General features: G+C 65.0%; 42 protein-coding genes (2 of these 42 running past the window's edge). 27 read left to right on the top strand and 15 right to left on the bottom strand.

All coding sequences use genetic code 11. The annotated features are described in order from the left end of the window. The 4 genes from EAG14_RS16970 to EAG14_RS16955 all read right to left on the bottom strand — a co-directional run. A protein-coding gene (locus tag EAG14_RS16970; RefSeq protein ID WP_240457071.1) for a TonB-dependent siderophore receptor crosses the window boundary here: on the bottom strand, positions 1-1,161 show its 5' portion. It extends 897 nt beyond the left edge of the window; 1,161 of the gene's 2,058 nt are visible here — the first part of the coding sequence; its start codon is at positions 1,159-1,161; the stop codon falls past the left edge of the window. A 402-nt stretch (positions 1,162-1,563) separates the two neighbouring features. Next, the gene (locus EAG14_RS16965; protein ID WP_121729584.1) at positions 1,564-1,932 is read right to left on the bottom strand and encodes a DUF2946 family protein; all 369 of its coding nucleotides are present in this window, start codon (positions 1,930-1,932) and stop codon (positions 1,564-1,566) included. A 70-nt stretch (positions 1,933-2,002) separates the two neighbouring features. Then, a complete protein-coding gene (locus EAG14_RS16960; RefSeq protein ID WP_099740174.1) occupies positions 2,003-2,752 on the bottom strand; it encodes a LytTR family DNA-binding domain-containing protein in 750 nt (249 codons plus the stop codon). Further along, complete coding sequence (locus tag EAG14_RS16955; RefSeq protein WP_121729583.1) at positions 2,749-3,951, bottom strand: sensor histidine kinase; 1,203 nt, start codon at positions 3,949-3,951, stop codon at positions 2,749-2,751. The genes EAG14_RS16960 and EAG14_RS16955 overlap by 4 nt, the downstream gene beginning before the upstream one ends. Positions 3,952-4,002: 51 nt before the next feature. On the opposite strand from EAG14_RS16955, the gene argH reads away from it, so the two are divergent. The 3 genes from argH to EAG14_RS16940 all read left to right on the top strand — a co-directional run bounded on the left by argH (position 4,003) and on the right by EAG14_RS16940 (position 8,195). Continuing rightward, a complete protein-coding gene (gene argH, locus EAG14_RS16950; RefSeq protein ID WP_121729582.1) occupies positions 4,003-5,490 on the top strand; it encodes an argininosuccinate lyase in 1,488 nt (495 codons plus the stop codon). A 38-nt stretch (positions 5,491-5,528) separates the two neighbouring features. Further along, positions 5,529-6,533 carry a Bug family tripartite tricarboxylate transporter substrate binding protein gene (locus EAG14_RS16945; RefSeq protein ID WP_121729581.1) on the top strand — a complete coding sequence of 335 codons (1,005 nt, stop codon included), beginning with the start codon at positions 5,529-5,531 and terminating at the stop codon, positions 6,531-6,533. Positions 6,534-6,713: 180 nt separating this feature from the next. Then, positions 6,714-8,195 (top strand): rhomboid family intramembrane serine protease, encoded by a 1,482-nt coding sequence (locus tag EAG14_RS16940; RefSeq protein ID WP_099658107.1) that lies wholly within the window; start codon positions 6,714-6,716, stop codon positions 8,193-8,195. A gap of 935 nt (positions 8,196-9,130) precedes the next feature. Here EAG14_RS16940 and EAG14_RS16935 read toward each other — a convergent pair. Beyond that, positions 9,131-10,477: a tol-pal system YbgF family protein gene (locus EAG14_RS16935; protein WP_121730531.1), complete on the bottom strand. Its 1,347-nt coding sequence runs from the start codon at positions 10,475-10,477 to the stop codon at positions 9,131-9,133. Between the two features lie 222 nt (positions 10,478-10,699). Between EAG14_RS16935 and EAG14_RS16930 the strand changes: the two genes are divergently transcribed. From EAG14_RS16930 to EAG14_RS16910, 5 genes are all read left to right on the top strand, one after another. After that, positions 10,700-16,705 (top strand): alpha-2-macroglobulin, encoded by a 6,006-nt coding sequence (locus EAG14_RS16930; RefSeq protein WP_121729580.1) that lies wholly within the window; start codon positions 10,700-10,702, stop codon positions 16,703-16,705. Positions 16,706-16,772: 67 nt separating this feature from the next. Then, on the top strand, positions 16,773-17,159 hold the full coding sequence (locus EAG14_RS16925; RefSeq protein WP_099740181.1) for a VOC family protein: 387 nt from the start codon (positions 16,773-16,775) through the stop codon (positions 17,157-17,159). Between the two features lie 95 nt (positions 17,160-17,254). Continuing rightward, positions 17,255-19,582, top strand: coding sequence for a penicillin-binding protein 1C (pbpC, locus tag EAG14_RS16920; RefSeq protein ID WP_121730530.1), 2,328 nt, complete (start codon positions 17,255-17,257; stop codon positions 19,580-19,582). A gap of 451 nt (positions 19,583-20,033) precedes the next feature. Further along, on the top strand, positions 20,034-22,307 hold the full coding sequence (locus EAG14_RS16915) for a diguanylate cyclase domain-containing protein (protein WP_121729579.1): 2,274 nt from the start codon (positions 20,034-20,036) through the stop codon (positions 22,305-22,307). A 154-nt stretch (positions 22,308-22,461) separates the two neighbouring features. After that, positions 22,462-23,628, top strand: coding sequence for an alpha-hydroxy acid oxidase (locus EAG14_RS16910; protein WP_121729578.1), 1,167 nt, complete (start codon positions 22,462-22,464; stop codon positions 23,626-23,628). 111 nt (positions 23,629-23,739) lie between these two features. Here EAG14_RS16910 and EAG14_RS16905 read toward each other — a convergent pair whose 3' ends face one another. Further along, complete coding sequence (locus EAG14_RS16905; protein WP_121729577.1) at positions 23,740-24,303, bottom strand: DUF3455 domain-containing protein; 564 nt, start codon at positions 24,301-24,303, stop codon at positions 23,740-23,742. A gap of 56 nt (positions 24,304-24,359) precedes the next feature. Between EAG14_RS16905 and EAG14_RS22905 the strand changes: the two genes are divergently transcribed. The 3 genes from EAG14_RS22905 to EAG14_RS16895 all read left to right on the top strand — a co-directional run bounded on the left by EAG14_RS22905 (position 24,360) and on the right by EAG14_RS16895 (position 26,017). Then, the gene (locus EAG14_RS22905) at positions 24,360-24,557 is read left to right on the top strand and encodes a hypothetical protein (protein WP_162996023.1); all 198 of its coding nucleotides are present in this window, start codon (positions 24,360-24,362) and stop codon (positions 24,555-24,557) included. Between the two features lie 76 nt (positions 24,558-24,633). Continuing rightward, complete coding sequence (locus EAG14_RS16900) at positions 24,634-25,209, top strand: sigma-70 family RNA polymerase sigma factor (RefSeq protein ID WP_121730529.1); 576 nt, start codon at positions 24,634-24,636, stop codon at positions 25,207-25,209. Positions 25,210-25,222: 13 nt separating this feature from the next. Continuing rightward, positions 25,223-26,017, top strand: coding sequence for an anti-sigma factor domain-containing protein (locus EAG14_RS16895; RefSeq protein WP_121729576.1), 795 nt, complete (start codon positions 25,223-25,225; stop codon positions 26,015-26,017). A 169-nt stretch (positions 26,018-26,186) separates the two neighbouring features. Here the strand turns inward: EAG14_RS16895 and EAG14_RS16890 are convergent, their stop codons facing one another. Beyond that, entirely contained in the window at positions 26,187-27,746 is a 1,560-nt protein-coding gene (locus EAG14_RS16890) for a methyl-accepting chemotaxis protein (RefSeq protein ID WP_121729575.1), read from the bottom strand. Positions 27,747-28,257: 511 nt separating this feature from the next. Between EAG14_RS16890 and EAG14_RS16885 the strand changes: the two genes are divergently transcribed. The 5 genes from EAG14_RS16885 (at position 28,258) to EAG14_RS16865 (ending at position 36,039) form a co-directional block, all read left to right on the top strand. Continuing rightward, entirely contained in the window at positions 28,258-29,046 is a 789-nt protein-coding gene (locus EAG14_RS16885) for a diguanylate cyclase domain-containing protein (protein WP_240456815.1), read from the top strand. 3 nt (positions 29,047-29,049) lie between these two features. Continuing rightward, on the top strand, positions 29,050-33,549 hold the full coding sequence (locus EAG14_RS16880) for a PAS domain S-box protein (RefSeq protein WP_121729574.1): 4,500 nt from the start codon (positions 29,050-29,052) through the stop codon (positions 33,547-33,549). A 296-nt stretch (positions 33,550-33,845) separates the two neighbouring features. Beyond that, positions 33,846-34,778, top strand: coding sequence for a DUF3034 family protein (locus EAG14_RS16875; protein WP_121729573.1), 933 nt, complete (start codon positions 33,846-33,848; stop codon positions 34,776-34,778). A 63-nt stretch (positions 34,779-34,841) separates the two neighbouring features. Further along, positions 34,842-35,315: a group 1 truncated hemoglobin gene (locus tag EAG14_RS16870; RefSeq protein WP_121729572.1), complete on the top strand. Its 474-nt coding sequence runs from the start codon at positions 34,842-34,844 to the stop codon at positions 35,313-35,315. A gap of 88 nt (positions 35,316-35,403) precedes the next feature. After that, positions 35,404-36,039, top strand: coding sequence for a plastocyanin (locus EAG14_RS16865; protein WP_121729571.1), 636 nt, complete (start codon positions 35,404-35,406; stop codon positions 36,037-36,039). An 88-nt stretch (positions 36,040-36,127) separates the two neighbouring features. On the opposite strand, the gene EAG14_RS16860 is transcribed toward EAG14_RS16865, so the two are convergent. The 7 genes from EAG14_RS16860 to EAG14_RS16830 are packed head-to-tail and all read right to left on the bottom strand — an operon-like array spanning position 36,128 to position 42,892. Then, on the bottom strand, positions 36,128-37,198 hold the full coding sequence (locus EAG14_RS16860) for an ABC transporter substrate-binding protein (protein WP_121729570.1): 1,071 nt from the start codon (positions 37,196-37,198) through the stop codon (positions 36,128-36,130). Between the two features lie 50 nt (positions 37,199-37,248). Next, on the bottom strand, positions 37,249-38,409 hold the full coding sequence (locus tag EAG14_RS16855) for an FAD-binding oxidoreductase (protein WP_121729569.1): 1,161 nt from the start codon (positions 38,407-38,409) through the stop codon (positions 37,249-37,251). Then, positions 38,406-39,806 carry an NAD(P)/FAD-dependent oxidoreductase gene (locus tag EAG14_RS16850; RefSeq protein WP_121729568.1) on the bottom strand — a complete coding sequence of 467 codons (1,401 nt, stop codon included), beginning with the start codon at positions 39,804-39,806 and terminating at the stop codon, positions 38,406-38,408. Before EAG14_RS16850 ends, EAG14_RS16855 begins: the two co-directional genes overlap by 4 nt. Continuing rightward, a complete protein-coding gene (locus EAG14_RS16845) occupies positions 39,803-40,093 on the bottom strand; it encodes a (2Fe-2S)-binding protein (protein WP_371414371.1) in 291 nt (96 codons plus the stop codon). The genes EAG14_RS16850 and EAG14_RS16845 overlap by 4 nt, the downstream gene beginning before the upstream one ends. Positions 40,094-40,114: 21 nt before the next feature. Continuing rightward, positions 40,115-40,909 carry an ABC transporter permease gene (locus EAG14_RS16840; RefSeq protein WP_056061258.1) on the bottom strand — a complete coding sequence of 265 codons (795 nt, stop codon included), beginning with the start codon at positions 40,907-40,909 and terminating at the stop codon, positions 40,115-40,117. Positions 40,910-40,913: 4 nt separating this feature from the next. Then, positions 40,914-41,786 carry an ABC transporter permease gene (locus EAG14_RS16835; RefSeq protein WP_121729566.1) on the bottom strand — a complete coding sequence of 291 codons (873 nt, stop codon included), beginning with the start codon at positions 41,784-41,786 and terminating at the stop codon, positions 40,914-40,916. Next, positions 41,783-42,892, bottom strand: a complete 1,110-nt coding sequence (locus EAG14_RS16830; protein WP_121729565.1) for an ABC transporter ATP-binding protein — start codon at positions 42,890-42,892, stop codon at positions 41,783-41,785. The genes EAG14_RS16835 and EAG14_RS16830 overlap by 4 nt, the downstream gene beginning before the upstream one ends. A 285-nt stretch (positions 42,893-43,177) precedes the next feature. Here EAG14_RS16830 and EAG14_RS16825 point away from each other — a divergent pair, with 285 nt between their 5' ends. The 4 genes from EAG14_RS16825 to EAG14_RS16805 all read left to right on the top strand — a co-directional run bounded on the left by EAG14_RS16825 (position 43,178) and on the right by EAG14_RS16805 (position 47,968). After that, a complete protein-coding gene (locus tag EAG14_RS16825) occupies positions 43,178-44,032 on the top strand; it encodes an IclR family transcriptional regulator (RefSeq protein WP_121729564.1) in 855 nt (284 codons plus the stop codon). Between the two features lie 885 nt (positions 44,033-44,917). Continuing rightward, on the top strand, positions 44,918-45,271 hold the full coding sequence (locus tag EAG14_RS16815) for a hypothetical protein (protein WP_162996022.1): 354 nt from the start codon (positions 44,918-44,920) through the stop codon (positions 45,269-45,271). Positions 45,272-45,676: 405 nt separating this feature from the next. Continuing rightward, positions 45,677-45,892: a TipAS antibiotic-recognition domain-containing protein gene (locus EAG14_RS16810; RefSeq protein WP_371414370.1), complete on the top strand. Its 216-nt coding sequence runs from the start codon at positions 45,677-45,679 to the stop codon at positions 45,890-45,892. Between the two features lie 576 nt (positions 45,893-46,468). Continuing rightward, on the top strand, positions 46,469-47,968 hold the full coding sequence (locus EAG14_RS16805) for a sensor domain-containing diguanylate cyclase (protein WP_121729561.1): 1,500 nt from the start codon (positions 46,469-46,471) through the stop codon (positions 47,966-47,968). A 143-nt stretch (positions 47,969-48,111) separates the two neighbouring features. On the opposite strand, the gene EAG14_RS16800 is transcribed toward EAG14_RS16805, so the two are convergent. Then, positions 48,112-49,029, bottom strand: coding sequence for a LysR family transcriptional regulator (locus EAG14_RS16800; protein ID WP_121729560.1), 918 nt, complete (start codon positions 49,027-49,029; stop codon positions 48,112-48,114). A gap of 256 nt (positions 49,030-49,285) precedes the next feature. Between EAG14_RS16800 and EAG14_RS16795 the strand changes: the two genes are divergently transcribed. The 7 genes from EAG14_RS16795 to EAG14_RS16765 all read left to right on the top strand — a co-directional run. After that, positions 49,286-50,821 (top strand): aldehyde dehydrogenase family protein, encoded by a 1,536-nt coding sequence (locus EAG14_RS16795; RefSeq protein WP_121729559.1) that lies wholly within the window; start codon positions 49,286-49,288, stop codon positions 50,819-50,821. Positions 50,822-50,844: 23 nt separating this feature from the next. After that, positions 50,845-52,041, top strand: a complete 1,197-nt coding sequence (locus EAG14_RS16790) for an FAD-binding oxidoreductase (RefSeq protein ID WP_121729558.1) — start codon at positions 50,845-50,847, stop codon at positions 52,039-52,041. A gap of 74 nt (positions 52,042-52,115) precedes the next feature. Continuing rightward, on the top strand, positions 52,116-53,033 hold the full coding sequence (locus EAG14_RS16785; RefSeq protein WP_121729557.1) for an amino acid ABC transporter substrate-binding protein: 918 nt from the start codon (positions 52,116-52,118) through the stop codon (positions 53,031-53,033). Continuing rightward, positions 53,030-54,256, top strand: coding sequence for a pyridoxal phosphate-dependent aminotransferase (locus tag EAG14_RS16780; protein WP_121729556.1), 1,227 nt, complete (start codon positions 53,030-53,032; stop codon positions 54,254-54,256). Before EAG14_RS16785 ends, EAG14_RS16780 begins: the two co-directional genes overlap by 4 nt. Before the next feature lie 29 nt (positions 54,257-54,285). Next, positions 54,286-55,971: a thiamine pyrophosphate-binding protein gene (locus EAG14_RS16775; RefSeq protein ID WP_121729555.1), complete on the top strand. Its 1,686-nt coding sequence runs from the start codon at positions 54,286-54,288 to the stop codon at positions 55,969-55,971. A gap of 142 nt (positions 55,972-56,113) precedes the next feature. Then, positions 56,114-56,554: a helix-turn-helix transcriptional regulator gene (locus tag EAG14_RS16770; protein ID WP_121729554.1), complete on the top strand. Its 441-nt coding sequence runs from the start codon at positions 56,114-56,116 to the stop codon at positions 56,552-56,554. Then, a protein-coding gene (locus EAG14_RS16765; protein WP_121729553.1) for a type II toxin-antitoxin system HipA family toxin crosses the window boundary here: on the top strand, positions 56,551-57,671 show its 5' portion. Its footprint extends 142 nt past the window's final position; only the first 1,121 of its 1,263 coding nucleotides appear in the window; it begins with the start codon at positions 56,551-56,553; the stop codon falls past the right edge of the window. The genes EAG14_RS16770 and EAG14_RS16765 overlap by 4 nt, the downstream gene beginning before the upstream one ends.

The raw sequence follows: 57,671 nt of genomic DNA, 5'->3' as shown, positions 1-57,671 counted from the left end.
GCTCCACAAGGGCGACATGCCCGGGATGTCGAAGAAGTTCTCGGTGGAGAAGTGGTAGGGGTTGACCGTTCCTACCGTGACCGAGGGGCCGAGCGGGAAGCGCGTCTGTTTGTTCACGCTCACGTCCAGGCCAAAGGCCCAGTCGCTTTTGTGGCCCGCCAGCTGGCCTTGGTAGTTGCCTTCCAGGCGGTTGCCCACCAGCTGCTGGTCGTGGCGCTGCAGATAGGGCGATGTGCGGGTGACGGCTGTGTTGGTGGCGTTGAAGGTGTAGATCTCCACGTTGCGGTAGTCGCGCAGCGCGTCGTAGGCATACAGCGTGTTCTTGAGCTGCAGCGCGTCGGACACGCGCCATTGCGCTACCGAGCGCAGCCACTGCACGCGGTGCTCGTACATGCCGTCGGCGCTGTTGTAGTTCTGAAAGCGCGTGGCCGGGTCAATGGCCAGCGCGCCCACGGCGGGGTTCAGCACTGGCGTGCCCCAGTAGGGGCGGTCCACATGGTCCTTCTGGTACTCGTAGGCCAGGGTGTGGGTGAGGCCGCCGCCCAGGTCCGACAGCAGCGAGGTTGCCAGCTGCGTGGCCTGGGTTTGGGTGCCGTGGGTCCAGCTGCCTGCGTCGCGGTGGTTGATGTCGATGCGTGCATAGTGCGCTGGGCTCGCGCTTTGTTCGCCGCCTGCGATTCGGCGGTTCAGCCCCACGGACACCTCTTTCAGGCCGTACGAGCCCAGGCGCACCTGCCCTTCGGCAAAGTCGCTGCGCTCGGCCGTCTTGGTGATGTAGTTGATGGAGCCGCCTACGCCGCCCGAGCCGTACAGGAAGCTGGACGCGCCGCCGATGGCTTCGACGCGGTCATAGATCCAGCTGTCGACCGCGCGCGTGGCGCTGCCGTACTGCGGGTTGATGCCGTTGTAGAGCTGCGCCACCGAGTTGGCGGTAAACCCCCGGTAGTGCGCGGCCATGGAGCCCGGGGCGTTGTGCGCCACCACGCCAGGGATGGCCCGCAGGATCTCTTGCGTGTTCTGCGCGCCGCGTGCATCGATGGTGGATCGGTCCACCACGGTGACGGAGGCCGGGTTTTCTCGCGCTGTCAGGCCCAAGCGGCTGCCGGTGTCCACGGGGGTGTCCAGATGGAGCTTGCCGTTGGCCGTGGCGCCGCTGCCCATCACCTCCACCACAGGCAGGGCGGGGGTTGTTTCTGCCGCTGTCGCGTTTTGGGCCTGGGCGGTGGGGGCGACCAGTATTGGCAACAGGGCCAGTGCCACCGAAAGGCTGGCACTGAGGGGGCTCAATGGGCCCGGGGGCCTCAGAGGGCTCCGTGGGTTGGGCGGCTCCTTGCGGGTGCAAAGAGGGGCATTCAAAAGGGGCAGGCGCGCAGCGGCACCCATAGCCGCAGCGCGGCGCGAAGCAATGGACGACATGAAAAAAGCACTCTGAAAACGGCAGTGCCGCCAACCGCGGCGCCCAGGATGGCTACTGGGGCTGCCGTGGGGGCCTGCCGTGCAAACGAACGAAGGCCTGCTGGCCCCGACGGCAGGGCCGTCAGGTGCGCGCAGAAAGCGAACGGATCAGAGGAAGGAAGGCGGGCCGCGCGCTGGCAGCGGCGCCGCAGTGGCTGCGGCGATGCGCGCTGCAGGCACCGGTTGCACTGCGTGGGCCAGCGGGCTGGTGGGCAATGGGGGCAGGCCAGGGGCCGGGGGCGGTGCCCCGTTGGCCTGCACGCACAAAGGGCAGTCCATGCCCGTGGCGCCCATCTCTACGGCACCGTCGTCGGTTTGCACCAGCCATTTGATGGCGCCCGAGCCCGAACAAATGACCTCGAGCGACTGCGGATGCACCAGCGGCGATGCCACCGCCACGCCGATGGAGGCAACGAACCACGCCAGCACCCACAGGCGCACAAGGCGCAAGAGGAAGAAGGTGCGTGGCAGTGGCATGGCGGGCGATTATGCCGGGCGCTTGGCACGCTGCTTTGCGCTGGCGCAGGGGCTCCGTGCTTCAAAGCGCTTATCGCGCGAGCTCCTCACGCACCGCCGCCACTTGCCGGCGCGATACCGAAAGCACCTCTGTGGAGCCTTGCAGGCGCACGGCCCAGCCTTCGCCTTCTTCGGGGTCGTAGTGCTTCTCCAGCGCGCGCAGTGCGCGGCGGGCCACCAGCGCGTTGCGGTGGATGCGCATGAAGCGTGTGCCGTAGCGTGTCTCCAGCTCGCTCAGCGAGCCATCCATGATGAAGCTGCGGGTGGCCGTGCGCACGGTGACGTACTTTTGTTCGGCCTTGAAGTACAGCACTTCGGCCAGCGCCAGGCGCTCGGTACGGCCCCGGTCCTGGATGACCAGGGTCTCGCCCTCGGGCACGGTGGAGATGGCGGCCGGGGTGGCAGGCCGCTGCAGGCGCTGTACCTTGGCCAGTGCTTGCTGCAGGCGTTCGCGGCGCACGGGCTTGGTGAGGTAGTCCACTGCGTCCAGCTCAAAGGCGCTCACGGCATGGTCGGCGTGGGCGGTGACGAACACCACGGCAGGCGGCTGCGGCAGGGCCTGTATGGCGTGGGCCAGGCAAAGGCCGTCTTGCCCCGGCATGTGGATGTCCAGCAGCACCACGTCAAACCCGCGCCCCCCTGTCGGGCTGAGCAGGCCCAGGGCTTCGCCTGTGTTGCTGGCCTCGGCCACGGTGGTGCGCAGGGTGTCGGCGCAGTCGCTCAGCAGCGTGCGCAAGCGGCTTCGGGCCAGGGCTTCGTCGTCAACGATCAGTATGTTCATGGCGCAGGGCTTTTGGAGGTGGGCCTGGGGGCGGGGCGGCGCGGTTTGCGCTGCGCCTTGCGTTCGGCCAGGGCTTGCTCGGCTTTCAGGGCGCGGCGCATGGTGCCTTCTACGGGCAGAGTGATGCGCACTTGGTAGAGGCCATCCTGCACCCCGGCGGTGAATTCGCCCTGCACATCGTGCAGCAGCGCCAGGCGGGCGCGCACATTGGCCAGCGCAATGCCGTGGCCGCGCGACATTCCTTCTGTCTTGATGTGCGACGGCGGCAAAGTGTTGGTGATGCGCACCACCACGCGGCTGCCGCGCAGTTCGGTCAGCACCCGCAGCTTGCCGCCGCGCGGGCTCAGCTCGACCCCGTGCTTGACCGCGTTTTCCACCAGCGGCTGCAGCAGCAGTGGTGGCAGTCGAGCGGCATCAGTGCGTGGGTCCAGGTTCCATTGCACTTGCAGTCGGTGGCCAAAGCGCACTTCTTCAATGGCCAGGTAGCGCTTGGCCAGGGTGATTTCTTCGGCCAGCGTGACCGATTCGCCCTGTTCGACAAGGGCGTGCCGGAACAGGTCGCTCAGGTCCTCCAGCAGCGACTCGGCCTTGGCGGGCTCTTCGCGTACCAGGGCAATGGCGCTGTTGAGGGTGTTGAACAAAAAATGCGGGCGAATGCGCGACTGCAGCTCCGTGAGGCGCGCTGTGGTGGCTGCGGGTGTGCGGCCCCGTGCGCGCAGCACCAGCGCTGCCACCAGCATGGCCGCCAGCAGTGCCCCAGAGGCCGCGCTCGCTAGCCAGGGCGAGGTGCCTGGGGCCACCCCAGCCAGCTTGAGCATGGCGCAGGCATAGGCCCCTGCCAGCGCCCCCAGCAACACCCCCGCGGTGTACTGGTGGGCGGTGCCCAGGCGCTGCAGCATCGTTTTCATGCTGCAGGCCGTGCCCAGCCAGGCCAGCGTGGCGGGCAGGGCACCTCCAGTGATCAGGGCCACATTGGCCAGCCACTGGTAAAAGGTCTCGGCCCCGAACATGGTGCCCACACCCACTACGGCTTCCACAAACAGCACGGCGCGCAGCACCACGCCCAGCTGGCAGGCGTCAAACACCAAAGCCCGTCCCGCAGGTGCTTTGCCCCCTTGCGCAGACGGCTGCGCAGGCCCAAAAGAGGGCGCTTGTGCCGGAGCGGGGGGCGGGGTCGATAAAATTTGGGTGTTTTGCATTGCGGCATCCGGGCAGTCCGGGTGTCTGAACCATCCAATTATTGCCCTCCCATGTCCTCCAGCCAAGCCAACAACGCCGCGTCTGCGCCATCCCACAACCAGCTTGACACCAAGGCCCAGGCCTGGTCTGCGTTGTTTTCCGAGCCCATGAGCGACCTGGTCAAGCGCTATACCTCCAGCGTTTTCTTTGACAAGCGCCTGTGGCAGGCCGACATTGCAGGCAGCCTGGCGCATGCCGAAATGCTGGCGGCGCAGGGCATCATCGGTGCCGAAGACTACGCCTCCATCCAGCGCGGCATGGCCCAGATCACGTCGGAAATCGAGTCCGGCGCCTTCGAGTGGAAGCTGGACCTGGAAGACGTGCACCTGAACATTGAAGCCCGCCTGACCCAGCTGGTGGGCGACGCAGGCAAGCGCCTGCACACCGGCCGCAGCCGCAACGACCAGGTGGCCACGGACGTGCGCCTGTGGCTGCGCGGCGAGATTGATTTGATTGGCGACCTGCTCAAAGAGCTGCAGGTGTCGCTGGTCGATGTGGCCGAACAAAACGTGGAGGTGATCCTGCCCGGCTTCACCCACCTGCAGGTGGCCCAGCCCGTGAGCTTTGGCCACCACATGCTCGCCTATGTGGAAATGTTCAAGCGCGACGCCGAGCGCATGGCCGACGTGCGCCGCCGCACCAACGTGCTGCCGCTGGGCAGCGCAGCGCTGGCCGGCACCACCTACCCGCTGGACCGCGAGCGCGTGGCCAAGACGCTGGGCATGGTGGATGCGAACGGGTCTCCCATGGTGTGTCAGAACAGCCTGGACGCCGTGAGCGACCGCGACTTCGCCATCGAATTCACCGCCGCCGCCAGCCTGTGCATGGTGCACGTGAGCCGCCTGTCGGAAGAACTCATCATCTGGATGAGCCAGAACTTCGGCTTCATCAAGATCGCCGACCGCTTCACCACCGGCTCGTCGATCATGCCCCAGAAGAAGAACCCCGACGTGCCCGAACTCGCACGCGGCAAGACCGGCCGCGTGGTCGGTCACCTGATGGGCCTGATCACGCTGATGAAGGGCCAGCCCCTGGCCTACAACAAGGACAACCAGGAAGACAAAGAGCCGCTGTTCGACACCGTGGACACGCTCAAGGACACGCTGCGCATCTTTGCCGAAATGGTGGGCGGCCAGCTGAACCCTGCCACCGGCAAGAAGGAAGGCGGCATCACCGTGAATGCGCCCGCGATGGAGCAGGCCGCGCTCAAGGGCTACGCCACGGCGACCGACCTGGCCGACTACCTGGTGAAGAAGGGCCTGCCCTTCCGCGACGCGCACGAAACCGTGGCCCATGCCGTGAAGGCCGCCACCTCGCACAACTGCGATTTGTCCGAGCTGCCCCTGAACGTGCTGCAGGGCTTTCACCCGCAGATCGAAAAGGACGTGTATGAGTGCCTGAGCCTGCGCGGCTCGCTCAACGCCCGCAACACGCTGGGTGGTACGGCCCCGGCCCAGGTGCGTGCCCAACTGGCCCGCCACCGCGCACGTTTGGCTTGATTTTTGCAAAGCAACACCACCACTTCGGGAGCCTTTGCATGACATCCTTCCTCTCGCGCCGCAGCGGTTTGCTGCGTGCTGCCCGCGCCACTCTGGTGCTGGGTGCCGCCCTCTCGATGGGGCTTGCGATGGCCCAATCTGCCCAGTCGGCCAAGCCGGTGCGCATTCTGGTGGGTTTTCCGCCCGGCGGCGGTACCGACGCCATCGCCCGCCTGCTGGCTGAAAAGCTCAAGGACGAGCTGGGCATGCCCGTGGTGGTGGACAACCGCCCCGGCGCGGGCGGCCAGATTGCGGCCCAGGCGCTCAAGGCATCGCCCGCCGACGGCCACACGCTGTTTCTGTCGCACGACCACACCATCTCCATCCTCCCCCAGGTCATCAAAAACCCCGGCTACGACCCGGTGCATGACTTTGTCTCAGTGGGCGGCTTTGCCACGTTTGTGAACGCGTTCGCCGTCTCGGGTGGCACCCCGGCCAAGTCGTTCAACGACTATGTGGCCTGGGTCAAGGCGCAGGGCAAGGGCAAAGGCGCGGTGGGCATCCCGGCCCCGGCCTCCACGCCCGAGTTCCTGGTCAAGCTGGTGGGCGAGAAGTACCAGATCGACCTGGTCTCTGCCCCCTACCGGGGCAGCGCCCCCATGATGGCTGACATGTTGGGCAACCAGATCAGCGCGGGTGTGGCCTCGGTGCAGGACTTCATCGAGAACCACAAGGCGGGCAAGGTGCATGTGGTGGCCGTGCTGGGCACCAAGCGCCAGGCCGCCATGCCCGATGTGCCTACGTTTGACGAGCTGGGCCTCAAAGGCTTTGAAGACCTGCCGTACTACGGCATTTACGCCCCCGCAGGCACGCCGCAGAAGTTTGTGGTCGATTTCTCTAACGCGCTGGCCAAGGTGGTGGCCATGCCCGAGGTGCACAGCCAGCTCACCACCATGGGCCTTACGGTGGGGTACATGACGCCCCAGCAGCTGACCACGCGCCAGAACGCCTACACCCAGGTCTGGTCGCGCATCATCAAGAGCAGCGGGTTTGTAGCGCAATAACCACCTTTGCATCACTGCTGCTTAGCTCACCGCCATCTCACCGCCACCGCGCTGACCGCGCGGACTTGGCCCAAAAGCCCACCGGGATCCTGGTCCCTGTGGGCTTTTTTGCAACCCACCAAGGGCCTCTGGCGGTAGCCTTGCGGGCGCACATCGCCAAAATGCCCGCAAAATCGCCCGATGTTTTACGCCATACCCCTGGAACACCGCCCCACTTGGCGCAACCCGCCGTGGATGACCGTGCTGCTGATCTTGGTCAACATGATCGTGTTCTGGGGCCCCCAGCGCAGCGAAGAAAATGCCCGCGACCGCGCTGCCACCTACTACGTGTCCAGCCCCTTGCCCGCCATTGAGGTGCCCCGCTTTGTGGCCTGGCTGGAGGAAACCCGCGACAAGCACCTCAAGGAGGCCCGTGCGCTGCAAAAGGCGGGCAACTACCGCATGCTGTTGCGCTGGATGGAGCAGGAAGACGGCTTTCAGCAGCGCCTGAAAAGCCCAGGCTTTGTGCCCTTGCAGGACGCGCACTACATGGACTGGAAGTCCGCCCGCACGCAGTACGAAGGCCGACTGCCCGCTCCCTTCACCCGCAAGTGGGCGCAAAGCTATGCCAAAGATGCTGAGCTGCGCCCGGTCACCTGGCTCACGGCCACGTTCTTGCACGGCAGCAACGGGCACCTCATCGGCAACATGGTGTTTTTGTTTCTGTTTGGCTTCTCCGTCGAGCTGGCGTTGGGGCGCGGCCTGTACCTGGCGTTCTATCTGCTGGGCGGCCTGGGGGGCTCGCTGCTGGCGGGCTGGGCCTATGCGGGCATGGGCAGTTATGGCTTGGGCGCCTCGGGGGCGGTGTCGGCCCTGATGGGCATGTATGCCGTGCTGTACCGCTTGCGTCGGGTGCGGTTTTTCTACCAGCTGTTTTTCTACTTCAACTACGTCACGGCCCCTGCGTTGTTGCTGCTGCCCGCGTGGATTGCGAACGAGTTGCTGCAGCACTGGCTCAGCGGCAAGGGTGTGGCCTATATGGCCCACTTGGGCGGCCTGCTGGCGGGTGCTTCGCTCATGGCGCTGGTCATGCTGGTGCGCCGCAAGCCGCTGGAGGTGCCGGTGACGCAGGAGGAGGCCGATGCCGCAGCCGACGATGGCTTTGACGCCCACGTAGCCAGCGCCCAGCGCCTGGCCCAGGGCATGAAGTTTGAGCAGGCCTTGGGCCAGTGGCGCGCAGCGGCCAAGCTGCGCCCGCAAGACCAGAAGGTGCTGAGCGCGTGGTTCAAGACGGCGTCGCTGTGGCCCGACAGCGAGGACTTTCACCGCGCTGCGCGGCGCATCTTCCGCCTGCAGGCGCATGACGAGCAGACGCTGCAGTTTCAGCACGCAAGCTATCGCACCTATTTTGAGAAAGCCAAGCCCGGTGCCCGTTTGCAACCGGAAGACATGGCCCGCTTGTCCCGCCGCTTTGCCCGTGCGCACCAGTGGGGCGATGCGGAAAAGCTGTTCAACGCTTTGCACAAGACGGCGCCTACGCATCCGGAGTTGGGCGAGACGCTGGGCATGTTGGTGTCTGCCCTGTGCCATGCGGGGCGGCGGGAGCAGGCGGCTTTGTTAGGGCCGCAGTTGCAGCAGCTGGCACCTGGGAGTCCGGCGCTGCAGGTGTTGGGTGGGGTGTAGGGGTGGTTTGGGATTGAATTTGGCTCTAGCGCTTGTGGAATAAGCGCTGGCAGCGATTGAATTGATAGTGACTGCGTGCGGCATCTTTCACCCGTTCGGGCTGGGCTTGCTCGCTGATCTGGTGGCTTGCTTGTGCCAAGGGCGGGTGCCGGGATGTGCGCCCGGCGGCGCACCTTCTTTTCTTGCGTCGCCAAGAAAAGAAGGCAAAAGAAGGCGACCCCACTGTCTGCGTCCCTGCGCTGCGCTTCGGGCAACCTGCGGTGCTCGCGTCCAGCGGGGTCTCGCTCAAACTCGCTTCGTTTCACTGCGCTCAAACAGTCGCGAGCCCTGATCCGCTGGCCGCTGTGCTCCTCGGCGCATACAGAGGGGCTGGGGAGCAGAACAACCAACATCCCCTCGGGCCATCGCTGCGCTCGGCACCATCTCGCGGGCGCATGCGCCTCGCGCTGTGCAGACCGGGTCGAGCGCAGCGACGACCCGTGTGGCTGTTGGGATGTTCGGCTGTTTGGCTATCCACCCCCTGTGGCTGCGCCTGCGGCGGGGCGGTTGCGGGGTGGCACGCGCGTCGCAGCGCGCGTGCTTCGTAAACTGACTCGCCGTGGTTGTCCGAGCGGCGCGCGCAGCGCAAAGCGAGTTCCACGGCGCACCCCGCAACCGTCCCGACGCAGGTTTGCCCCGAAGCGCAGCGCAGGGGTCGCAGACTTGGGGTCGCCCTTTCTTTGGTGACTTTCTTTCGGCGAAGCGAAAGAAAGTTACTGCGCCGCCGGGCGCACTCCCCGGCTCCCGCCCCATGCCAAGGCACACCGCCAGATCGACCAACAAGCCCCAGCTTCGACGGGCTCAGCCCGAACGGGCAGGGGCGTTGTCCAGGCAATCACTATCAATTCAATAGCTGCTAGCGCTTATTTCATAATTGCTAGCGCCTAATTCCACTATCAACCCCCCGCAGCCCCCTGCGGCAAATGGTTACGCAGCAGCCAGCGCGTCTCCCGTGTCGCTTCCGCATCCGGGTGGCGGGACTCCAGCGTGGCCAGCACGCGCAGGGCCATGTCGGTGCGGTTCAAGCCCTGCAGCAGCACACGGGCGACCAGCTCGTAGGCGGCGGGCACGCTGTCGTGGTCCTTGAAGCGGCGGTCAAAACCCTGCAGCACCGCCAAGGCCAGCGATGCATCGCCCGCATTCCAGGCGGCCTTGGCCAGGTTCAGGGTGGCGGCGGCGTCTTGCAATACAAAATCGGCATCCTTGCTGCGGCAGGTCTGGAAGGCTTTGATGGCGTCGCTGCTCTGGCCCGAGCGCAGCAGCAGCGGGATGTAGCGCTGCGCGTGGTCCAGCAGCGTGGCGGTTTTGCCTTCGGCCAGCGCCAGCACGCGGTGGTAACGGCGCTGCGCGGGCACCTCTTCGCCCCGGGTGCGCTGCTCTTCGTAGGCCATGGCCACGGCGGCGGTCACATTGCCTGCGGTGACCAACTCGGCCACCTGGGCGTCGATGGCGTCTTGCTCAATCTGGCGGGGGGTGCGGCGGTCCACCGGGGTTTCGTCGTCGTCCAGGCCTGCGCCGGGCAGCAGGTCAATGCCAAATGCCTCGTGGTTTTGGTACATGGCATAGCCCAGCAGGCTGGCCATGACCCAGCTGAAGTAGATGAGCACCCAGTTGACGATGGGCAGCAGGATCCAGCCCTTGAAGAGTGGCAGCAGCATGCCTAGCGCAATGAAGGTGCCCTGGCTCAGCAAGAAGAGGAACAGGCACAGCAGCAGGTACGGCCAGCCAATGGTGCGCACGGCGTTCCAGGCGTTGGCGGGGTTCAGGGTTTCCGTAAAGCTGCAGGTTTGCACCAGCACGATTTGCGTGGCAGGCAGCAAGAAGCACACGGCCAGCCAGGCCAGGGTGCCCAGGGTGGGGCTCAGGCGCTGCAGCCAGCCCACGACGAAGCCTTGCACCATCAGGATGGCGAACAGCTTCCAGGGCAGGTTCTTCCAGTCCGGGTCCAGCTCGGAGGGGTAGTCCTCGGCCTTGTAGATGCCGCGCGAGCCCAGCGCCGTGACTTTGAAGCCGTAGCGCGAAGCGGCCAGCAGGATGCCGATCTCCAGGATCAGGATGCCCAGCGCGTCGGGCAAAAAGACAATCACCTTGAACAGCATGCTGGACAACGCCAGCAGCAGGCTGTACATCAGCGGCTTGGATTGCAGCGGAAAGGTGAAGAAGGTGTTGAGCCGCTGCCAGAAAGGCGCGGGCCGTTTGGCGGGCTGGGCAGATGGATCGATGCCCGTTGGACGTGTGGCCATGGTGGTGCTCCCGCCTCCCTGCGCGGGGTGCGCTGCCTGTGCGGGCCCTGTGTGGTGCCCTGGCAGCGCCAATTGTTGCGCGGGAGTATAGGGTGCACACATGTGCTGGCATCTGCAGCACTTTCTCACACATTCACACTCTAGACAGGCGGCACAGGGTGGCGCCTGAGCGGGTGTATCGGCTACGCTCAGGGCCCTTGCAGGCAAGAGCAAAAAGCACAAATGAAGACACTTTGGAGGAAAGCCCCGGTCAGCGCACTGCTGCTGGGCGGGTTGTTGTGGGCCGCCCAGGCGCAGGCGCTGCAGATCGTCAGCTTCAGCCCGCAGGGCGAGGTGGCGCGGGTGCGCCAGGCGGTGGCCAAGTTCGACGCGGCGGCGGTGAATTTTGGCGACCCCAAGGCGCCAGCGCCCCTGGCCATCAGTTGCAACGACGCCGCAGCCTCCAAGGGCACGGGCCGCTGGACCAGCGAGCGCGAGTGGGTGTTTGACTTTGAGGCCGACCTGCCCCCCGGCATGCGCTGCACGGCCACTGTCAAGCCTGACTTCAAACCAGCCTCTGGTGCCGCATTGACGGGCGCTAAAAGCTATCAATTCAATAGCGGCGGGCCGTTCGTGCAAAGCGTGCGTCCCAACACCTACGAGCAGATCGACGAAGAGCAGTTCTTCGTGCTGCAGCTCAATGGCCCCGCCACCACCGAGAGCGTGCAGGCCAACGTGTGGTGCGCGCTGGACGGGGTGGGCGAGCGCGTGCCCGTGCGCATGATCGAAGGCGCGCAGCGCAGCGACATTCTCAAATCGCTGGGGCTGGACAAGCGGGCGGCCAAAGACCCGCTGCAGTTTCCAGCACTGGCGTGCAACCGGCGGCTCACCTCGGGATCGCAACTGCAACTGGTGTTTGGCAAGGGCGTGGCCACGCCCAGCGGCGTGGCCAATACTGTGGAAAAGCGCTTCACCTACAAGGTGCGCGAGCCGTTCTCGGCCGAGTTCAATTGCGAGCGTGAAAACGCCCAGGCTGCCTGCCTGCCGCTGCGGCCCATGGTGTTGTCCTTCAACGCCCCGGTGCCGCGCAAGTTGGCGATGGCGATTCGCCTCAAGTCCGCCAAGGAAACGCTCAAGGCTGTTGCGTATGGGCGCGAAGATGGTGGTGACAAGGATGCCGACGCCTTGGTCAATGGCATTCAGTTCGATGCGCCCCTGCCCGAGCAGACCTCGTTCACCGTGGAGTTGCCCAAGGACTTCAAGGACGCCGCAGGCCGGCCGCTGCGCAATGCCGCCAGCTTTCCGCTGAAGGTGGCTACGGCGGGCATGCCGCCGCTGGCCAAGTTTGCGGCCGCGTCCTTTGGCGTGGTCGAGCGCTTTGCCGAAGGGGCCGATGGCCCGGCCTTGCTGCCCGTGACCCTGCGCAACGTGGAGGCGGGCCTGAAAGTGCAAGGCCTGCAGCCGGGCGGCATGGTGGCGCCCACTGGCAAGGTGAGCACGCTCAAGCCGTCCACCGATGTAGACATCATTGCCTGGTTCCGCAAGGTGGCCCGCTACGACAGCTACAACGTCCAGCGCCGCGTGGCCGCGCGGGATGTGAAGGGCCCCCTGCCCAAGGTGGTGGACGACGACCGCGACTACGTGCAAACGCGCATGCTCTCGCTGCTGGCGGGGCAGGGCGGCGTCAAGACGCTGGATCTGCCGCAGGTCACCGGCAAAGAGCTGCGCCCGTTCGAGGTGGTGGGCATTCCGCTGCCGCCGGGCTTCCATGTGGTGGAGATTGCTTCGCAAAAGCTGGGCGCCTCGCTGCTGGACGAGCGCCATGGCGATGGCCGCACCATGTACGTGCGTACCTCTGCCTTGGTCACCAACCTGGGGGTGCACTTCAAACTGGGGCGTGAAAACGCCGTGGTCTGGGTCACGTCGCTGGACAAAGGCAAGCCCATGCAGGGTGCCAAGGTGCGGGTGTCGGACTGCAACGGGCGCGAGCTGGCCCAGGCCATCACCAACGAGCAGGGCGTGGCGACCATCGAAGGCTTGTCGCCCGTGCCGCCCTCGTGCAACACCAATGAAGACTACGCCCAGGGCTCGTCGGCCTATTTCGTGAGCGCCCGCCACACCGAGGGCGGCGTGGAAGACATGGCCTTCACCTGGAGCGACTGGCAAAAGGGCATTGAGCCCTGGCGCTTCAATGTGCCCACCAGCAGCCAGGCCCAGCCCGACCAGCGCGCCCACACCCTGCTCGACCGCGCCCTGTTCCGTGCGGGTGAGATGGTGTCGATGAAGCACTTCTACCGCCACGAGTCGCGCAAGGGCCTGGAGACTCCCAAGTCCGGCCCTGGCACCTTGCTCATCACCCATGTGGGCAGTGGCCAGCAGTTTGAGCAAGCCGTGCAGTGGCGCCGCACGCCCACGGGCGGCTTGAGCGCCCTGAACAGTTTCGCCATTCCGCCTGCGGCCAAGCTGGGCCAGTACACCATTGAGCTGCGTGACAACGATAGCGACCGGGGCACCATCGCCACCGGCCAGTTCCGGGTGGAAGAGTTCCGCCTGCCCGTGCTGGAAGGGCGGATCGCGCCGTCCGACAGCAAGCCGCTGGTGCGGGCCCGTGCGGTGCCTACCGATGTGCAGATCAACTACGTGGCCGGTGGTGGCGCGGCCAACCTGCCGGTGCGCGTGTCGGCCCTGGTGCGTGACAAGGCGCTGCAGTACCCCGACTACGACATGTTCAGCTTCAACCCTCCTCGCCAAAAGGGCGCTGCGGGGGCATCTGCCGGGGCCGGTGATGACGAGGAAGCCGCCGCCAGCCAGGACGCCCGCGTGGTGGCCGACAAGCTGCCGCTGACGCTGGACAAGAACGGCACGGGCAAGGTGAGCATCGACAACCTGCCCCAGGCCCGCCGCCCGCAAGACCTGCTGCTGGAGGCCACCTACGCCGACCCCAATGGCGAAGTGCAAACCCTGCGCAGCACCCACACCCTGTGGCCTGCGGGCGTGGTGGCTGGGGTCAAGACCGAGGGCTGGGCATCGGCCAGCCAGAAGATCCGCTTCCAGGCCCTGGCCCTGCAGCACAACGGCCAGGCTGCGCCGGGCACGGCGCTGCAGGTGCAGGCCGTGGCGCGCATCACCACCACCACGCGCAAGCGCATGGTGGGCGGCTTCTACAGCTACGACAACCAGACATCGACCAAAGACCTGGGCACGGTGTGCACGGGCAAGAGCGACAGCCGGGGCTTGCTGCTGTGCGAAGCCAAGCTGGACGAGGCGGGTGAGGTGGAACTGGTGGTGACCGCCACCGACCGCGATGGCAACACCAGCGAAGCCGCTTCGTCCGTGTGGGTCACCCGCCAGGGCGAGTTGTGGTTTGGTGGCGAGGACCATGACCGCATTGACCTGCTGCCCGAAAAGAAGAGCTACCAGGTGGGCGAAACCGCCAAGTTCCAGGTGCGCATGCCGTTTCGCTTTGCCACTGCCTTGGTGGCGGTGGAGCGCGAGGGCGTGATCGAAACCCATGTGGTGCAGCTCAATGGGCAAGACCCCACCGTGAGCCTGAAGGTGCAGTCGGACTGGGGGCCCAACGTGTATGTGAGCGTGCTGGCACTGCGCGGGCGCCTGCGTGAAGTGCCTTGGTACAGCTTCTTTACCTGGGGCTTCAAGGCGCCCACCGAGTGGTGGAGTGCCTTCTGGTACGAAGGCAAGGAATACCAGGCCCCCACGGCCCTGGTCGATTTGTCCAAGCCCGCTTTCCGCCTGGGCTTGGCCGAGATCCGCGTGGGCACCCAGGCCCACCAGATCGATGTGAAGGTGACGGCTGACAAGGAGAGCTACCCCGTGCGCGGCAAGGCGCAAATCACCATCACCGCCACGCTGCCCGGCGGCAAGCCTGCGGCCAATGCTGAGGTGGCGCTGGCCGCCGTAGACCAGGCCCTGCTGGAGCTAATGCCCAACACCAGCTGGAACCTGCTGGAAGCCATGCTGCAGCGCCGTAGCTGGGGCGTGCAGACTGCGACCGCGCAGTCTGAAATCATTGGCCGACGCCACTACGGCAAAAAGGCTGTACCGGCAGGCGGTGGCGGTGGCCGCTCGCCCACGCGCGAGCTGCTCGACACGCTGCTGCTGTGGAACCCCAATGTGCAGCTCGATGCCAACGGCCAGGCCAAGGTGACGGTGCCGCTCAACGATGCCCTGACCACCTTCAAGATCGTGGCGGTGGCCGATGCGTCTGCGGGCCTGTTTGGCACCGGCAGCACCAGCATCCGCGCGACGCAAGATTTGCAGATCATCAGCGGCCTGCCGCCACTGGTGCGCGAGGGCGATAACTTCCGTGCGCAGATCACGCTGCGCAACACCACCAAGGCGGCCATGAAGGTCGAAGTGGCACCGCGCGCCACGCTGCTGGAGCTCAAGCCCCAGACCATCGACATCCCTGCCGGTGAAGCCCGCGAGGTGGCTTGGGATGTGACTGCGCCCGCGCAGCTGGCGCAGACCCGCGCCGAAGCCATCCTGTGGGAAATCCAGGCGCGCGACACCACGGCGGGCGCCACCGATGCCTTGAAGGCCCGTCAGCGCATCGTGCCCGCTGTACCGCTCACGGTGCAGCAGGCCACGCTGGTGCAGGTGGATGGCAAGTTCGCACTGGACGCCGCCCCGCCCGCAGACTCCATCCCCGGCCGGGGTGGGCTGAAGATGTCGCTGCAACCCAAGCTGGCCGAAGGCCTGCCCGGTGTGCGCGACTGGTGGGCTGCCTACCCGTTTGCCTGCCTGGAGCAAAAGACCAGCAAGGCCGTGGGCCTGCGCGATGGCAAGTTGTGGCAGACCGTGGTGGCGCAGCTGCCCACCTACCTGGACAGCGACGGCCTGGCCAACTACTTCCCGCCACGCAGCGGCGATGCCAACACCGGCAGTGACACGCTCACCGCCTACGTGCTGGCCGCCACGCACGAGGCCGCAGCCATTGACCCCGCCTTTGCGCTGCCCGACGAAGCACGCGCACCCATGGAGCGTGGCCTGATCGCCTTCATCGAGGGCCGCATCCAGCGCAACTTCTGGAGCCCACGCAAAGACCTGGACATGCGCAAGCTCGCTGCCATCGAAGCACTGTCGCGCTATGGCAAGGCCCAGGGCCGCATGGTCAGCAGCATCACCATTGCACCCAACCAGTGGCCCACGCACTCGGTGATCGATTGGGTGAATGTTTTGAAGCGCGTGGCGGACGTGCCGGAGCGCGACAAGCGCCTGGCCGAGGCCATGCAAATATTGCGTGCGCGCCTGTCGTTCCAGGGCACCAAGCTCATCTTCAGCACCGAGCAGGACGACTACTGGTGGTGGCTGATGCAAAACGGTGATGTGAACACTGCACGCCTGATGCTGGCCGTGATGGACGACCCCACCTGGAAGGACGACATGGGCCGCCTGGCCAACGGCTTCATCAGCCGCCAGCAGGCCGGTGCCTGGCACACCACCACCGCCAACCTGTGGGGCGGCCTGGCGTTGGAGAAGTTCAGCGCCAAGTTTGAAGCCACCCCCGTGGCGGGCGCCACCAAGGCCAGCATGGGCGGCAACAACGCCAGCGTGGACTGGAGCAAGGTCGAACGCATCAAGGCCACCGACGCCAGCGGCGCCACCCACCAGACCACCTGGTTTGGCGCGCCCGCAGCACCGGGCAACCTCAAGAACAACAGCATGTTCCTGCCCTGGGGCAAGGCCGGTGGCAAAGAGGCGCTGGAGGTGACCCACCAGGGCACAGGCAAACCCTGGCTCACCCTGCAATCGGTGGCGGCGGTGGAGTTGAAGGCGCCGTTCGCGGCGGGCTACTCCATCAAGAAGACCGTGACCCCCGTCGAGCAGGCCAACAAGTCGTTGCCCGCAGGCCAGTACACCCGTGGCGACGTGCTGCGCGTGAAGCTGGAAGTGAACGCCAGCGCCGACATGAGCTGGGTGGCCATCACCGACCCGATCCCGGGCGGCGCCACCATCCTGGGCAGCGGCCTGGGCCGCGACTCGGAAATCGCCACGCAGGGCGAAAAGCAAAGCGGCAGCGGCTGGGCCGCGTTTGAAGAGCGCAGCTTTGAGTCCTTCCGCAGCTACTACCAGTACCTGCCCAAGGGCACCGTCACCATGGAATACACGGTGCGCCTAAACAACGTGGGCGACTTTGCCCTGCCCCCCAGCCGGGTGGAGGCCATGTATGCGCCCGAGATGTTTGGCGAATACCCGAATGCACGGGTGAAGGTGGGGGCCGCGAAGTGATAGCCCGTGCGCCCATGTCCAGCAGTTTGCAGCGGCTTGAACAGGCCACTACGGAGACCGTATCGCCATGATCGATCACATCGGCATCACCGCCACGGACTTTGCCAAAAGCCGCGCGTTCTATCAGCAAGCGTTGGCGCCCCTCGGCTATGCGCTGGTGATGGAGGTTTCTGCGGCCCAGACGGGTACCACAGACCACGCGGGTTTTGGTGTTCCGCCCAAGCCGGATTTTTGGATCACCGGCAGCGCGGTGCCACCCACCCGCGTCCATGTGGCATTCCGTGTGGACAGCCGGTTGCAGGTGGACCAGTTTTACGCGGCCGCCCTGGCGGCCGGCGGTCGGGACAACGGTGCGCCCGGTATCCGGGCGCATTACCACCCCCATTACTACGGCGCTTTCGTGCTGGACCCGGACGGGCACAACATCGAAGCGGTGTGCCACGCTCCCGCGTGAAGCCAGAACACGCTGCCCAGGCGTTGCACAGGCAGGCCGTGACGCCAGTGTCTGCCCGCCGTGCCTGCGCCACATGGCCGCGATCTGGTGCGTGGCTGGTTGTGCTGCTCGCCAGCCTGGTGGTGGCCCCTGTGGCTTGGGCGCTGCCTACCTATGACGAGGTGCGCGCCGACTTCCGACCCTCCGACACGGTGATCCTCTCCGCCGAGGGTGAGGTGCTGCAGCGCCTGCGCACCGATGCCACGGTGCGCCGGGGCCAGTGGGTGCCGCTGGCCGATGTGTCGCCCGCATTGCGCACGGCGCTGGTGCTGAGCGAAGACAAGCGGTTTTTTGAGCACAGCGGGGTGGACTGGCGCGCGGCATCGGCCGCCGCCTGGGGCAACTTGTGGAACCAGCGCACGCGGGGGGCCAGCACCCTCACCATGCAACTGGCTGGGCTGCTGGATGGCGACTGGCGCCAGGGGCCGGGCGGGCGCTCGGTGGTGCAAAAGATCGGGCAGACGGTGGCGGCGCAGGTGCTGGACCGGCGCTGGCGCAAGGACCAGATTCTGGAGGCCTACCTGAACCTGGTGCCGTTTCGTGGTGAGGTGGTGGGCATTGATGCGCTGAGCCGCACCCTGTTTGGCAAAGCCGCCCATGGCCTGGACGACCGCGAGGCTGCGGTGGCTGCGGCCCTGGTGCGTGCCCCCAATGCCAAGCCCGCCCTGGTGGCGCAGAGGGCCTGCGGTGTGCTGCGTGCCATGCAGCCTGCCACAAAGACTGCCATAGCCCAGCCGCGTGCTGCGCAAACCGACTGCGATGCGCTGGAGCTGTTCACCACCGCTGCCGTGCAGCGCCGTGCCTTTGATGCGACCGAGGGCATCGCACCGCACTTTGCGCGCTACGCGTTGCGCCAACAGGCTGCGAAGGCAACCCAGGCCTCCAGTGCCGGGAATACTGCTGCCATGGGCACCCCTGCCCAGCAGGCGCTGCGCACCACAGTGCGCGCGCCCTTGCAGCGGTTTGCGGTGCAAAGCCTGCAGCAGCAACTGCGCGAGTTGCATGGGCGCAATGTGGAAGACGGCGCCGTGCTGGTGCTGGACAACGCCAGTGGCGCGGTGCTGGCGTGGGTGGGTTCGTCCGGCGCCTTGAGCCAGGCCAGCGAGGTCGATGGCGTGCTGGCTCTGCGCCAGCCGGGCTCCACGCTCAAGCCGTTTTTGTATGCGCAGGCGATTGCAGAGCGGCGGCTCACGGCGGCGTCGCTGGTGGACGATTCATCGGCGCAGATTGCGACCTCTGGCGGGTTGTACATCCCGCAGAACTACGACCGCCAGTTCAAGGGCTGGGTGTCGGCGCGCACGGCGCTGGCGGCCTCGCTCAATGTGCCTGCGGTGCGCACGCTGGTCATGGTCACGCCCGATGCGTTCCACCGCCAGTTGGGGGCACTGGGGTTGCCGCTGCGCGAAAGCGGCGACTACTTTGGCTACAGCCTGGCGCTGGGCAGCCCGGAGGTGCCGCTGCTGCAGCTCACCAACGTGTTTCGCTCACTGGCCAACGGGGGGCGCTTCAGCCCCACCACGGCTTTGCCGCCCAGCGCCCGCCCGGTGTTCACGCCAGCGCTCGATCCGCGTGCCGCCTTCATCGTGGGCGACATTTTGTCGGACGGCAACGCCCGCGCCCGCACCTTTGGCACCGACAGCGTGCTGGCCACCCGCTTTTGGACGGCGGTGAAAACCGGCACCAGCAAAGACATGCGCGACAACTGGGCGGTGGGCTGGTCAGAGCGCTACACCGTGGGCGTGTGGGTGGGCAACGCCAGTGGCGCGGCCATGCACGATGTGAGCGGTACCAGCGGCGCGGCCCCGGTGTGGGCGGCGGTGATGGGCTTTTTGCACGCCCGCCAGCCCAGCCGTGCACCCCGGGCCCCCCAGGGGCTGGTGCAGCAGGCGGTGCGCTTTGGCGCGTCGGGCCCTGCAGAGCCAGGCCGCCGCACGCCCCCCATGCCGCTGGAGGCTGCGCGCCAGGAGTGGTTTGTGCAGGGCACGCAGCAAGCGCTGTTTGCTATAAATTATGTAGCTGCTAGCGCTTATTCCATGAGCGCTAGCGGCAAAAATAGTCTTAAATCAGCGGAGGTGGCGCCCGAGGCTGCCCGTATCGCGATGCCGGTCCAGGGCACGATCATTGCGCTGGACCCGGACATCCCCCCCCAGGCCCAGCGCCTGCGCCTGAAGGCGAGCGACGACGCGGGCGCCCGCGTGGCATGGCGCATGGATGGCAAAGCGCTGGGCCGGGGGCCGCTGCTGGAATGGCTGCCCTGGCCGGGCCGCCACACGCTGGAGCTGACCGACGCGCAGGGGCGGGTGCTGGACACTGTGCGCTTTGAAGTGCGGGGCGCTGGCGTGGCGCCGGGCGCAACCCAGGCAGCGGCACAGCGCGCGCGCTGACCGTTTGCGCGGCGGGCAAAAAGCCGACAAAGCCCGAAAGCCCCCGAAAGAGTCTGCTGACGGCCTCGCAGGGGAATTCGCTCCAATCCTTCGGGCACGGGTCTTTGCGGGCGATCTGCTGCGCTGCGGTGCTTGCCGGTGGCTGAGCTGAGGGCGGCACTCCGGGCCTCGCATGCCATTGCGCAAAGACCGGTGCGCGACCGCTGGAAGATCGTCCGCAGGCTCTGGGGTGCCTCTTGTGCACAGGCGCTTGAACCGGTGCGCCAAGCCGGTGTTTGCCTGCCAATTTGCACCGATGTGGCGTGGCCTGCTCACTACAATGGGGCATCTCTTCTGTGCGCGGCACCGCCTCCCCATGCCTTTCAATCAGCGTCATTCTTGCCAAGGCTGCACTGGCGTTTTGTGCAGCACCCTGCAGGTGCTGCGGGGCACGGCTGCAAGCTAGTCAGGCATGCCGCAGTCTCGCAAGTCCCTCTCTCACCGCCTGCTCTGGCTGGCCTTGTTGCTTTCCCTGGGGATTGGCGCCCTGACGGTGCGTACCCTCTGGACGCTGCGCAACGACGAGTGGAACTACGCCCTGCAGGCCAATGCCAACCTGGTGGGCACCCTGTCGCGCTCGCTGGAGTGGACGCTGGACGCTGTGGACCAATCTTTGCTGAGTGTGGCTTCGGAGCTGGAGCGCGTGAAGGACCTGTCTTCGACCGCGCAGTTGCGCCAGCAAGTGCGTTTTGAAGGCCTGATGCGCCTGCAGGGGCTGGGTGATGTGCTGGTGCTCAACGCCCAGGGTGACATCATTCTGGACTCGGGCTTCAGCGAGCCGCGCAAGGCCAATTTTGCAGACCGCGACTACTTTCGCGCCTTCAAGGACGGGCGGCATGAAGGCCTGTTCATTGGCAAGCCGGTGCCCTCTAGGGTGTCGCAGCTGAACTCGCTGCCCATGGCGCGGGCCTATCACACGCCGGACGGTGCCTTCGCTGGCGTTGTGCTGAGCGCGGTGCGCTTGAGTTACTTCAACGAGCTTTTCGCTTCGGTGAACCTGGGCGACAACAGCGGCGTCAACCTGTTCCGGGCCGACGGCATCATCGTGTCGCGCTTTCCCTATGGTGATCTGGACGTGGGCAAGAGCATTGCCGGTTCGGCCAACATGCTGCGCTTCCAAAAAGAAAACCAGGGCTCGTTTGTCGGCCTGGCCGAGCTGGACGGCGTGGAGCGCTCTTACTCCTTCACCCGTGTGGGCCGCTTTCCCCTGATTTTGAATGTGGCGCAGGCCCGCTCCACCATCGAGAGCAAATGGACCCGTTCTGCCTGGGGTCTGGGCATGTTCACGCTGCTGCTGATGCTGTCGTGCATGGCGCTGGCCGTGCTGTTCAGCCGCGAGTTGCAGCGCCGCCAGGCGATCAGTGCTCGGCTGCACCGGGCCGAGCGGGACATGAGCACCATCTTGCACAGCATTCCGTCGGTGGTGGGGTCGTGGGATGCCAACCTGTACAACCGCTTTGGCAACCAGGCGCATGAGATCTGGTTTGGCGTGCCGCTTGAGAAGCTGCGCGGCATGCACATGAGCGAGATGCTGGGCTCCAAGCGTTTTGGCTACACCGAACCCCTGCTGCGCAAGGCGCTGGAGGGTGAACCCCAGGTGTTTGAAACTACGTTGACCGACAAGCAGGGCATGGCGCGCCACGTCATCGTTTCCTACACCCCCGAGCGCGATGGCGAGCAGGTGCTTGGCCTGTTCATCCAGCTCACCGACATCACCGACCGCAAGCACATGGAAGACCAGCTGTTTGAGGAAAAGGAGCTGATGCGCCTGACCTTGCAGTCGATTGGCGATGCCGTGGTGTGCTGCAACGCCGCAGGCCACGTGACCTATCTGAACCCCGTGGCACAGCGGTTGACCGGCTGGCAAGGCTTTGATGCGGCGGGCCGTGATGTGGACGATGTCATTCGCCTGCTGCCCACCGATGCGGAGGTGGAGCTGGACAGCCCCCTGCGCACCGCCATGCAGAACGACCGGCCCATGGCGGCCACCCGTGGCGTGGTCGAGCACCGCGCCACCCAACAGCGCTTTGATGTAGAGCTCTCGGCCAGCCCGATTGCCGACCGCCATGGCCACGTGACGGGGGCCGTTGCCGTGTTGCGCGACGTGACGCAGGCCGTGGCCATGGCCGCACGCATGGCGCGGCTGGCGCACTATGACGCGCTGACGGACTTGCCCAACCGGGTGCTGCTGCAAGACCGTGCCCAGCAAGCCATTGCCCAGGCCCAGCGCGATGGCAAGCATGTGGGGGTGCTGTACCTGGACCTGGACGGCTTCAAACAGGTCAACGACGCCATGGGCCACGATGTGGGTGACCAACTGCTGGTGCAGTGGGCGCAGCGCCTGCAGGCTGCCGTGCGCCAGACAGACACCGTCTGCCGCCAGGGGGGCGATGAGTTTGTGCTGCTGCTGCCCGGCATTGGCAACGCGCAACAGGCCACGGTGGTGGCCCGCAAAATCATGGCGCAATGCGAGGCACCGTTCATGCTGCAAGGTGTGGCTGTGCCCATGGGCCTGAGCGGCGGGATCAGCCTGTACCCCGAGCATGGGCGCGACCTGGACGAGCTGACCCGCCACGCTGATGCGGCCATGTACGCGGCCAAACAGGCTGGCCGCAACCAGGTGCGCTTATACGAAGGCACAGGCCAGCCGCCCAGGCTGGTGGTGCAGCAGGCGGCCTTGGCCTGAGATCTTGTTGATGTGACTGCGTACCCGCCGCACGGGTCTGCAGGTGCGTCCTCGGCTTTGGAAATTTGTTGCAAGGCCCCGCAAATAATTTTGATGGCCTGGTGCGGTGGCTGCGTCTACCATGCTGCGCTGTCCCCTTACACGGAGTGAGAGCGTGCCTGACCTGTCCAAAATCACCTGTATCGAAGACCTGCGGGTCGTTGCCCAGCGCCGTGTGCCGCGCATGTTCTACGACTATGCGGACTCGGGCTCGTACACCGAAGGCACTTACCGCTCTAACCAGGCCGACTTTCAGGGCATCAAGCTGCGCCAGCGCGTGGCCGTCAACATGGAAGGCCGCAGCACCCGCACCACCATGGTGGGGCAGGATGTGGCCATGCCCGTGGCCATTGCGCCCACGGGCCTCACCGGCATGCAGCACGCTGATGGTGAAATCCTCGGCGCCAAGGCGGCCAAGGCGTTCGGCATCCCGTTCACGCTGTCCACCATGAGCATCTGCTCCATCGAGGACATTGCCGAGCACACGGGCCGCCACCCGTTCTGGTTCCAGGTGTATGTGATGCGCGACCGCGATTTCATCAACCGCCTGATCGACCGCGCCAAGGCCGCCAACTGCTCGGCCCTGCAGCTCACGCTGGACCTGCAGATCCTGGGCCAGCGTCACAAGGACATCAAGAACGGCCTCTCGGCCCCGCCCAGGCCCACCCTCGCCAACCTCATCAACCTGGCCACCAAGCCGCGCTGGTGCCTGGGCATGCTGGGTACCAAGCGCCGCAGCTTCGGCAACATCGTGGGCCACGCCAAGGGTGTTGGCGATTTGTCTTCGCTGTCGTCGTGGACGGCCGAGCAGTTTGACCCGCAGCTCAACTGGGGCGATGTGGAGTGGATCAAGAAGCGCTGGGGCGGCAAGCTGATCTTGAAGGGCATCATGGATGCCGAAGACGCGCGCCTGGCTGTCAACAGCGGTGCCGATGCGCTCATCGTCAGCAACCACGGTGGCCGTCAGCTCGACGGCGCACCATCGTCCATCGCCGCGCTGCCTCACATTGCAGAAGCCGCAGGCAAAGACATCGAGGTGTGGATGGACGGCGGCATTCGCAGCGGGCAAGACGTGCTTAAAGCCCGCGCGCTGGGCGCGCAGGGCACGCTGATCGGCCGCGGCTTTCTGTATGGCCTGGGCGCGTATGGCGAGGCAGGTGTGACGCGCGCGCTGCAGATCATCCAGAAAGAGCTGGACATCACCATGGCGTTTTGTGGCCACACCAACATCAACAACGTCGACAGTAGCGTGCTGTTGCCGGGCACTATTCCTCGCCTTTGACTTGATTGAAAAGGCGATGGCGCCGTGACAAGCCGCCCTGCTGCCAGCCCCGCCTAAAGCGGGGCTTGTGCTTTCAGGCCCCGGTCAGGGCGATGCGGCCCACAGGGCTTATCAAGACGCGGCCTTCCAGAGGATGTAGTCGGCCTGGTACTTCACCACTTGCTTTTGCCCCGCATTGCCAGCAGCGCAAGCCATGGCGGGTGCCACGCCGCCCTGGGTGGCCACGCGCTGGATGTAGGTCACGCCCTGCATGGCGCCCATGCCCATGGCGGGGTTGGCCTTGACCAGTTGGAGCGGGATGTTGCCCGCACCTGCGGGGGCCACTGCCACCTGCGTGGCCGTGACCTTGGAGCCATCGTTGCTCTCCCAGGTGGCCGGTGGGCCAAAGTAGCGGCCTATGGCTTTGCCTGCGCGGTCCATCAGCTGGGCATCGGGCCCCACAAACACCCACTCAAAGTCGCTGGGCATGTCTTTCTTGGCCCGGCACTCGTAGGTGATGCTGCCCGTGCCCACGGTTTCCAGGGCAATGCGTTGGCCTGCCGGCACTTGCACTGCAGCGGGCAAGGTGCTCTGGTTGAACGCGGGCATCGGGGTGGCGGGGGCCATGGAGCCACAGGCCGTCAGGGCGGTGGCGGCCAGCAGGGTCGTGGCGATCAAAGGGGTGCGTGCTTGCATGGTGGCTTCCTTGGGAGGGGTTGGGTAGAGCGCACCGAAATCGCACTGCAGGCAGGGTGGACCATCCGCTCAAGGCGGGCTCTGCAGCATTTTTTCCGGTGACGAAGGGCTATACGCAGGCCGATGGAGAGTGGATTCAAAAAGTGCTCTTTTTAAATATTCTTTTGAAAAGCGGTGTGGGTGAGGCCGTTGCGTTGAATCCAGAGGGGTGCTGTGCCCGTATCCGTTGTGCAGGCATTGGCCGGTTCGGGTAATGCAGCTATGCGCCTTAACTTGGCAATGGACGCCGCCGTGGTGTCTGCAAGGGCGCTTATCCAAGACAATGGGCGCATGAGCACCCTCCACTCCGATCGCGAACTCATGGAACTCATCGACCGCGTGGCAGCGCAAGACGACTCGGCCCTCAAGGCCCTGTATGAGCGCACTTCGTCCAAACTGTTTGGTTTGGCGCTGCGCATCGTGCGCCAGCGCGATGCCGCAGAAGACGTGCTGCAGGACGCCTTCGTGGCCATCTGGCGCGGGGCGGGCAGCTACCGCGCGTCGCTCAGTCCGCCCATGGCCTGGATGGGGCTCATCGTGCGCAGCCGGGCACTGGATGCCCTGCGCAAGCGCACAACCGACCGCAGCGATGTGACCGATGAACTGGACGACCTGTTGTCGGACACGCTGGAGGGCGACGGCGCCAACCCCATGGACGTGACCGAGGCCAGCGAGCAGGCCTTCGCGCTGCACCAATGCCTTGCCAAGCTCGATGGTAAGCAGCGCGAAGTCGTCAGCCTGGCGTATCTGCGCGACCAAAGCCACGGCGAGCTGGCCGAGCAACTCAAGCTGCCGCTGGGCACCGTCAAGACCTGGATACGGCGTGGGCTGGACCAGTTGCGCAACTGCATGGCGCGTTACGTGTGAGAGGCCCTCTGCTGTGAACATCACCCAACACCCTGAATTGCTGCAGCGCCTGGCTGCCAGCTACGCCCTGGGCACGCTGCGCGGCGGCGCGCGCCGCCGTTTTGAATCCCTGGCCCGCGAACACGCCAGCGTGCGCGCTGCAGCGCTGGTGTGGCAAACCCACTGGTCCGGCCTGGCCGAGCTGCAGCCGGGCAGCACGCCAGACCCGGCCGTGTGGGTGCGCATCCATAACCTGGTGCAGGCCGACAAAGCCCAGCACGCCATGGCGGCAGCACGCATGGAACGCACGGCAGGCCCTGAGCCCGTGGGCTGGTGGCGCACCCTGTGGGTGTGGCGCGGCGCGGCTTTGGCAGGGGCCGTGGCCACACTGGCGGCGGTGGTGGTGGGCCTGCAAGCCCATGGCGGCCTGCAGGCCACCACCAGCGCACAGATTGCCGCTTTGCAGCAGCAGCTGCAAGCCACGCCGCAGATCCAGTACGTGGCGGTGCTGGCCGACGACAAGGCCGATGCCTCCATGTTGGTGACCTTCGACCCGACAAACCACAAGCTGGTGTTGCAGAGGGTGGGGGGCTTTCAGGAAGGAGCGAACCAATCTTTGCAACTGTGGGCGCTGCCCCCAGCGGGCGGCCCCCGCTCGCTGGGTGTGCTGGGGCATGAAAAGTTGCTCACCCTCACGGCGGGAGAGAGGGACGTTCAGCAGGTTCCCACCCTGGCCATCAGCCTGGAGCCCAAAGGAGGCGTACCCAGCGAGACAGGCCCCACTGGGCCGGTGCTGTTCAAGGGCGCGCTCATTCAGCGTGTGCTGTAGCGCGGCCTGAGGGCAAGGTACTTGCCCGAACCGGCAAAGACTGCCGGCAGGTGTTTAGAGTGGCTAAAAAACTCAGCGAAGCGGTCGTGGCTAGGCGTTTCGCCGCAGGCAGTACAAGCAGTACGGCAAGGCGAGACAACGACGCCAGGGGAGTTTTTTTGAGTCGCTCTTACCGCAAGAGCGGCAGCGACGGCGGCATGTCCGACACCTTGAACACCGCCACCACCCGCACCAGGTCTGATGCCCGCTGACGCAGGCCATCGGCGCTGGCAGACGACTCTTCCACCAGGGCTGCGTTTTGTTGGGTGGAGTGGTCGATGCTCTCCAGCGCCTGGCTCAAGGCCTGCACGCCACTGGCCTGGCGGGTGCTGGCGTCGTTGATCTCCGCCATGATCTGGTCCACGCGCTGCACCGCGTCCACGATGTGCGTCATGGTGTTGCCTGCCTGGGTGACCAGGGACGAGCCCAGTTGCACATGGGCCGAGCTGGCCTGGATCAGCGCACCAATTTCCTTGGCGGCCTGGGCACTGCGCTGCGCCAGGGCGCGCACCTCGCTGGCCACCACCGCAAAGCCCCGGCCTTGTTCGCCTGCGCGGGCGGCTTCCACCGCAGCGTTCAGCGCCAGGATGTTGGTCTGGAAGGCAATGCTGTCGATGACCGCAATGATGTCGGTGATCTTGGCCGAAGCGCTAGCGATGTCCGACATGGTGGTCACCACCCGCTTGACCACATCGCCCCCTTCTTGCGCCACGCCGGATGCCCGGCCAGCCAGCTGCTTGGCTTCGTTGGCGCTTTCTGCATTGCGTTGCACCGTGGTGTTGATGTCTTCCATGGTGCCCACGGTTTGCTGGATGGAGGTGGCTTGTTGTTCCGTGCGCACGGACAAATCCTGGTTGCCGGCAGCAATCTCATGGCTGGCGTTGGAAACCCCTTCCGCCGCCATCCGTACCTTGGAGACCACGTCCGTCAATGAGCGCCCCATTTCTTGCAGGGAGAGCAGCAGTGGGGTGAATTCGTCATTGCCGGTATCGCTGGCGTGGGTGGTCAAGTCCCCACTGGCAGCCCGCTGTGCAATCGTGCTGGCTGCACCAATGCGCTTGCGAAGTAACTTGCGCAGCCACCAAGCAAAGCCACTGAGCAAGACCACAATGGCGCTGAGCGCGCACAACTGCAGTACCAGTGTCAGGTTGACCGCATCACGGATGCTTTGGATGTCTTCTGTCAGTGCTTCAGTCTGGTACTCCACCGCGCTTTCCAGCCCACTGAGCAAGGCATTGCGCGCCGGAATCGTCTCTTTCACCAGGAAATCAAACGCCTGGTCCTTTTGCCCTTGGGTAATGAGCTGCACATTCTTCTCGCCCACGGCCCAGAACGCATCGTTCAGTTGGGGGATGGCCTTGAACACTGCACGCCCCTTGTCTGAGAACAGGCGGCGTTCGTAGTCGCGCAGCAACTCGTTCACCATCGTCCGTTTTGCGGCCACGTCGTCCAAGGCTGTTTGCTGTTCTGCAGGGGTGCGCGCCAGCATGGCATGGCGTAGCTGCAAGGATGCGCGCGTGATGTTCAGCTCAATCGCACCGGCCACACGCAGTTGCTGTACGCGGCTGTCTTTGGTGTGCTGCGCGGTCTCTTCCACGGCCGTGAGCTTGGCGTAGCTGAAACCGCCAAAGGCGATCACGGTGCTGGCAAGCCCCGCAATCATCCAGCCAAGTCGTTTTGTGATTCCCATGGAGGCTCCGTACTGCAATCTGTGGAATGATGTCAAATGATAGATGTATTAGGTTTAAAATGCAATCATTGTTATCAATATGATAATTTTGAAATTTTTTGCCTTGGGCTAGCGATCCATAGCAAGCCGCTGAAAGTGCTTTGGGCGAACCGAGCGGGACGCATTTTCGGGGCGAAATCTGTGGCCCCAGCCTGGGCCAGGCACGACTGACTGGATGTGTGTAGGGACGTATGACTATGATGTGGACACCGTTACAAACGGTAGTGAATGGGGCGATCTGACATGGTGCTGCCTGTAACTCCTGCTTTCTCCTGCCAGAGGGACGTTTGTGCGGCGTGGGGGCTGTTACCCACGCCCCATCGGCGTCTGTCCTTGCCGCCGAGGTGTGCTGCATGAGCCAGAGCATTCTGATCGTGGACGACAACACCGGCATGGTCCAGCTGATGGCGCGCATGCTCAAAGGGGTTGCCCGCCTGCGTTTTGCCACCCGGGGGATGAGGCGCTGAAATTGATGCGTGAGTCTGCCCCCGATTTGGTGTTGCTGGACGCAGAGATGCCGGGCATGAGCGGCTATGAAGTGTGTGAGGCCATCCGCGCTGATGCCACGCTGGCCGATATCCCGGTCATTTTTGTGACGGGCCATGGCGAGACCGATGCCGAAGTGCGCGGGCTGGAGGCGGGGGCGGTGGATTTCATCACCAAGCCGGTGAATGAAGCGCTGCTGCTGGCCCGTGTGCGCACGCAACTGCGTCTGAAGTCCATGGCCGACGAATTGCGCAGCATGGCCACCACCGACGGCCTGACCGGGTTGGCCAACAGGCGCTATTTTGATGAGTTGATGCGACGCGAGTGGCAGCGCTGTGCCCGTACCGGCAGTTCGATTGCGCTGTTGATGGCGGACATCGACCATTTCAAACGCTACAACGACAGCTATGGGCACCCTGGCGGGGATGCCTGTCTGCAGGCGGTGGCCAAGACCTTGACGTTGGTGGCCCGGCGCCCTGCCGACCGGGTGGGGCGTTTGGGGGGCGAGGAGTTTGTGGTGCTGTTGCCTGACACCGATGTGGCCGGAGGGCAGGAGGTGGCCGAGCATGCCGTCAAACTGATACAGGCTTTGGCGTTGCCGCATGTGGCCTCGCTCACGGCGGAGCACGTCACCATCAGTGTGGGCGTGGCGGTGTGCACCGGACAGGACATGGCCCGGCATGACCCGCAGTCGCTCTATAGCGCGGCCGACCATGCCTTGTACGCCGCGAAGGCGCAAGGGCGCAACCGCTGGGCCGCTGAGGTCATGGGCTGAACCATGATCCGCTACCGGCGCGACACCGTCGCCACGCCCATGGGGTCTGTGGACCGGACGATTCTGATGTCCACGATGGTGCTGTGCCTGACCCTTGCTGTGGCGGCTTTCGCCTACATCCACCAGCAACAGCAAAACATCCAGGAGGTGGGTGAACGGTTTGACCGCCTCAAGAACCGTGTGCTGGGGGAGGTGGGTTTGCGCATGCGGCTGTATGAATATGGCCTGCAGGGCACGCGCGGCATGATGGCTGCGGTAGGGGAAGACCTGAGCTGGTCCTCTTTTGCCCGCTACAGCGCAAGCCGTGATTTTGAGAGCGAGTTTCCCGGAGCCCGCGGCTTTGGCTTTATCCGCAAGGTGACGGCGGACGACCGGGCGCACTTTATGCGCCGGGCCCGAGACGAAATGGGGCCTGACTTTGAGGTGCGGCAGTTGCAACCGCATGTGGGTGACAGCTACATCATCCAGTACATCGAGCCCATGGAGCGCAACCTGCGGGTGTTGGGCCTGGACATTGCTTCCGAACCCGTGCGCAGGGCCACCGCCGTGGCGGCCATGCGGTCGGGTAAGACCACCCTCAGCGCGCCTGTCAACCTGATGCAGGACACGCAGGTGGGCTCTTCGGGGCTGTTGCTGGTGTTGCCGATGTACCGCTATGGCATGCCCACCAACACCGAGGCTGGCCGCGAACTGGCCTTGCTGGGCTGGGTGTATGCACCCTTGCAAATGGATGAAGTGCTGCGCAACCTGGATGCCGAAGAGGCCTTCTATTCCATGTCGCTGCGCGATCGCCTGGCCTCATCGGATGCGTGGCTTTACGGCGGAGAGCTGGCACCCGTGGCAGGCTTCCCCAAGCAGCCGCTGGCGTTGTTGGAGCTGTTTGGCCGGGAGTGGGAAGTCAACCTGCAGCCCACCCAGGAGTTTGTGGACTCTTTGCATTTGCAAGAGCCACAGCGCAAGGCAACGGAGGCTGGCCTGTTTGCCCTGTTGGCCTCGGCCCTGGTGGTCTCGATGGTGTACCTGGGGCAACGCAAGCGGGTGCAGCGGCTGGAGCAGGCGCGCCGCGCAGCGATTGTGGAGGGGTCAGACGACGCCATCATTGTGCAAACCCTGCAAGGCGTGATCACCGACTGGAACGACGGTGCCCGCAGGTTGTTTGGCTACGCTGCAGGCGACGTGCTGGGGCACACGGCGCAAGAGCTGCTGGTGCCTGTGCACCTCAAGGCCGAGGACGAATCCATGCTGGCACGGGTGGCTCAAGGCGAGCATGTCAAAGCCTACGAAACCGTGCGCAGCCACCGCGACGGTAGCTTGGTCGAGGTCTCGATTTCGGCCGGGCCCATTGTGGATGCCGATGGCCGCGTGGTGGGCCTTGCCAAGACCTTGCGCGATGTGCGCGAATCGCGGGCCGCGGCGCGGCGCGTGGCCGAACTCAATGCCACCCTGGAAGACCAGGTGCGCGAACGCACGGGCGACCTGGAGACGGCTCGGCATGCCCTGCAAACGGTGCTGGACGCCATGCCCTCGCAGATCGGGTACTGGGGCCGCGACCTGCGCAATCAGGTGGCCAACCGCGCTTACGGCGACTGGTTTCACATTGACCCTGCCATGGTGCATGGCATGCACCTGAGCGAGCTGATTGGGCAGGACATGTTTGCCATTTCGCTGCCCCACGCCGAAGCCGCCTTGAGCGGCGAAGCCCGCAGCTTTGAGCAAACCCGCCCAGCCACTGCCACCGAGCCCGCCCGCCACATGCTGGTGCACTACCTGCCTGACACGCAGGACGGTGCCGTCAAAGGTTTTTATGCCTTTGTGCATGACGTGACCGAGCTGACTGAAAGCCGCATGCAGTTGGCAGCCGCCCAGCGCGATAACGTTGCGCTGCTGCAAACATTGAACCTGCACGCGATTGTGTCGGTGGCCGACCGCACGGGCCGCATCATCGAAGTGAACGATGCTTTCTGCCACATCTCGGGCTTCCAGCGGCAAGAGCTTCTGGGGCAGAACCACCGCATCGTGAACTCGGGCGAGCACGACCGCGCCTTCTGGGTCAGCATGTGGCGCACCATCAGCAGCGGCCAAAGCTGGCGCGAAGAGGTCTGCAACCGTGCCAAGGACGGCACGCTGTACTGGGTAGACAGCGTGGTGGCGCCGTTCATGGATGCGCACGGGCGGGTCGAGAAGTACGTCTCCATCCGCACGGACATCACCAACCGCAAACGCACCGAGCTGGAGCTGCAGCGCACTTTGGCCCTGTTGCGCGCGGTGCTGGAGGCTTCGACCCAGGTGGCCATTGTGGCCACAGACCCCCGGGGCGTGGTGTCGCTGCTCAACCGAGGGGCAGAGCTTTTGCTGGACACGCACGCCGACAAAGTGGTCGGGAGAACGAATGCGCTGGCCTTCTTTGAAGCCGATGTCCCTGCGCAAGATGCCCAGCCCATGGGCAACGAAATGGATGGCGCAGGCGAGTTTGGAGCGCTGCGCCGTGTGGCCCAGTTCCACCAGGCCACGCAGGACCCGCAGACGCAGTGGTTCATGCGGCGGGCCGATGGTGTGCGGGTGCCTGTGTCGCTGGCTGTGACGCGCATGCAGGACGCCAACGGCCAGTTCACCGGCTACCTGGGCATTGCCTCAGACATCCGTTTGCGGCTGGAGCAAGAGCAGTCGCTGCGCGTGGCCATGCAGCAGGCCAACGCGGCCAACGAAGCGAAGAGCCGTTTCCTGGCCAACATGAGCCATGAAATCCGCACCCCCATGAATGCGGTGCTGGGCCTGTCGTACCTGCTGGCGCGCACCGCGCTGGACGAGGAGCAGCAGGGCATGCTTCGGCGTGTGCAGGTGGCCAGCAAGGCCCTGCTGGCGGTCATCAACGACATCCTGGACCTCTCCAAAATCGAGGCCGGCGAGATGGCCCTGGAGCGGGTGCCTGTGGACGTGAACCAGGTCGTGCGCGATGTGGCCGCCCTGATTGATATGCAGGCCCGCGAAAAGGGCGTGGCCTTTGTTGTGGACGTGAACGAACCCGTGCCCCAGCCGCTGGAGGGAGACAGCACCCGCTTGCAGCAGATCCTGATCAACCTGCTGAGCAACGCCATGAAGTTCACCGAGCGTGGCGAAGTGCGCCTGACGGTGCGCCACGAAGCGTTGGGCAGCGGCACCTTCCGGGTGCAAATGAGCGTGAGCGACACCGGCATTGGCATTGCCGAAGACGCTTGCAAGCGCCTGTTTGCCCCTTTTGTGCAGGCCGATTTGTCGACCACCCGCCGCTATGGCGGCACTGGGCTGGGGCTGTCCATCGTCAAGCAACTGGTCGAGATGATGCATGGCACGGTGGAAGTGCACAGCAAGGTAGGCCAGGGAAGCCGCTTTGTCGTCACGTTGCCCATGCACCGGAGCATGGGGCTGCTGCTGCACCGCGAAGCAGCGCCCTCCCTGCCCATGGGGCAGGGGCTGCCGGGCGTGCGCTTGCTGGTGGTGGACGACAACGAAACCAACCAGGAAATTGCGGCCCGCATCCTGCAGGCAGAAGGCGCCGAGGTGGGTGTGGCAGGGCATGGTCAGGCCGCGCTGGATTTGCTGCTGGCCCGCCCGCAGGGCTTTGATGCCGTGCTGATGGATGTGCACATGCCCGTGCTCAATGGGCTGGATGCCACCCGGCAGATTCGCTCCACCCCGAGCCTGGCGGGCTTGCCCGTCATCGGGCTCACGGCCGGGGTGTCTTTGTCGGAGCAGACCGAGGCCATCGGTGCGGGCATGAACGCGGTGGTGGGCAAACCGTTTGACCCGCCCGTGCTGGTGCGCACCCTGTGGCGCTGTCTGCCCGGGCTGGCGCAGCGCGCGGGCGTGGCGGCCGATGCCAATCCGCCTGCCAGCCCGCAGCCCGTGCCCCCTGACTGGCCCACGCTGCCTGGGGTATCGGCTGCACAGTCGCATGCGCGGCTCAAGGGGCATGCGCCGCTGCTGTGGCAACTGGTCCGGCGCATCGTGGCCTGCGTGGGCGGCCTGCCCGCGTTGTCCGCGGCGCCCACCCGGCAGGAGATAGACGCCTTGAAGCTGCCCTTGCACGATCTCAAGGGCATGGCAGGCTCGGTGGGCGCACAGGCGCTGCACGCCCTGGCATCGCAAGCCGAAGACGCCGCGCGCCAGCAGCAGCCCGAGGTGCTTGTCAAGGTGCTTGCGCAGCTGCAGCCCGCATTGCAGGGCTGGGAGGCGGCTTTGGCGCAGTCCCAACCCGAGGCGGCCCATGCGCCTGCCCGCCAGAGCGCCGACACGCCTTCCCTCGACCCCGCCACGCTGGCGCGCATCGGCCCGCTGCGCGCCGCCTTGCAGCACCGCGACCTGGCCGCGTTGGACGAGTGGGAAGCCCTGGCCCCCGCCTTGGCCCATGTGCTGGGCCCCGAGCGGCAGGCCGCACTGCAGCAGCACCTGGATGCCCTGGCATTTGATGAAGCCCTGGCCCTGCTGGACAGCGCCTTGCCTACCGAAGACCTATCGGCTTTCTGAGGCGCTGGCGTTTTTTTGCGCCCCGTTGAATCCATGCCGCAATGGCTTGCGTATTCAAGAGGTGTGCCTAGTGTCCTGCGTTGGAAGTTCGTTGATGAAATAAAGAGGCCGAAATCGTCGTCAGGCAAGGCGCAAACCACAGCGATAGCCGTAGCGATCGCGAGGATTTGCAACGCAGCATGGCGGCGATGCTCGGCATCTTTATGAAACGAATCTCCAACTCGGGGCACTCGCATGTGCAGTGCCTCTTTCCTGCTTTGGTTCAACCTGTCTGCCCTTGCTTCAGGAGCTTTTCGATGAAAAAACACCTTCTCCCCCTGCTCCTCACTGCCGGTGCACTGGCCGCGGGCGCCGCCCAGGCCGACACGGGCAAGCTGCTGCTCACCGGGGGCGTCAGCTCCATCACCGGCAGTGCTGGCGGCGGCATCACGCCCTGGGCGGTGATTGGCACCAACGCCACAGAGGGGGAGCTGGGCGTGAGCAGCTACGCCACGCGTGCAGGAACGCAGGACTACGCTCTGACCAGCTACGGCGTGGCGCTGGGCTATAAAGACCGGGTGGAGCTGTCGCTGGCACGGCAAGACTTTGACGCCGCGCCCGCCTTTGCCTTGAACGGCATTGCCCCCTTTGGCGTGGTGCCGGGCCAGCACATCCAGATGGACGTGCTGGGCCTGAAGGTGAAGCTGGCGGGCGACGCCATTTTGGACGCCGACACCTGGATGCCGCAGATCGCTGTGGGTCTGGAGCACAAACAAGTGCGCCCAGGTTCGCTGCAATCGGTGCTCGACTTTTTGGGCACCCAAACCAGCGGCACCGATGTGTATGTGAGCGCCACCAAGCTGCTGCTGGGCCAGGGCCTGTTGCTCAACGGCACGCTGCGCTACACCAACGCCAACCAAAACGGCCTGCTGGGCTTTGGCTCGGCAGCGCCTGGCAAAAGCCGCCGCAGCCTGCAGCCCGAGTTCTCCATCGCCTACCTGCTGCGGCCCAACCTGGCCGTGGGGGCCGAATACCGCTTCAAACCCAACAACCTGCAGGCGCTGGGCGCTGCGGCAGGCCTGGGTGCTGCGCTGCGCGAGGACGACTGGAAGGACCTCTTCATCGCCTGGGCGCCTAGCAAGAACGTATCGCTCACGCTGGCCTACGTTGACCTGGGCCGCATCGTGCCCGGCGTCACCCGTGACCGGCGCCAGACGGGTTACTACCTCTCGGCCCAGGTCGCGTTCTAGTCCTCTTCTCTAGCCGCTTTCGCTCGCTTTGCCATCCACGCGACCCCACCTTCGGAGCACACCATGAACACCCACCATTCCCCCTGGGTTTTGGCCGCAGCCCTGCTGCTGGCCTTGCCCGCCACCGCACAACAATCGCCCGCCGCACCAGCCATGGCACGCGCCGCTGCGCCTGCCCCCGCCGGGCTGTACCAGGCGCTGGGCGAAAAGCCTGGCATTGCCCGGTTGATGGACGACTTTGTGGACCGTGCCGTCCAAGACCCGCGCATTGGCGCGCATTTCAAGGACACCAAGCCCGCAGCCCTCAAAGAGAGCCTCACAGACCAGATCTGCCAGATCAGCGGGGGGCCTTGCCAATATGAAGGCGCTGACATGAAATCAGCCCATGCCGACATGGACATCACCAAGGGCCACTTCAATGCCTTGGTGGAAGTGCTGCAAGCCGCCATGCACGCCCAGGGCATACCGTTCGCTCAGCAAAACCGCCTGTTGGCGCTGCTGGCGCCCATGCACCGTGACATCCTTACCCAGCGTTGACACCATGAAATCATTGTCTTTTGCTATGTTTTTTGTAGCTGCTAGCGCTTGTTTGTCAAGCGCTAGCGCCGGAAATGTTCAAGTCCAGGTGCTGGACAGGGATGGCAAGCCCGTGCCCGATGCCGTGGTGGTGCTGTACCCCGCAGCGGGCGGCAGCGCGCCCAGCCTGTTGCAGGCCAGCCCCACCATCGAACAAGAGCGCATGCGCTTTGTGCCCGCTCTCACGGTGGTGGCGCCGGGCACCACCATCCGCTTCACCAACCAGGACCGGTGGGACCACCATGTGCGCGGCAATGCCGCCGGGCCTGTGCCCACCGGGGCTGCGGCCAATGAAGGGTTTGAGCTGCGGCTGGCGGGCAAGCAAGACGGCCAGCCTGCCCAGTCAGCCGATGTTGCGCTGCGCAGCCCCGGCGTGTTCTTGCTGGGCTGCCACCTGCACGGCTCCATGCGTGGTCATGTGTTTGTGACCGACTCGGCCTGGACGCTGAAGACCGATGCCGACGGCATTGCCCGCTTTGCCAGCGTGCCCGACGGGGCCGCCCAGCTGCGTGTGTGGCATGCCGAGCAGCTGGTGGACTTGCCCCGCAAGGGCCTGCAGGTGCAGGCTGCCCCGGTGCTTGAAACGATGCAGCTGAGCGTGGTGCCGCGCCCACGCCGCCCCGCGCCATCCCCGGCTGCAGCGGTGCCGGGTGGCAGCGGCACGGCGCCGCATGCGCATTACTGAAGGGGGTTGCTCGCCACCGTACGCCACCCGGTGGCCCTTGCAGGGCCGGTGATGGCGATGCCGATGGCGCTTAGCGGCCGTCGGCGGGTCAGCGCTCGATGGTCTTGTTCCAGCGCGCGTTCCAGGCGGGGCGGTTGGCGTTGATGCTGTCCCAGTCCAGCGTCACGGCGTTCTTCATCCACTGGTTGATCTTGCCCACCTGTTCGGCGCCATCACCCACCACGGGCGCTTGCGGGTTGGTGGGAATTTGCGCGCCAAATTGCAGCACATTGGCCTGGGCCAGGGGGCTCAGCAAAAATTCCGCCAGCTTCTGGGCCAGTTCGGGCTCGCTGTTTTTGGCGATCACGCACTGGGCCGTGAGCAGCACCACCGAGCCTTCTTTGGGCTGGGCGTACTCCACCGGAATGCCCTTGATCTTGAGCGCCGCCACGCCGGTGGGGGTGAGCGGGAAGAGGGCCGCTTCGCCCGTTTGCACCATCTCCGAAATCTTGGCCGAGCTGGGGATGTACTCCAGCACATTGGGGCCGATGGTCTTGGCCCAGTTGTTGAAGCCTGGCTCCACGTTCTTGTCGTTGCCGCCCTGGATGCGGTTGAACATCAAAAAGCCGTGCAGCCCGAACGACGACGACGGCATGGACTGGAACACCACCTTGCCCTTGTACTTGGGGTCGGCAAAGTCCATCCACGACGTAGGCGCGGCCCAGCCCTTTTCGGCAAACATCTTGGTGTTGTAGGCGATGCCTGTCATGCCCAGGCTCACGCCGCTGGCCAGGTCGTCCTTGAAGCGGGCGGCGGGGTAGATCTCGTTCAGGTGCGGGTTGGGCTTTTGCTTCTCGCACAGGCCCATGCCCATGGCGCGCACCATGATGCCGTCGTCCAGAAACATCACGTGCATCTGCGGCTTGTCCTTGTTGGCCTGGGCCTTGGCCAGGATGTCGGACGAGGTGCCTGGCACCACCACCACCTTCGCACCGTGCAGCTTTTCAAACGCCGGGAACACGTACTGTGTGTACGCCTTCTCCATGGTGCCGCCGTTCATGCCGATGTACAGCGTTTTCGTCTGCGCGGTGGCGGTGCCTGCGGCGGCCACGGCGGTCAGTGCAGCGGCCGTCACAAGGGCGCGGCGGGTGCGGCTGGTAAAGCGGGGGGAGAAGGTCATGGTGGTTTCCTTTCTGGTGGGGAGGGGGGGGTTGTCGGTGGCAAACGGGGTCAGTGGGCAGCGGCAGTGCTGGCCACGTCAGCCACCGTCGTTGGGAGAAATCGCTCAATCGCAAAGGCATCAATTGGCGTGGTGCTGCGGCCATCGCGTGCCAGCTCTGCCAGCACCTCGCCCACGCCCGGGCCAATCTGAAAGCCCGCACCCGCAAAGCCAAAGCCATGGATCAGGCCGGGCGTGGTGTGGCTCTTGCCCAGCACCGGCTGGCGGTCAGGCAGGTAGCCTTCGGTGCCGCTCCAGGTACGGATGAAGTGCGCGTTCTTGAGGGCGGGCAACAGCTCTACGGCCTGCACCGCCAGGGTCGCGATGGCACTGCGCTCGGAGCGGGCGCGGTCCGCATCCAGCGCCACGCCAGCGCCACCACCCAGCACCAGATTGCCGCGCGCCACCTGTCGGCAGTAGATGCCGCCGCCTTCCACGCCTAGGCTCCAGTGCATGAAAAAGGGCAGGGGCTCGGTCACCGCCATGGCGGGGTGGCCGGAGTGAATGGGCACGGCCTCGCCAAACTGCGCGGCCAGCGCACCGGCCCAGGCACCAGCGCAGTTGATGAGCACGGGCGCACGCACAGCCACGGTGGTGCCCGAGCGCACGGTGAACCGTTGCCCGTCGTGCTCCACCGAGGTCATCGGTGTGCGCTCCAGAATCTGCGCGCCTGCGCGCTGTGCAGCCAGTGCGAATGCGGGCGACACCAGGCGCGGGTTGGCCTGGCCGTCGTCGGGGCACAGCGACCCGCCCACGGCGCGCCCGCCCAGCCAAGGGCAGCGCTCGCGCAGCGTGGCGCCGGAGATCAGTTGAATGCCCAGGTCGAAGTCGCGGCTCAGGTTGGCATAGGCTTCCAGCGCGGCCATGTCCGCCTCACTGCGGCCAATCTTGAAGTGCCCGCTGCGCTGGTATTCGCCATCGGTGCCAATCAGCGCGGGCAGGTTGGCCCACACCTCGTGTGCGCGCTGCGCCAGCGGCAGCTGACTCACAGGGCGGCCCTGGCGGCGCACGCCGCCATAGTTCACGCCGCTGGAGCGCGAGCCGCACAGGTCGCGCTCCAGCAGCACCACGGCCACACCTTTGCGGCGCAGTGCCAGCGCGGCCGATGCGCCCATGATGCCGCCGCCCACGATGGCAACGTCGGTGTCGATGGTTCGGGTGGTCGTGCTCATTCGGTGGCCTCCGCCTGGGCTTGCAGGTGGATGGGAATGGGCTTGATCGGCGCCTGTCCGCGCAGCCGTCCTACTGTGTCAATCGGCTTGCCTGTGGCGTAGGCCAGGATTTCTGCAGCGGCCACACCGCACATGCGGCCTTGGCAGCGGCCCATGCCCACGCGGGTCAGGGCTTTCAGGCGGTTCATCTCGTCTGCGCCCGCATCGCGGGCACAGGCGCGCAGCTCACCGGCCGTGATGTTCTCGCAGCGGCACACCACCAGCGCGTCGGGCGCGTGGGCCGCCCAGTTGGTGGGGAAGGGGAAGGCGCGCTCCAGCCCTTGGCGGAATGGCATCAAGCCGGTGAGCTTGCGTTCCAGCTCCGCCGCGCGTGCAGTGTCCACCTTCACGCCATGGTCGGCCAGCAGCGCCAGCGCAGCGCGCTCACCCGCCCATTCGGCCGCATCGGCGCCCATGATGCCCGCGCCATCGCCCGCCAGGTACACGCCTGCCACGCTGGTGCGCCCTGCGCTGTCGCGCTCGGGCAGGTGGGCGCGGTGCATGGGCGCCCAGGCAAAGCGGCAGCCCAGCAGGTCTGCCAGTTGGGTTTCGGACCGCAGTGCGTAGCCAAAGCCCACAGCATCGCAGGGCACGGTGTGCTCGGCCTGGCCGTCGCTCCACACCACGGCGTTGATCCGTGTTTCGCCCTCCATGCGGACAGGCCGCACGCCGGTGTGCACCGCCACGCCATGCGCGCGCAGCCAGCCCACGTAGTACATCCCTTTGGCCAGCACGGCGGGCTGCGTCAGCATGCCGGGCAGGGCGGCCAGTTGGTCGGCAAAGTGGGCGGTGTCGAGCACTGCAGCGACCTTCGCACCCGTCTTGGCTCCCGCCTTGGCATATTGGTACGCCACCAGATACAGCAGCGGCCCGGTGCCCATCAGCACCACGTTGCGGCCGATGGTGCAGCCCTGGAACTTGAGCGCCACCTGCGCGCCCCCCAGCGTGTACACGCCAGGCAGCGTCCAGCCTGGCATGGGCAGCACGCGGTCGGTGGCGCCGCTGGCCACGATGAGCTGGCCGTAGGGCACCGTGCGCGTGGTCTGTGTGGGGCCATGCAGCACATCGAGCTGGCCGCCCTGAGCGTTCCACACCAGGCTGTTGGGTTGGTAGTCGATGTGGGCGGCCAAGCCATCCAGCGTGCTGTGCAATGCCGTGGCGCGTGATGCTTCGGTGCCGTACAGCGTTTGCGGGCTGCGGGCAAAGTGGGCGGGCGGGCGGCGGTAGATCTGCCCGCCGCCGCGCGCGGCCTCGTCGATCACCATGGGCCGCACGCCATGCGCCACCAGGGTTTGCGCCGCGCGGATGCCCGCAGGGCCTGCGCCCACGATCACGGGTTGCAAGGTGGGGGCGGTCATGCCGCCCCTCCGGTAGTCAGCTGCATGCCCGTCTGGATGAAGGTGGCGCAAGACCGTAGGCGTTCGCCGGTAGCCGTCATCACCCAGCAGTCCTGGCACGCGCCCATCAGGCAAAAGCCTGCGCGCGGCTCATGGCTGAACTCGTTGCGGCGCAATTGGGCGCGGTGGGTGAGGATGGCCGTGAGCACCGTGTCGCCTTCGAGCGCAGTGGCGGGTTCGCCATCGAGCACGAAGGGCACGGGCGCGCGGTCTTTTTCGGCCACGCGGTGGAGCAGGGCTGTGTTCATAGTCATGGAAGTCGTGCCCATTTATTTGCGCCCTACGAGCACGCGGTCCAAGCCGTACACCCGGTCGAGAATCACCATCGCGCAGGCCGTCAGGGCCACCATCAGTGCCGAAACCGCCGCCATCAGCGGGTCGATCGACTCGGTGGCGTACATGTACATGCGCACCGGCAGCGTCACCGTGCTGGGCGAGGTGACAAAGATCGACATGGTCACTTCGTCAAAGCTGTTGATGAAGGCCAGCATCCACCCGCCCGTCACGCCGGGCAGGATCATCGGCAGCGTGATGCGCGTGAACACCGTGGCCTGGCTCGCGCCCAGCGACAGGGCGGCATGCTCGGCACTGCGGTCAAACCCCACCAGCGCAGCCACCACCAGCCGCAGGGTGTAAGGCGTGACGATGAGCGCATGCGCAAACACCAGCCAGCCAAAGCTGCCTGTGCCGCCCAGCAGTGCAAACAGGCGCAGCAGGGCCACGCCCAGCACCAGGTGCGGAATGATCAGTGGCGAGAGGAACAAGCCATTCAAAAAGCCGCGCCCCGCAAATTCGTAGCGCGTGATGGCAATGCCCGCAGGCACGGCTAGCACTGTGGCCAGCGTGGCCGATGCCAGCGCCAGCCACAGACTGTTCCAGAACGACTGCACAAAGTCCGAATGTTCGAACACCGCCTTGAACCAGCGCAGCGAGAACTCGGTGGTGGGCAGCGTCAGCGTGTTGTGCGGCGTGAACGCCACGATGCATACCACCAGCAAGGGGGCGAGCATGAAGGTGATGACCAGCGCGTTGAACGCGAGGGCTAAAGGTCCGTTCTTCTGCATAGTTTCAGCCCAACGCTTTCTTGTAGCGGCCTTCAACCAAGCGGTTGTAGCTCAGCATGACCACGAGGTTGGCCACCAGCAGCGTCAGCGCAATCGCGGCGCCCAGGGGCCAGTTCAGTTCGTGCAGGTACTCGTCGTACACCACCGTGGCCACCATCTTCAGCCGCCGCCCGCCCAACAGGCCGGGAATGGCAAACGAGCTGGCCGCCAGGCCGAACACGATGAGGCTGCCGGACAGGATGCCGGGCAGCACCTGCGGCAACACAATGCGCCGCAGCGTGGTGAAGGGCGAGGCCTGCAGAGACAGCGCCGCGTTTTCCACACCCGGGTCCAGCTTCTGCAGCGAGGTCCACACGGGGATCACCATGAAGGGCAGCATCACATGCACCAGGGCAATCACAACAGCGATCTCGGTGTAGAGCATCTTCACGGGGCCAAATCCCAGCAGCCCGAATAGCCCGTTCACCAGCCCCTCCGGCCCCAGCAGCATGCTCCAGCCAAAAGCCCGCACCACCACCGACACCAGCAGGGGCGCGAGCACCACCAGCAGCAGGATGGAGCGCCACGGGTTGCCCATGCGGCTCAGGATGTAGGCCTCGGGTGCGCCAATCAACACGCAGATCAGAGTGACCAGCCCCGCGATCCAGAACGTGCGCCAGAAGATGGTGTGGTAATACGAATCGGTGAACACATGGGCGTAGTGCTCCAGCGTGAACTCGCCCGCCTTCACCCCCGTGGCCGGGTCGAACGCGTTGAACGACAGCACGGCCGTGAGTGCCAACGGCACCAGCAACAGCACGATGAACAGCACCAGCGCCGGGCCCGACAGCCACCAGGGCGCGGCCTTTTTGTGCAACAAGGTGGTGGCCAGGCTCATGGCGCCACCTCGGCGGCGGTGTCTTCGGCCTCCAGCTCGGCCATGGCGGTTTCATCGGCGGGCAGCAGGCGCATGCAGTGGTCGGGCCAGTCCACGCCCGTGCGCTCACCCTCGGCCAGCGCGGCGCGGCCGTCGTTGGGTGCCAGCACCATCAGGTCGCCCACGGGCGTGCCCACGCGGTACAGCCACTGGCTGCCCAAAAAGAAGCGCTCGCACACCTGGCCATCCATCCGGCCCTGCACGGAGGGCACCAGTTGCACCTTTTCAGGCCGCACGCTCAGCAACACGGCGGCGCCGGGGCGGTAGCGGGCGCCGTCCACCTCCACTACGAGCGCGCCCACCGCCACCTGCGTGTGGGTGCCGCTCGCATGGGTCACCTTGCCTAGCAGCAGGTTGGCCTTGCCCACAAAGGTGGAGATAAAGCGGGTGCGCGGATATTCGTACACGCGGTGCGGGTGGTCGATCTGCGTGGCGCGGCCGGCCTCCATCACCACCACACGGTCGCTGATGGACATGGCCTCGCTCTGGTCGTGCGTGACCATGATGGTGGTGGTGCCCACCTTGCGCTGAATCTGCCGCAGCTCAAACTGCATCTCCTCACGCAGCTTGGCGTCGAGGTTGGACAGGGGCTCGTCCAGCAGCAGCACGGGCGGCTCGATCACCAGCGCACGTGCCAGGGCCACCCGCTGGCGCTGGCCGCCAGACAGCTCGCGGGGGTAGCGCGTGGCGTGCTTTTCCAGGTGCACCAGGGCCAGGGCCTGGGCCACGCGCTCGGCCCGCTCGGCCTTGGGCACCTTGCGCATCTCCAGCCCAAAGCTCACGTTGGCGGCCACCGTCATGTGCGGGAACAGCGCATAGCTCTGGAACACGATGCCCAGCCCGCGCGTGTTGGCCTTGGCGTGGGTGATGTCCTTGCCATCGAGCTCAATGCGCCCGCTGGTCACGGGCTCAAACCCCGCCACCATCTGCAGCGTGGTCGTCTTGCCGCAGCCCGAGGGCCCGAGCAGCGACACAAATTCACCCTTTTGCACCGTGAGGTTCATGGCCTGCACCGCGCAGGTGCTGCCATAGAACTTGGTCACATCCGTGAGCTTGAGAAACGACATGGCGAAAGCCTTTCCGGTGGTGGCATCGCACGGGTTGCCTGGGGGCGGTGCGTGCCACCTGCTGTGGAGTTGCATGGAGGGGCTGCGGGCCTTTGGGGTGTTTGCACCGGGGTGGTGCATGCACTGCACAAAGATTGAAGCAGCCGCTTGTTTCAATTGAATCTATTGCAATAAACAAACCAGAACGCTTCGGGTATTCCATTAAACGGAAGTTTTATTGAATTTATTCCGTTCAATGAAATATGATGCCTTCAGTTTGAACAAGCAATTCCACAGGAGCGAGGTATGGAAGCCGCATCAACCGCACCCATCGCTTCAGGCGGCGTACCCCGGGTGTTTGCCGTCATCCGGGCCCTGTCGGCCTTGCAGGCCGAGGGCGGGCGAGTCACCCAATTGGCGCGTGCCGTGGGCCTGACGCAGGGCACCACGCACCGTTTGCTGCAATCGCTGGTGGCAGAGGGCATGGTCGAGCAGGACGAGCGCAGCAAGCTCTACCGACTGAGCATGGACTTCTTCGCATTGGCCGCCAAAGCGGGCAACCCTGGCGACCTGCGCAGCCTGTGCCGCCCCGCGCTGCTGCGCCTGTGTGCCAGCCTGGGCGACAGCATCTTTCTCTTGGTGCGCAGCGGGTTCGATGCCGTGTGCCTGGACCGCAGCGAAGGCCCGTTCCCCATCCGCTCGTTCACCGGCGACATCGGTGGCCGCGTGGCCCTGGGCGTGGGGCAGGGTGCGCTGGCCATCCTGGCCTTCTTGCCCGAGGCTGAGCGCGAAGAGGTCATCCGCTTCAACCTGTCCCGCGTGCGCGAGTACGGTGTGTTTGACGAGGTCTATCTGCGCACCGAGATCGAGCGCGTGCGCCAACTGGGCTACGCGGGCCGCAACACCGGCTTGCTCGAAGGCATGGCCGGTGTGGCCGTGCCGATCCTCGACCGCGAAGGCCGCGCGGTGGCGGCACTGAGTGTGGGCACCATCTCAGCGCGATTGAACGACGACCGCCTGCCCACGGTGGTGGAGTTGCTCAAGCGCGAAGCGGCGGCGATTGGGCCGAAGATCAATCCGTTTGATGCGACGTTGAGGCGGCCTGCGCAGAGTTTGTCGGGTGGGGCGACGCTGGGTCAGGCGATTGGGTCGGCGGGTTGACGGGAGACGGTTGTGGGCCCAGAGCTACCGCTGGACAAAATTACCGAAAGCTGCCGTTGAATCACCAGACGCTAGCCTGCTGTCTAACCCGCGCTTTTGAACCGAGCACTGACCCCAAGCCCAACCGGCAAGCCACTTCCAAGAGGAATCAGTGTCCCGAGTAGCCCGAAGGTTCCAGTTTATCCCGCATGTTTTGCGGGATACATTAGCTTGGAGCCCGCGTGAGGTGGGCAGGCAGAGTTCTTTCTGGGAAGACAGAGATGCAAATGCGGAGACGTGGAGTCGTACTGACCATACTACTTGGATCGACGAGCGTGGTTCAAGCTCAGGGGGAAGCGTGGCTCAAGGGACGGTGGGAACTGAAGTTCGACCCTGATGGAAGCCCCAAGGACCATCTTGAGTTCGGGGAGAGCGGTCAGGTCGCAAACATCTCTCCTCAAGGCAGAGTGGTGTCCGGCTTGTACGTAGTCCGAGACGGAACGGTGAGGATCTCGTTTGTGTTGCCAAACGGAAAAACACTGCCGTTGATGCTCGTTCCATCTGAGGACAGACGACAGTTACGGCTCAAATCGGAGAAGACGGGCAATGTTGCGATCTATGAGAAAGCGAGACCCTAAACCGTCCATCGAGCGGACGGCCTCAGAATTGGACGTACATTGATGTGCAGTCAGAGTTCGATGTACGCCAAAGGTGATCAAAGGGCGATTGCATAGTGAGGCCACGCGAGATTCATTCGTTCAGGAGGCAGTGAAGGTGCTGAGTAGGGAAGCCATTGACGCAAGATTGCACGAAGCCGGAATCAAAGGTCAGTGCTGGGGATGTCGCGGACTGGCTAGCCTGACCCGAATCGAAAGCGTGCTATCGCTGACGCTCCCCGTTGAGCTCATGCAGTTCGCTATCGCAGTCGGGAACGCAAACATCGGTCCGTACGCCTTCATTCTCTCGGGGAATGAAGACCAGACAATCAGCTGCGTTACTGAAACCGCTGCTATCCGGCAGTTCGTAGATGAAACGCTGGGACCAGTGCTGAAGATCCTCGACCACGCAGGCGAGAGCTACCTCTATGTCTTTGATGCTGATTCCATCAAGGCATACGACTCACTCAATATGAGTGCTGGCCTGGAGACCAGCGAATTCACAAGCCTTGCGCAACTTCTCGATTTCGCTTTCGATGAGGCAGCAGCCTTGACTACCAATGATTGGCGTAATGCAGTCGGCCACGCCTCACCTCGAACGTGAACGTCCGCTTTTGCTTGCACTGACTGGCTGCCTCTGGCCGATAGCGGCATATTGGTCTGATGTTGTGCCCAACGCCCAACCGCTCTGAGTCCGCCATGGTCTATGCAGGCTGCCTTGATGCCGTTCCGTTTGGCTGTTATGGCAGTTTTTCCGCTTCCCAATTGTCTCGAAACAGCCTGGACTATCTCAACACTCTTCCCGTGGATCAAAGTCTTGGGTGGAGAAAATTGCTTCTGTTTTTATAGCTAGCAGCGCTTTATTGATAAGCGCTAGAGTCACTTTTTATCTGCATATCTCACTATCTCCCCGTGCTTGCCACGCCAAACCCGCACGGCACGCCTTGGTGTCACTGGCCCCTCACCCCCTGCCGTTGCCCCACCACCTCGTCCCTGAGCATGTTTACCAATGCCGTCTGCGTCCGCAACCATTCAGGCCCTGATGGCAAAACACCTTGCCATCGTCTCGCGTTTTTACCTGCCGTCGCGCGAAGCCTATGTGGGCACTGCGCTGTTCTACGCAGACAACGCCGACATGAAGGCATTTCACACGACATACCATCCCCAGTTGGTAGAGCTTTTGGCCGAGGCGGTGTATGTCTATGCCCAGCAGAATCTGGTCTGAGTTCCCGGTCTGGGCTGCCCGCCAGCCAGCCAAGCTGGCCAGGCATTTTTGATGCCCTTGCATTCCATCTCTGCACCACCCGCACCGCCTCCACCACATCAGCTGTGGGGCGTGCGTCCGGTAGCCTGTGGCCAGCCTCGCTCAACGGCTGGTTCTGCGGATCTTGGTCCGCGCAGACTGGGTGGGGGGACGCCTGAGATCTGGAAGCCTTCAACCTGCTCAGTCTTTTGTTCTGTCAGCGCCAGGGATTTACCGGTGAGACGGCGTGTGTTGCGCCCGTCTTGGGCTGCACGCACTGGCTGATGGTGCGTGATGCAAGGCCTCCATCCTGAAGGCGGCGGTGGTGGCCAGCGCGCCTGCTCGCACGCCAGACCTGCATTGGGTTGCCGTGGGTCATGGTTTGCTTGGCAAAGCAGATGATCTGCCCGCACCTATCCGGTGCAGGGGGCATTGATCACTTAGTATTGTTGGCTAACAGGGAGAAGCCAGTTACGCCGCGTGGGCGAATCCTGTGCGATCCCCTGATCGCTCGGTAGGGACTGGCACGGGAATTGGTGTGCGAGAGGGTAATGAACAATGAAGCGTGATGTTCGCTGGGCTGCGCTGCTGCTGCTGGTGGCGTATTTGTCGGTGTCTGCCACCACCGCCTGGCAAATATGGTCGGCCCGAGAGCATTCACTGGCCGAAATCGATACCCAGAACCTCAATCTGGCACAGGCCCTGAACACCTACACGGAAGGCGTCATTACCCAAAGTGCCATGCTGCTTCTGGGCATCGTAGAGCGCCTTGAAGAAGAGGGCACGGAGCCCAGGCATCTGCAGCGCCTGCAACGGCTGATTGCCCGGCAAGAACACTTGCTCAACCAGCTCAATGGCATTGCCATCTACGACGATGCAGGCAACAGGGTGATGTCCTCCATCGGCCCCGCACCAGCCCATGGGAGTGGGGCAGACCGGGCCTTCTTTGCGCACCACCGGGACAATCCATCCTCTGAGCCTTTCATCGGACCGGCCATCCAAAGCCGATCCACAGGCGACTGGGTCATTACCGTCAGTCGGCGCTTTGACGGCAAGGACAAACGGTTTGCCGGTGTTGTGGTCGTGAGTCTTGGCATCAAGGATTTCCTGGAGCTGTTTGGCAAGATCGACGTGGGCACGCAGGGGGCCATTGGCTTATCAACCACCGTCGGGCAGATGTTGGTGCGCTACCCCTACCGTGAGCAGGACATGGGCCGCGACTTCTCCAAGTCTCCCAACTTCCAGCGCTTTTACTCGGGCGCAGTGTCCGGCACTGCCGCGTTCAAATCCGGCATCGACGGAATGCAGCGCCTGTATGCCTACCGCAAGAATGACCGCTATCCCGTGATCACCACCGTGGCCGTGGGCAAGGAGGAAGCCTTGAGCCGCTGGCGCCGCGAGGCGCTGCTCACCGCAGGTGTCGTGGGGGCCTTGCTGCTGGGCATCACGGCCATTGGGTGGCATCTGCTGATAGACATTCGCCGCCGCACCCATGCCGAGGCCTCACTGGTGGCAGCGCGAGAAGACCTGATGGCTGTGAACCAGAAGCTGGAAGCGCTGGCTGCGCAAGACCAGCTTACAGGCCTTGCCAATCGCCGCTGCTTTGATGAAACCTTGAATGTGGAGTGCCGCCGTGCCGCCCGAGAGGGGACTTCGCTGTCCCTGCTGCTCATCGATGTCGATCACTTCAAAAGCTTCAACGACACCTACGGGCATGTGGAGGGCGATGCCTGTCTGCGGGCGGTATCGGAATGTCTGGTGCAGTACGCAAAGCGCCCTGGGGATCTGGTGGCGCGTTATGGGGGCGAGGAACTGGCCATCATCCTGCCCAACACCGCCCTGTCAGGCGCGCAGGTCGTGGCTGAGGTGGTGCGTGAGCGAATTGAGGCCCTGGCCATCCGCCACGGCGCCAGCGCCTTCGGGCATATCACGGTCAGTGTGGGCGCCGCATGCATGGCCGGTGCCTACGGGGAAGGCAGCGAGCGGCAGCTGATTGAGGCGGCGGACCGTATGCTGTACCAGGCGAAGGCCTCAGGCCGCAATCGGGTGGAGGCCTGAGCGGACAGCGAATGATGGCACCGTGCTCCGCAGATGTGGGCGCCCTGAGGTTCCTGTGTGGAAGACGTTCCATATCCCGGCGCACCCACCCTGTGGTCGGGCTGAATTGTCTGCCGTGGCAGGCTGTATCTCTCTCTACCGGCTCACCTTGCAGCGGCAGGCAATGTGTGGCACTCCTTCACCACCCAATCCCTGAACGCCTTCACCAACGGCGTCTGCGCGCGCGCCTCGGGGTAGACCAGGTAGTACGCATCGGTGCTCGTCAGCACCTGGTCTGACAGCTCCACCAGGCTCCCTGCCGCCAGCTCTTGCTCAATCAAAAAGCGTGGCAGCAGCGCCGCCCCCAGGTGCGACACGGCAGCCTGCGCAATCATGGCGAAGTGTTCAGACTGGGGGCCGCGCAGGGCCAGGGCTGTGGGGGCGCCCACCAGCTCAAACCATTCGGCCCATTGGGTGGGGCGGGTGCTTTGCTGCAGCAGCACCACGCGCGTGAGGTCTTGCGGTGTGTGAATGTTGTGGCGGTCGCGGTAAGCGGGGCTGCACACGGGCACGGTTTCTTCGTGCATCAGGTATTCGCACACGGCGCCTGCCCAGTGCGGGGTGCCGAAGTGGATGGCAGCGTCGAACGGTGTGCCCGCAAAGTCAAACGGCTCGGTGCGGGCCGAGAAGTTGACCAGTGCCTCAGGGTGCAGCGCCATGAAGCCGCCCAGTCGCGGGATGAGCCAGCGCGTGCCCAGGGTGGGCAGCACGGCCAGGTTGAGCAGGCCGTCGGTGCTGGAAAACGCCATGGCCTTTTGTGTGCTGGCCGACAGCTGCTGCAGCACGTTTTGCACATCGGCCGCGTAGACGCGGCCCGCGTCGGTCAGCACCACGCGCTGGCGTACGCGGTGAAAGAGTGCGGTGCCAATCTGCTCCTCCAACTGGCGGATCTGGCGCGACACGGCGCTTTGCGTGAGGTGCAGTTCCTCGGCCGCGCGCGACACGCTCTGGTGGCGGGCGGCGGCCTCAAAGGCCAGTAGGTCAGCGGTGGAGGGCAGGAAGGTGCGGCGCAGTAGGGTCATGTGGGGTGATGGCGTGGATCATGCGCAGGGGGAATGAGCGGCGTGTGCGGCCTGTGCACTGATTTGGGTCGCAGCGCTCATGTATCAAGCGCTGGCAGCTCTGCAATTTTCAGGTACTTCATTCTGAATTGTGATCAAGTAGTTCCATTTTTTTGCTATCCAGCCCGATGGGATTGGCGGATATTGGCGCAATCTTTGCGTAGGTTCTCTTGCGCGGATCTGTTTTTCTGCACCCCCTTCACCTTTGCGAGTCGCCATGTCTGCCACCCCTGCCATCACCCCTCTTGTGTCCGAAGTCGATCAACTGCTGCAACGCCTGGGCGTGCCCCGCGCCGCCTACACCGGCGGCACGCTGGCGGCGCGCTCGCCCATCACGGGCGAGGTGCTGGCCCAGGTGCCACAGCAAAGCCCGACTGATGCCACCGCTGCCATCGGCCGCGCGCATGCGGCCTTTTTGGCATGGCGCAATGTGCCCGCACCGCGCCGGGGCGAGCTGGTGCGCCTGCTGGGCGAAGAGCTGCGCGCCGCCAAGGCGGACCTCGGCCTGCTGGTGACCATCGAGGCGGGCAAGATCCCGTCCGAGGGACTGGGCGAGGTGCAGGAGATGATCGACATCTGCGACTTTGCCGTAGGCCTGTCGCGCCAGCTGTACGGCCTGACGATTGCCACCGAGCGCCCCGGCCACCGCATGATGGAAACCTGGCACCCGCTGGGCGTGTGCGGCGTCATTTCGGCCTTCAACTTCCCGGTGGCCGTGTGGTCGTGGAACGCCGCATTGGCGCTGGTGTGTGGAGATTCGGTGGTGTGGAAACCTTCTGAGAAGACCCCGCTCACCGCCCTGGCCGCGCATGCCATCGCCCAGCGCGCCATCGCCCGTTTTAGCAGCGATGCACCCGAAGGCCTGCTGGAGCTGATCGTGGGCCAGCGCGACATTGGCGAGGTGCTGGTGGATGACGCCCGTGTGCCCGTGCTGTCGGCCACGGGCTCCACCGCCATGGGCCGCGCTGTGGGCCCGCGCCTGGCAGCGCGTTTCGCGCGCGGTATCTTGGAGCTGGGCGGCAACAACGCGGCCATCGTGGCTCCCACGGCTGATTTGGACCTGGCACTGCGCGGCATTGCCTTTGCCGCTATGGGCACGGCGGGCCAGCGCTGCACCACGCTGCGCCGCCTGTTTGTGCACGAGAGCATTTATGACCAACTGGTGCCCCAGTTGGCCAAGGTGTACGCCAACGTGCAGGTGGGCGACCCACGCACCGCTGGCACGCTGGTGGGCCCGCTGATCGACCGCATGGCTTTTGACGGCATGCAAAAGGCGCTGGAGCAAAGCCGTGCGCTGGGTGCCACGGTGCACGGTGGTGGCCGCGTGGAAGGCATCGGCGGTGCCGATGCCTACTACGTGCGCCCCGCACTGGTGGAGCTGCAAAAACACGAAGGCCCCGCGCTGCACGAAACCTTTGCGCCCATCCTGTACGTGGTGCGCTACGGCACCATTGACGAAGCCATTGCCATGAACAACGCCGTGGGCGCGGGCCTGTCGTCGTCCATCTTCACGCTCAATGTGCGCGAGGCCGAACAGTTCATGTCGGCAGCAGGCTCGGACTGCGGCATTACCAATGTGAACATTGGCCCCAGCGGCGCCGAGATTGGCGGCGCGTTTGGCGGTGAGAAGGAAACGGGCGGTGGGCGCGAAGCGGGCTCGGACAGCTGGAAGGCCTACATGCGCCGCGCGACGAACACCATCAACTACTCCACCGCGCTGCCTCTGGCACAGGGCGTGACGTTTGACGTGTAACCCACGCGCTGGCAGCTCCGTTCATGTTGATTGCTAAGGACTCACACCCCATCGTCATTATTGGCGGTGGTGTCATCGGCAGTGCCATTGCGTACTTTCTCACGCTGCAGCAGCCGGGCTGTGAGGTGGTGGTGGTCGAGCGCGACCCGACCTATGCGCGCGCTTCGTCGGCGCTGTCGGTCAGCTCAATCCGCCAGCAGTTTTCCACCGACATCAATATCCAGATATCGGCCTACGGCATCGGCTTCTTGCGCAACGTGGGCACGCTGCTGGCCTGCAACAGCGATGTGCCCAACATCGGTCTGCACGAAGGCGGCTACCTGTACCTGGCCACCCAGGCGGGCGAGGCCACGCTGCGCGAGAACTATGCACTGCAAATGCAGTACGGTGCCGATGTGGCGCTGCTCAGCCCGCAGCAACTGGCAGAGCGCTTTCCTTGGCTGGCGCTGCAGGACGTGGTGCTGGGCTCGCTGGGCCTGTCGGGCGAGGGCTGGTTTGACGGCTACCTGCTGTTGACCGCGCTGCGCAAAAAGGCGCAGAGCCAGGGCGTTCGCTATGTGGCCGATGAGGCTGTGGGGCTGGACACTGCGGCCAGCGACGGCGTGTTGCATGTGAACGCAGTACGCCTGCAAAGCGGCGCCGTGCTGCCTTGCCGCTACGCCGTGAACGCCGGTGGCCCCTGGGCGGCAGCCATCGCGGGCTGGGCGGGAATTGATTTGCCCGTGGTGGGCAAGCGCCGCACAGTCTTCAACCTGGCCAGCCCAGCCGAGCTGCCGAGCTGCCCACTGCTCATCGACACCAGTGGCATCTGGCTGCGGCCCGAGGGCAAAGGCTTCATCTGCGGCTTTGCGCCCGACGCCGACAACGACGCCGACTTTGCCCCGCTAGAGCCCGAGTACGACGCGTTTGACAACCACATCTGGCCCGCGCTGGCCGAGCGCATTCCTGGCTTTGAAGCGCTGCGCATGCAGGGCGCCTGGGCGGGCTACTACGAGATGAACACCTTCGACCACAACGCCATCGTGGGCCTGCACCCGGCGTGCGACAACCTGGTGTTTGCCAACGGATTTTCGGGCCACGGCCTGCAGCAGTGCCCTGCGGTGGGGCGTGGCCTGTCGGAGTGGATGTTGACGGGCGGCTACCAGAGCCTGGACCTGTCGCCGCTGTCCATCGAGCGAATTGCGCTCAACGCGCCGCTGCTCGAAAAGAATGTGATCTGAGCACCATAGTTACTGCCAGTTTTTCCTCACCCTTTTCTCAACCTGCCAACCACAAAACATACGGAGACAACGACATGGCAATTTCCCGCAAGACCTTCACAGCGCTCGCTGCAGGCCTGGCCCTGGCCTGCATGGCCACGGCCCCCGCGCTGGCGCAGACGGTCACCCAGCCCACGCTGGAGAAGATCAAGGCATCTGGCAAGGCCGTGCTGGGCGTGCGCGAGACTTCGCCGCCCATGGCCTACGCGTTGGGCGCCAACGACAAATACGTGGGCTACCACGTGGAGCTGTGCGAGCGCGTGCTCAAGGAAATCGCGCCCGAAGCCAAGCTCGAATACATGGCCGTGACGGCGCAAAACACCCTGCCACTGGTGCAGAACGGCACGCTGGACATTGGCTGCGGCCCCACCACCAACAACACTGCGCGCCAGCAGCAGGTGGCGTTTGCGGTGACCACCTACGTGAGCGAAGTGCGCATGGCAGTGCGCAAGGATTCGGACTTGAAGTCCATCGGCCAGCTCGCGGGCCGCACCATTGCGGCATCCACCGGCACCACCGCCGTGCAACTGCTGCGCAAGCAAGAGCGCGCGCTGGGTGGCGCGCCCATCAAGACCGTGCTGGGCAAGGACCACCATGAGAGCTTCTTGCTGCTTGAAACCGGCCGCGCCGACGCTTTTGTGCTCGACGACAACCTGCTGGCCGGGATGATTGCCAACTCCAAGGACCCCTCGGCCTACCGCATCGTGGGCGAGCCGCTGGGTGCCGAGCCGATTGCGCTGCTGTTCCGCAAGGATGACCCCACGTTCAAGGCCGCAGTGGATGGGGTGTTGACCCGTCTCATGCAAAGCGGCGAGATGGAAAAGATCTACACCAAGTGGTTTGTAAACCCCATCCCACCCAAGAACATGAGCCTGAACCTGCCGCTGGGTACCACGCTGCGCCAGCTGTTCGCCACCCCCAACGACAAGCCCCTGGAGACTTACCAGCAATGAACGCTCCCATCCCCGCCACGGCCTTCCGCGCGGCCGACCGCCTCGGCGCCATCGGCATCTCGGAAATCGTGCGCCTGACGCAAGAGGCCAACCAGCTCAAGCGCCAGGGCCAGCCCGTGATCGTGCTGGGCCTGGGCGAGCCCGACTTCGACACGCCCGCGCACATCCTGGAGGCCGCGCAGCAGGCCATGGCGCGGGGGGAGACGCACTACACGGTGCTGGACGGCACGGCCGAACTCAAGGCGGCCATCCAGCACAAGTTCAAGCACGACAACGGGCTGGACTTTCAGCTCAACGAGATCACCGCAGGCGCGGGTGCCAAGCAGATCCTCTACAACGCGCTGATGGCCTCGGTGAACTCTGGCGACGAGGTGATCCTGCCCGCGCCGTACTGGACCTCGTATGCCGACATGGTGCTGATTGCGGGCGGTGTGCCCGTGGTGGTGCCCTGCACCGAGGCCAACGGCTTTCGCATCACGCCCGAGCAGCTGGAGGCGGCCATCACGCCGCGCACGCGCTGGGTGTTCATCAACTCGCCCTCCAACCCCAGCGGGGCCGCCTACAGTGCCGAGCAGCTGCTGCCCGTGCTGGAAGTGGTGGAGCGCCACCCGCAGGTGTGGCTGCTGGCGGACGACATCTACGAACACATCCTGTACGACGGCCGCGCGTTTGCCACGCCCGCCGCCGTATTGCCCTCGCTGCGCGAGCGCACGCTGACGGTGAACGGTGTCTCCAAGGCCTATGCCATGACGGGCTGGCGCCTGGGCTACGGCGCAGGCCCCAAGGCACTGATTGCAGCCATGGCCGTGGTGCAGAGCCAGGCCACGTCCTGCCCGTCGTCCATCAGCCAGGCGGCTGCCGTGGCGGCGCTGACGGGGCCGCAAGACGTGGTGCGCGAGCGCTGCCAAGCGTTCCAGGACCGGCGTGACCTGGTCGTGGCCGCGCTCAATGCTTCGCCAGGCTTGCGCTGCCGTGTGCCGGAGGGCGCGTTCTACACCTTTGCCAGCTGCGAAGGTGTGCTGGGCCGTACCACACCGGGCGGCATGCTGCTGCGCACCGATGCCGACTTCTGCGCCTACCTGCTGCGCGAGCACCATGTGGCCGTGGTGCCCGGCGGGGTGCTGGGGCTGGCGCCGTACTTCCGCATCTCTTACGCTGCGTCCACGGCTGACTTGCAAGAGGCCTGCGCACGCATCCAACGCGCCTGCCAGGCCCTGTTCTGATTCTGAATTTCTGACCCGATACCGTTGATATGAACACGACCTCACTCACCCCACGCACCGGCGGCCAGATCCTGGTGCAGCAGCTCATCACCCACGGTGTACAGCAACTGTTTTGCGTGCCTGGCGAAAGCTACCTGGCTGTGCTCGATGCCCTGCACGATGCCGAAATCGGCGTGACCGTGTGCCGCCAGGAAGGTGGCGCGGCCATGATGGCCGAGGCGCAGGGCAAGCTCACCGGCCAGCCCGGTATCTGTTTTGTGACGCGTGGGCCCGGCGCCACCAACGCGTCGGCCGGTGTGCACATTGCGCACCAGGACTCGACGCCCCTGATCCTGTTCGTAGGTCAGGTGGCGCGCGGAGCGATGGGGCGTGAGGCGTTTCAAGAGCTGGACTACAGCGCGGTGTTCGGCACCATGGCCAAGTGGGTGGTGCAGATTGACGACCCGGCGCGTGTGCCCGAGCTGATCTCGCGCGCCTTCCATGTCGCCACCTCGGGCCGCCCTGGCCCCGTGGTGGTGGCGCTGCCCGAAGACATGCTGACCGAGGCCGCTACCGTGGCCGATGCGTTGCCCTACCAGGTGACGGAGACCCACCCCGGCGCAGCGCAGATGGCCGAGCTAGCGCAGCGCCTGCAAGCCGCCAAAAATCCCGTGGCCATCCTGGGCGGCAGCCGCTGGTCTGAGCAGGCGGTGCGCGAGTTCACCGCGTTTGCCGAAGCGTGGTCCATTCCGGTGTACTGCTCGTTCCGCCGCCAGATGCTGTTCCCGGCAACACATGCCTGCTACGGCGGTGACCTGGGTCTGGGCGTCAACCCCAAGCTGCTGGCGCGCATCAAGGCGTCGGACCTGGTGCTGGTGGTGGGTGGGCGGCTGTCAGAAGTGCCCTCGCAGGGCTACGAGCTGTTCGACATTCCCACCCCCGCGCAGCCGCTGGTGCATGTGCATGCCGATGCGGATGAAGTGGGCAAGCTGTATCGCCCCACCCAGGCCATCCACGCCACGCCGCAGGCTTTCACTGCTGCGTTGAATTCTGTGCGGCCCACGGCGGCAGTGCCCTGGAAGGCGCACGCTGAAGCGGCCCATGCCGAGTACCTGGCCTGGAGCGACACGGCGCCCATCCGCATTCCTGGCAACCTGCAAATGGGCCAGGTGATGCAGCACCTCAAGGAAGTGCTGCCCGCCGACACCATCTTCTGCAACGGCGCGGGTAACTTCGCTACGTGGATTCACCGCTTCTGGCCCTTCACCACCTACGCGAGCCAGCTCGCGCCCACCAGCGGGTCGATGGGCTACGGCCTGCCCGCGGGTGTGGGCGGCAAGCGCTTGTGGCCGCAGCGCGAGGTAGTGATCTTTGCGGGCGATGGCGACTTTTTGATGCACGGTCAGGAGTTTGCAACCGCCGTGCAGTACGGCCTGCCCATCATCGTGGTGCTGCTGGACAACGCCATGTACGGCACCATCCGCATGCACCAGGAGCGCGAATACCCGGGCCGCGTGAGCGCCACGCAACTGAAGAACCCCGACTTCAAGGCCTACGCCCAGGCCTTCGGCGGCCATGGCGAGCGTGTGGAGCGGACGGAAGACTTTGCCCCCGCTTTGGCGCGCGCCCGTGCCAGCGGCCTGCCCAGCGTGCTGCACTGCCTGATCGATCCCGAGGCGATCACGCCCACGGGCACGCTGCAGGGCATTCGCAGCGCGGCGCTGGCCAAGCGATAAATTGATTTATAGAAGTTTAAAAATTACTGATTAATCAACTTCTATGAATAATTTGCCGATGCCAAATTTTGGCTTGATGGGTGTTTTTGATTGAAAATATTCATAGATTTGCTTTAAAAGTGAATTTGGCTACCATCTATGAATGCCAAAGCAAAACACCAGCCCTGCCGAGTACCCGCAGGCCGTCCTGCAGCAGATTGAACGGCTAGGCCAGCACATCGCCATCGCCCGCAAGCGGCGGGGCGAGACGCAGGCCCAATGGGCTCGGCGGCTGGGAGTCTCTCAGCCCACCATGGCACGCATTGAGCGGGGTGATCCGTCCGTGGCCATGGCCAGCTATGTGATGTGCGTGTGGCTGGTGAACCCGGCGGTGGCGGTGGCCGATGTGATTGCGCCGCAGAACGACCATGCCGCGCTGGAGCGGGAGGTCACGCGCGTCCGTGGCCCGCGCAAAACAGCCAAAGATGCGGTGCGCCCCGGCGCCAGCACAGCGGCCACGCCTGTGTCATCTCGCTCCGTCCCTGCTGCGGCAGTCGGGCTGGCTGCGCTCATGCAACCTCGCCCTGCCAAGGCCCCGCGATGAAGCCGGGCGTGGGGGTGAATGCCCGCAGCTATGTGCCGCAAGACCAGCTCTATCTCTGGGCGTTGGTGAACCCCGCGCAGCCCACCCTGGTGGGCGAGTTGCGTTTGTCCCAGCTCGTGGCCGACTGCGCCACTTTTCGCTATGCCGAAGGCTGGTGGCATTTTCCGCTGAGTGAAGACTTGCCCTTGGTGCCAGGGCAGGCGTTCACCGCAGGTGAGCGAAGCAGTGCGCCCGGCGCCATTGACGATGCCCGGCCCGACCGTTGGGGCGAGCGCATCATCCGCCATGTGGACCGGCCCGCGCGCCTGTCCATTCTGGAGATGCTGCTGTTTGCGGGCGATGACCGGTTTGGCGCGCTGGGTGTTTCGGTCTCTGCAGATCGGTACGTGCCTCGCGCCTTGGGCCCCTATCCCCAACTGCGCGACTTGGCGCAGCTGAGCGCCGCCATGGAAGACCTGCAAACCCAGGCCCCGGTCACGGCTGAGATGCAGCGCCTCATCCAGCCCGGTGTGACGCTGGGCGGTGCACGGCCCAAGGCCCTGCTGCAAACCGATGCAGGGCCTTGTGTCATCAAGTTCAGTGAGTTGGATGATGCGGTGGACACGCCGCTGGTGGAACACGCCACCATGACGCTGGCTGCGCAGGCAGGCATCCGCGTGGCGGCTACCGGCGTGCTGCCTATCCCAGCCCGGCATGGCAAGGCGCGCCATGCGTTGACCATTGAGCGCTTTGACCGTGTGGGTGGCTACCGTCTGCATTGCCTGTCGGCCCGCACAGCGCTGCGAGCTGCGCGGCTGCCCGAGAGCTACAGCGCGCTGGCCACCGTGCTGCTGCGCCTGGCCCACCCCGACACGCAAGTGGCGCAGCGTGAAGAGCTGTTCAAGCGCATGGTGTTCAACATCCTCATGGACAACACCGACGACCATGAGCGCAACCACAGCCTGCGCCTGGGGCTGGATGGCTACTATGAACTGACCCCTGCCTACGACGTAGTGCCCACGATGCAAAACCTCGGCTACCAGGCAATGTCTGTGGGCTTGGCTGGCGCGGATTCCAGCCTCGAAAATGCGTTGACTGAGCTGAGTGAATTCGGCCTCAAGCGCGCGCGGGCTGTTGA

This window comes from Acidovorax sp. 1608163 (genome assembly GCF_003669015.1).
Classification (GTDB): domain Bacteria; phylum Pseudomonadota; class Gammaproteobacteria; order Burkholderiales; family Burkholderiaceae_C; genus Acidovorax.
This window is presented reverse-complemented; position numbering and strand designations above follow the sequence as displayed.

What these genes read in the sequence shown, in the direction of transcription:
- EAG14_RS16965 (WP_121729584.1), bottom strand. Translation starts at nt 1,932, where the DNA reads ATGCCACTGCCACGCACCTTCTTCCTCTTGCGCCTTGTGCGCCTGTGG.
- EAG14_RS16960 (WP_099740174.1), bottom strand. Translation starts at nt 2,752, where the DNA reads ATGAACATACTGATCGTTGACGACGAAGCCCTGGCCCGAAGCCGCTTG.
- EAG14_RS16955 (WP_121729583.1), bottom strand. Translation starts at nt 3,951, where the DNA reads ATGCAAAACACCCAAATTTTATCGACCCCGCCCCCCGCTCCGGCACAA.
- argH (WP_121729582.1), top strand. Translation starts at nt 4,003, where the DNA reads ATGTCCTCCAGCCAAGCCAACAACGCCGCGTCTGCGCCATCCCACAAC.
- EAG14_RS16945 (WP_121729581.1), top strand. Translation starts at nt 5,529, where the DNA reads ATGACATCCTTCCTCTCGCGCCGCAGCGGTTTGCTGCGTGCTGCCCGC.
- EAG14_RS16940 (WP_099658107.1), top strand. Translation starts at nt 6,714, where the DNA reads ATGTTTTACGCCATACCCCTGGAACACCGCCCCACTTGGCGCAACCCG.
- EAG14_RS16935 (WP_121730531.1), bottom strand. Translation starts at nt 10,477, where the DNA reads ATGGCCACACGTCCAACGGGCATCGATCCATCTGCCCAGCCCGCCAAA.
- EAG14_RS16930 (WP_121729580.1), top strand. Translation starts at nt 10,700, where the DNA reads ATGAAGACACTTTGGAGGAAAGCCCCGGTCAGCGCACTGCTGCTGGGC.
- EAG14_RS16925 (WP_099740181.1), top strand. Translation starts at nt 16,773, where the DNA reads ATGATCGATCACATCGGCATCACCGCCACGGACTTTGCCAAAAGCCGC.
- EAG14_RS16915 (WP_121729579.1), top strand. Translation starts at nt 20,034, where the DNA reads ATGCCGCAGTCTCGCAAGTCCCTCTCTCACCGCCTGCTCTGGCTGGCC.
- EAG14_RS16905 (WP_121729577.1), bottom strand. Translation starts at nt 24,303, where the DNA reads ATGCAAGCACGCACCCCTTTGATCGCCACGACCCTGCTGGCCGCCACC.
- EAG14_RS16900 (WP_121730529.1), top strand. Translation starts at nt 24,634, where the DNA reads ATGAGCACCCTCCACTCCGATCGCGAACTCATGGAACTCATCGACCGC.
- EAG14_RS16890 (WP_121729575.1), bottom strand. Translation starts at nt 27,746, where the DNA reads ATGGGAATCACAAAACGACTTGGCTGGATGATTGCGGGGCTTGCCAGC.
- EAG14_RS16885 (WP_240456815.1), top strand. Translation starts at nt 28,258, where the DNA reads ATGCGTGAGTCTGCCCCCGATTTGGTGTTGCTGGACGCAGAGATGCCG.
- EAG14_RS16880 (WP_121729574.1), top strand. Translation starts at nt 29,050, where the DNA reads ATGATCCGCTACCGGCGCGACACCGTCGCCACGCCCATGGGGTCTGTG.
- EAG14_RS16875 (WP_121729573.1), top strand. Translation starts at nt 33,846, where the DNA reads ATGAAAAAACACCTTCTCCCCCTGCTCCTCACTGCCGGTGCACTGGCC.
- EAG14_RS16870 (WP_121729572.1), top strand. Translation starts at nt 34,842, where the DNA reads ATGAACACCCACCATTCCCCCTGGGTTTTGGCCGCAGCCCTGCTGCTG.
- EAG14_RS16860 (WP_121729570.1), bottom strand. Translation starts at nt 37,198, where the DNA reads ATGACCTTCTCCCCCCGCTTTACCAGCCGCACCCGCCGCGCCCTTGTG.
- EAG14_RS16855 (WP_121729569.1), bottom strand. Translation starts at nt 38,409, where the DNA reads ATGAGCACGACCACCCGAACCATCGACACCGACGTTGCCATCGTGGGC.
- EAG14_RS16850 (WP_121729568.1), bottom strand. Translation starts at nt 39,806, where the DNA reads ATGACCGCCCCCACCTTGCAACCCGTGATCGTGGGCGCAGGCCCTGCG.
- EAG14_RS16845 (WP_371414371.1), bottom strand. Translation starts at nt 40,093, where the DNA reads ATGAACACAGCCCTGCTCCACCGCGTGGCCGAAAAAGACCGCGCGCCC.
- EAG14_RS16840 (WP_056061258.1), bottom strand. Translation starts at nt 40,909, where the DNA reads ATGCAGAAGAACGGACCTTTAGCCCTCGCGTTCAACGCGCTGGTCATC.
- EAG14_RS16835 (WP_121729566.1), bottom strand. Translation starts at nt 41,786, where the DNA reads ATGAGCCTGGCCACCACCTTGTTGCACAAAAAGGCCGCGCCCTGGTGG.
- EAG14_RS16830 (WP_121729565.1), bottom strand. Translation starts at nt 42,892, where the DNA reads ATGTCGTTTCTCAAGCTCACGGATGTGACCAAGTTCTATGGCAGCACC.
- EAG14_RS16825 (WP_121729564.1), top strand. Translation starts at nt 43,178, where the DNA reads ATGGAAGCCGCATCAACCGCACCCATCGCTTCAGGCGGCGTACCCCGG.
- EAG14_RS16815 (WP_162996022.1), top strand. Translation starts at nt 44,918, where the DNA reads ATGCAGTTCGCTATCGCAGTCGGGAACGCAAACATCGGTCCGTACGCC.
- EAG14_RS16810 (WP_371414370.1), top strand. Translation starts at nt 45,677, where the DNA reads ATGCCGTCTGCGTCCGCAACCATTCAGGCCCTGATGGCAAAACACCTT.
- EAG14_RS16805 (WP_121729561.1), top strand. Translation starts at nt 46,469, where the DNA reads ATGAAGCGTGATGTTCGCTGGGCTGCGCTGCTGCTGCTGGTGGCGTAT.
- EAG14_RS16800 (WP_121729560.1), bottom strand. Translation starts at nt 49,029, where the DNA reads ATGACCCTACTGCGCCGCACCTTCCTGCCCTCCACCGCTGACCTACTG.
- EAG14_RS16795 (WP_121729559.1), top strand. Translation starts at nt 49,286, where the DNA reads ATGTCTGCCACCCCTGCCATCACCCCTCTTGTGTCCGAAGTCGATCAA.
- EAG14_RS16790 (WP_121729558.1), top strand. Translation starts at nt 50,845, where the DNA reads ATGTTGATTGCTAAGGACTCACACCCCATCGTCATTATTGGCGGTGGT.
- EAG14_RS16785 (WP_121729557.1), top strand. Translation starts at nt 52,116, where the DNA reads ATGGCAATTTCCCGCAAGACCTTCACAGCGCTCGCTGCAGGCCTGGCC.
- EAG14_RS16780 (WP_121729556.1), top strand. Translation starts at nt 53,030, where the DNA reads ATGAACGCTCCCATCCCCGCCACGGCCTTCCGCGCGGCCGACCGCCTC.
- EAG14_RS16775 (WP_121729555.1), top strand. Translation starts at nt 54,286, where the DNA reads ATGAACACGACCTCACTCACCCCACGCACCGGCGGCCAGATCCTGGTG.
- EAG14_RS16770 (WP_121729554.1), top strand. Translation starts at nt 56,114, where the DNA reads ATGCCAAAGCAAAACACCAGCCCTGCCGAGTACCCGCAGGCCGTCCTG.